Here is a 53,504-nt window from a genome sequence, read left to right as displayed (position 1 = left end):
GCGGTCGTGGCGAAGGGGTTAACGCACCGGATTGTGGCTCCGGCACTCGTGGGTTCAAGTCCCATCGATCGCCCCATGCAATGGGAGTATAGCCAAGTGGTAAGGCACGGGTCTGCAAAACCTTCACCCCCGGTTCAAATCCGGGTACTCCCTCCAAACTGTGTCCCAGTAGCTCAGCAGGATAGAGCAACGGCCTTCTAAGCCGTCGGTCGGGAGTTCGAATCTCTCCTGGGACGCATCGTTATTATCAAAGGATGACAAACCTCCTAAGGACGATAAATGTCCAAGGGAGGTTTTTTGATGTCTGCAAAAGAGCATATCGACCGAACATATATAATAGAAGAAACACGACCTCCTCTCGATTTCTAAAACGAAAGAGAGGAGGCTTTTCGCAAGCCATCAAATAAATGGATTCGAGTAATAGAGACCGTGTAGATAGCGCTTCTCTGCTTTTTCCATGGCCACCTCTTTCACGGCCTCCAGCGAGACTTTCATCTGCTCCCAATACTCAGGCGTAGCATCGCTTAAATCAACGGTCTGCGGATCACCAAGCAGGTTTCGTATTAGCTGCCAGTCATCGGGGTGCTCGTATTCCTTCATTCCACCTCCGATTAAGCGAATATCATGTAACAGTAGTTTAATATCCTCAGGAATCATCGATTTTCCCTCTCAGATCAGAATATTTTTGTGGCGGGAACGCCCATGAGACTTTGCTTCCACTGGTAATAATTTGTCTAATTTCATCAAAAATATGTAAGAAAACGTAAAATCTTGGAGTCGGTCAAAAGGGCGAATGTGACGAATCCATGTTATTCTTGTGGAACAAATCTTCCACAATTAGCAGAGGATTCGACACCGATTAACACTATTTTACAAATTTAGTAGAAAAGGAGATTTTTTGCGTAAGAGTAAAAAGTTATGACGGAAAAATGGGTAATTCGATGTCTGAAAGTCGTATTGACTTCATATAGTGGATTGTGTATACTCAATTCCGTGATTAAAGTCAACCAGGAATAGAACAAAATTTTTTGATAATTGATCGGCCTAAGTGGTATTAGCAGATTGCTTTGCAGCTAACCACGGCATGAAGCGCTGTGTACGATCACGTCTTGCTGACCGCACCCTATCAAATTTTCGTCAGGAATAAATCACTTCGGATATTCGATCCATTAATCAAATCGAGCCTTTTTTTGCCAAGGGCTTTTTTTACTTTCGGAAACCTACTGAGATATAGGATGAAAGTATAAGAAAAACGAAGGCTTTCGCTGTTGGACGTGGTGATAAGCCAAATTTTCTAATCTGCTCGCTGTCAAGAGATGTCGAATAGAAAGAGAAAAAGGTGGGAAAGGTGATAGCAGTGCCTTATTTTTTTCCCACTTTTGGGTCATTGCAAAATGAATCACATTTGATGTAAACTCCCAATTGAGAGAAAAAGAATAGAGAAATTTTGGAAAAACACTACCCAAATCAGAACTGACCCAATTCTGGTTTAGGTCGAGGAGAAGAACCCATGAGTGTAATTAGAGAGATCATTGAGGGATTATTCATCGGATTTACTTCAACGGTAGGTGTCATCAGCACGTACCAAACCCTGGTTTCTTGTGCAGGGCTGTTCCGCAAAAATGAAACTGTTACAACTGAACCACAAAAGACTTTTGCTGTACTGATTGCTGCACACAACGAAAGTGCTGTCATCGCACCCTTGATTGAGAACCTGAAAAAGCTGGACTATCCGCGTGAAATGTACGACATCTTTGTCATCTGTGACAACTGTACAGATAACACCGCAGAGATTAGCCGGCAACACGGAGCGTATGCTTGTGAGCGTTTTGATACGTCCAAGCGTGGTAAAGGCTTCGGGATTGAATGGATGTTGGAAAACCTCTGGGCAAGACCTAAGCAATACGATGCTGTAGTGATGTTTGATGCCGACAATCTCGTGGAGAAGAACTTCTTGCGTGTGATGAACGATCGTCTCTGTAAAGGGGCGAAAGTAATCCAAGGCTATCTGGATTCCAAGAACCCGTTTGATTCCTGGATTACGCTTTCGTATGCAGTTACGTACTGGTTTACCAACCGTATGTGGCAGCTGGCACGTCACAACCTGGGACTGCCGAACACCTTGGGAGGAACAGGACTGTGCATTGAAAGCAACCTGCTGAAAGAGATGGGCTGGGGAGCAACCAGTCTGACTGAGGATTTGGAGTTTGCTACTCGTTGTATTGCACGAGGTATTTACCCAACCTGGGCACATGATACCAAAGTTTGGGATGAAAAGCCGATTGACCTGAAATCTTCCATGCGCCAACGCTTGCGCTGGATGCAGGGTCACTATGACGTGGCGGGCAGATACATCGGCACCGTTTTGAAAAACGGACTCAAATCTAGAAGGCTCGGAATGCTGGACGCAGCGTTTTACTTGTTCCAACCGATGTACGTCTTGATGGTTACCATGATGTCCCTGCTGTTTTTGGGCCGCTTCTTCGATATCGCTGCATTGACTCCAGCCGCAACCATTTTGCCAAGCTGGCTCGTATATGGTTCAACAGCAGTGTTTTATCTACTGCCATTCCTGGCGCTGTATCTGGAAAGGGTGCCGCTTAAAGGCTATCTAGGACTGCTGCTACTGCCGTTCTTTTTCCTAACCTGGCTCCCGATTATGTTTTACGCGTTTTTCACCAAGAAAAATCAGGTGTGGAGTCATACCTCCCACACCCGCGCGATTCGTATCGAGGAGATCCAGCAATAACAATTGCGAGCAAAACCACAGGGTAACTGAAACCTGTGGTTTTCCTGTTATTCAAAGTGGCAAGAATGGCGTTTCTTTTGGTATAATGACGTGATTAAGGAATCGGACCATGTCTCGCCGGATCGAGGCATCCGTTCATGGCTACGCAAAAGAGAGTACAGACGTAGCTGTGCCATGAGGAGGAAAACAGCAATGAAGGTAGCACAAAATAATTGCCCTAGCGAAACCCCATTGATGTGGGGAGACAAGCGATATCATACATGGAACTATCATCTTCGAGGGACCTTTCACGAAAAGATTTTTAAGGTGCCATTGGATGGGGGCTTCAGCTGCCCGAACCGGGATGGAAAAGTAGCAACGGGAGGCTGCACCTTTTGCAGTGCGAGAGGCTCTGGCGACTTTGCAGGTGACCGTCGGATGGATCTGGAACGGCAATTTCACGACGTCAAGAATCGCATGCATGAGAAATGGCCACAAGCCAAATACCTCGGCTTTTTCCAGGCGTATACAAACACGTATGCTCCGGTAGAAGAGCTTCGTGAGATGTATGAGGTTATTTTGAAGCAAGACGGAGTAGTCGGTCTTTCCATCGCGACACGTCCTGACTGCCTGCCAGATGACGTGGTAGAGTATCTTGCAGAATTGAATGAGCGCACGTATCTGTGGGTTGAGCTGGGTCTGCAAACGGTTCATGAGCACACAGCGACACTGATTAACCGTGCACACGACTACCAGTGCTATGTAGACGCTGTAGAGAAGCTGCGCAAGCACAACATTCGGGTTTGCTCGCATATCATCTACGGATTGCCAGGCGAATCTCATGAGGAAATGATGGAGACGGCCAATGCTGTTGCGCATCTAGATGTCCAGGGGATCAAAATTCACTTGCTGCATCTACTGCGCAAGACACCGATGGTGAAGCAGTATGAAGCAGGGCTGCTGGATTTTCTTTCACAAGAAGAATACACCAAGCTGGTTGTCGATACGCTGGAGATTCTTCCTCCCGAAATGATCGTTCATCGGATTACAGGAGATGGACCACCAGATTTACTGATCGGCCCGATGTGGAGCCGTAAGAAATGGGAAGTGCTGAACGGTATCGATGCCGAGCTGAAAAACCGGAGCAGCTGGCAAGGGAAATTTTTTGTGCCAAAAGGATAAATCGTTGATTATGCAAGCAAAAGAGGAGCCGCCACATGGAGGCTCCTCTTTTTTTAGTTATAGCGATTCAATGCCCGAAGCACTTTTTTTGCCCGACCAGGATAATTCGTAATGACACCGTCTACACCTAATTCGAGCGCTTCTTGAATGTGACGGCTACTGTTGAGATCCCAGCCCAGGACTGTTAATCCATGCTGATGTGATTGCTTTATCACACTCGATCTGAGCTGATCATGGGGGATGTGAAGCTGGTCAGCCTGGTAACGAGCAGCTACCTCCCATGGCTTTGCGATTGGCCCTACATATAAAAGCCCTGTAGTTTGTACGGGATCTAATTCCTTTATGCGTAACAGACTATCAAAATTAAAAGAGGAAATAATCGTTCTCTCTGTCAACTGAAAACGGCGGATTTGCTCGATGACCAATTCCTCCAGATGAGGCTGGCTGACTAAGAAATTTTTCATTTCAATTATAAAGCGCAAGGATGTACCAGCAAATGCTTGAAACACTTCCCGCAGGGTAGGAATTCGCGCTTTTGAAGATCGAGAGTGCGAATCCTTGTCTGCTCGAAACTGGCGCAGCTCCTGCAGGGTATGACGGCGGACCAAACCAGAGCCTGTCGTCGTACGATCTAACTGATGATCGTGAATAACAACCAGCTTGTTATCTTGGCTCAATTGCACATCCAGCTCGATTCCATCAGCACGCCGCCTGACTGCTGCGTGAAAGGCTTCCATCGTGTTTTCCGGAAAGAGGCCGGAAGCGCCGCGATGGGCATAGATAAGTGGGAGCACGTGGGCTTCCTCCCTTCAAAGACATCTGCTCCTCTTACATGCATATGTAGAAAGCCCCTCGATACAACCTTTCTTGAGGGGCAGCAGAAGAAACCTATCCAAGTGCAGTAAGAACAATCACCAACAGGACGAACAGCACCAATACGAGTGCGAAATCGTTGTTTCTGCCGCAGCTCACTCAAACCCCCTCCTTCCCAGATGGAGCAACTCCCTTCATCCTATGAGCGAATAGGGAAAATGGCGCTCGTCGAATGCCCATCCTGACTCCTTTTGTGCATGACATACGCCTTTTTATACAGATTGGCAGATGACGGGCTAATGTAATTTGCTACAATGAAAGGAGTAATGAAGCAGAGGAGGAAGCCTCATGATGGTAAATGAAAAGGAGATGCTCGAAACAGGGGATCTGGTGATCGATCAGCAAAATAGACGCGTCAAGCTACATCGGTATGAACATACGAAAATTGCGGAATGGAATAAGCGATTGCACGAGCTGGCAATCGAGTCGGATGCAACCAAATTGATTGTCTATGGAAGAAAAGAAGATATTCCAACCTGGCAAGACGAGGGATATACGCTGGAAGGAACCATCGACGGGTTTTTTCACGGTCAGACCGCTCATATGCTCACACGTTACTTAACCGAAGAGAGATCGACCTCGGTTGCACCTGAGCTGGCGGAGGAAATACTCGCACTGAGCCTCGCAAAAGCGGGCAAAGCCGAAGGAAAAGTACTGCCCGATGGCTATTTTTTGCGGGAAGCAACAGAAGCGGATGCAGAAGAGCTGGCGAGTCTGTATGCGCTCGTATTTGCGACGTATCCAACGCCGATGGACGATCCAAAGTATATTCGTAAAACGATGCAGGAGGGTACGGTCTATTTCGTGGTCGAGTATGACGGGGCTATCGCATGTGCGGCTTCAGCAGAAGTTACGGAACGGATGGGGTCGGCTGAGATGACGGATTGCGCCACTCATCCCAACCATGGGGGAAAAGGCCTCCTCCAGCCGTTGTTCATTGCGTTGGAGCACAGGATGGAGGAAGCCGGTATCTACTATTTGTACACATTGACACGGGCACAATCGGCCGGGATGAACGTCACTGCTGCAAAAATGGGTTATGAATACCGAGGGCGGCTGATTAATAACTGCACGATTTTTTCCGGATATGAGGACATGAATATATGGGTGAAGCCGCTTCGCCCGATTCAAGAGTAAAAGCTACTCGATAGAGGGATACAGCTGCTGCTGAAGACGCCGCGCCATCAAGGCAAGCTGAAGCTGCCAACGTTGATGGGCGTCCTCCAGGCGGTAGCCTGTCTTTTCTTCGATTTGAGTCAGCCGGTATTTCAAGGTATGACGGTGAATATACAGAGTCTGAGAAGTTTGCAGGCCATTGCCGTTTTGGCGCAGATAGACATCAAGTGTTTCGAGCAATTGCTGATTGTATTTGGAATCGTAACGGATCAACGGATCGAGCAAAGGCTGCCAGAGAGTCAGCATTCTATCCTCGCTTTCCCGATAGGGGAAAAGAAACTGATAGCCTTGCATGTCTCGGTAGTGCAGGAGCTCGGGAGACTTCGCCAATAACGGATAGGCTTGCAAGGCAAACATCGCTTCTTCAGCAGCATGAACCACATCGCACAGCTGCCTACAGGGATTGCTGATGGCTACATGCAGGCCGTAGGATGGATGCAAGGCTTCCCAGCGTGAAGTAAGCTGTGCGAGCAGGGATATGCTTGTCTGATCGTCAGGCAAAACGAACAGGAGACAGTGCGGCCGCTCACGCAGAAGGTAAGAGCGCTTGTGGCGGTCACAGAGACGCCTCATCAGTGTAATGACATTTTGGTGAAGGTCTCCGTTGCCAGAGAGATTCGTTCCCTGTGCATGGACAGCGACCACCAGATGTCCACCCGCCACTGGGTATCCCAGCATGCGACAGCGACTCTCTAGCTCGGACGCACTCATCGGCTTGCCATTTAACAATTCCTCTACGAGATCGCCCTTCAAGCGCCATTCCGTAGCGGAGACAGCACGTTCCTTTACATACTCCAGAGCACATAAAGTGGCTGCATGCTGCAGGGCCACGTCATCTAGCTCCTCCCACGCAGGCTTGGGCTTCACCAAGGTCAGTGTTCCAAAGTGCTCACGGCTTGCGCGAATCGGAACAGAGTGGGCACTTTCTGTGGCATGATCTTCGGCTGCATCGCCCAAACAGCCTTGCTGTGTTACCTCGAAGCCAAGAGCATCGACGAGCGTTACTGCACCTCCAGTAAGTGTAGCCAGTTCTCCTGCGATTGCTGGCAAGCCCCCTTTTGATAAAGCAGCGTCAATCATTTTATTATGGATTGCCTGCGAATAAGCGAGCGTCTCAAACTGTCTGTTCACGATCGGCTGCAAAATAGCTTTAGTGATGGTCGAGAAGTTGATTTCTGTCGGTATCTCAATTAACGGCAGCTGATGACGATTCGCCATCTCAATAAACGCTTCCGGTATTTCCCGTAAATAAAAGCCTGTATGAATCGCGACACCGCTCAGCTTTTGCTTGGCCAAGGAAGGTATAAACGAAGAGAGTCTCATTGGATTGCCAGCTAGACCAAACCCAGTCGTAATCAAAAATTCGCCTTCTTGCAGGCGCCCCGTATCCTCAAGCACTTCCACAATTGTCACCCAGCGTATGGGATTATCCAGACCGCCAGCGCCAGCGATCAGCCTCGTTTGAACCATATCTGGTAGTTGCAATGCTTCACGAATGGTTATCGTCATGAGGAGTACCTCCAAAATCTCAGAGTTCTTTATACAAAATGTACAAAAGATTTTGTCTCTTCGCCATGTTTTTTTGCCAGCACGTCGGATGAGTCCGAAGCGATGGTCAGCTAGGATAGAGGTAGAGAGTCAGAGGATGTTCAAAAAGTGGAGGAATAAACCGCCTTTTGAACAGGACCTATTAATAAGGGTGGCGACGATAATGGAAAAAAGTTATGTAATCAAGCCTGAGCTCGGTAAGTCATATCCAGTAATCTCGCATGGCAAAGGGATCTATCTTTATGATAAAGAGGGAAATCGGTATATCGATGGATGCAGCGGTGCAGTAACGGCGAGCATCGGCCACGGCGTAGAAGAAATCGCCGAGGCGATGTACACGCAAGCCAAGGAAGTGTCCTTTGCTTACCGTTCTCATTTTAGCAGCGATGCTGTAGAACAGCTCGGAGCCAAGCTGGCTCAGTGGGCACCTGGCTCTTTGAATTGGACCTTTTTTGTAAGCAGTGGCTCCGAGGCAACAGAGACCGCTCAAAAAATTGCAATCCAATATTGGCAGGAAAAAGGCAAGCCAACGAAAAACCGGATCATTTCTCGCTGGATGAGCTATCACGGTATCACCATGGGAGCACTCTCCATGTCGGGACACGTTTTACGCCGGAAACGCTTCGTGCCACTTCTGGAGGACTATCCTGCCATTACTGGTCCGTACCCGTATCGACGCCCAGAGGGTATGTCCTTGGAGGAGTACGCGCTGTCGTGCGCCAACGAGCTCGAGACAGCCATCCTGCGCGTCGGAGCAGACCACGTAGCAGCCTTTATCGCGGAGCCTGTCATCGGGGCTACAGCGGGCGCAGTCGTGCCGCCAGACGGCTACTTCCAGCGCATTCGTGAGATTTGCGACAAATATCAAGTATTGTTCATTGCAGACGAGGTTATGACTGGCGTAGGACGTACAGGAAAAGCATTCGGTGTAGACCACTGGGGAGTAGTGCCTGATCTGATGACCCTCGGAAAAGGAATGAGTGCGGGCTATACCCCGATGGCCGCTACGATGGTATCTGACGAAATCATCGACACGATCACCAAAGGCAGCGGTCTGATAATGGCTGGTCACACCTACAGTGCGAATCCGCAATCCGCAGCAATCTCTCTTGCTGTCCTGAATTACGTGGAAAAAAATCAGTTGGTTGAAAAAGCAGCAGAACAAGGTGCTTACCTGCTCTCTCGTTTGCAGGAGCTGGCTGATGAGCTTCCACTAATCGGGGATGCACGTGGTCTCGGTATGCTTTGCGGTCTGGAGTTCGTAAAAAACAAACAAACCAAAGAACTGTTCGCGCTCTCCGAAGGTGTAGGAGCGAAGGTTATTGCGAAAGCATTTGAAAAAGGTCTGCTCATTTATCCGGCAATGGGTGGTATCGAAGGTGTAGCAGGTGACTCGGTCATTATCTCGCCTCCACTCACGATCACCAAAGAGCAAATCGATGAGTTGATCGGATTGTTGAAAGAAGCGATTCAAGCAGTGCAGCAAGAGCTGCAAGACAAGGCACTGATCGGATAGTCAGGAACGGGAGGAACCAATAATGACCAATCGTTTTGAAAAAGTCGTTTCGCTAGAAGAAGCGCTTTCTCACTTTCGGGATGGAATGACGCTTTTGGCAGGTGGGTTCGGGGGAATCGGTAATCCCCCGACTCTGGTCCAGGGCATTCTGGATAAAGGAATTCGTGATCTTACCTTGATTAGCAATGATACGGCTTTTCCTCATATCGGCATCGGAAAGCTCGTGACAGAGAAGCGCGTCAAAAAAGTGATCGCTTCACACATCGGCTCCAATCCGAACGCAGGGGCCCAAATGACGGCGGGAGAGCTCGAGGTAGAGTTCTGCCCGCAGGGAATACTTGCAGAGCGTGTACGGGCTGGTGGAGTCGGTCTGGGAGGGATTCTCTCCGATGTAGGTATTGGCACGATCGCAGAAAAAGGGAAGCAAAAGCTCGTTGTCGATGGCAAGGAATACTTGCTGGAAACGCCGCTTACAGCTGAGGTATCGATTGTCCATGCGAAAAAAGCGGATCGTTTTGGCAATCTGGTATTTGACACGAGTGCACGCAATTTCAATCCGTTGGTAGCGATGGCGGGAGATATCACGATCGTGGAAGCGGATGAAATCGTTGAAATCGGCGAGCTTCACCCGGAAGAGATCGTAACCCCGGGCGTTTTCGTCAACTATATTGTCCAAAGTGAAGGGGTGAACTGGCAATGGGCGTGGGAGAAGTAAAGGAGACGGAAAGCTATCGTGAACGAATTGCTCGCCGTGCCGCTATGGAAGTAGAGGACGGAATGATCATCAACCTGGGGATTGGTATCCCAACCTTGGTTGCAGACTTTATCCCTTCGGATAAACGGGTGATGTTTCACGCAGAGAATGGTATTCTAGGAACAGGTCCCAGCCCGGCAAAAGGGGAAGAGAACGCCATGCTTTGCAATGCAGGCGGGTTTCCCGTTACGCTGGCGACCGGCGCTTCGTTTTTTGACAGCGCTACCGCCTTTGCCATTATCCGTCGTGGGTTGCTCGATATGACGATTCTGGGTGTACTGGAAGTGAGTCAAGCTGGCGATATCGCCAACTGGATCGTGCCTGGCAAGCGTGTGCCTGGCATGGGTGGAGCGATGGAGCTGGCACAAAAGGCAAAAAAAGTAATGGTGGTAACGACTCATCTCGATAAAAATGGACGCTCCAAAATTGTTCGTGAGTGCTCATTGCCACTCACAGCTGCCAAAGCAGCAGATTGGATCATTACGGATATGGCGGTCATGGAGGTAAAGTCAGACGGTCTGTATTTGCGCGAGGTCATGTATCCGTATTCGGTAGCCGATGTGATTGGCGCGACGGAAGCAGAGCTAAAAACAGAAGGCGAAGTCGGAGTATTCCGCTAAATCATAACAAGTGATCGGGGGATGAAAATGGCAAACTGGCAAGCGCTCATTCACGAGCAATTGGAAAAGGATCGCAAAGAGGCCACAGCGCTATTACAGGAGTGGGTTCAAAGTCCAAGTGTGCAAGGAGAGGAGCGTTCCATACAGGAGAGCATCGCAAGCCGTCTTGCTGAAATGGGGCTGGCAGTTGATCTGTGGGTAATGGAAGGCGAAGAGCTGCTGGCTCATCCCTATTTTGTATCGCCTCGTACCGTATTTGACGTCAGTCCAAATGTGGTCGGCGTGTGGAAAGGCCAAGGCGGGGGCCGCTCGATTATTTTGAATGGTCATGTGGATGTCGTGCCTGCCGGCGATCAGGGTCAGTGGAGTGACGACCCGTTCAGTGGGAAAATCGAGGAAGGGAAGCTGTATGGACGCGGGGCTACCGATATGAAGGGTGGCAATCTGTCTTCTCTGCTCGCTATTCAAGTGCTGCAAAAGCTTGGTGTTCAATTGAAAGGCGACGTCATTTTCCAAAGCGTGGTCGAAGAGGAGAGTGGCGGTGCAGGTACGCTCGCAACCATTTTGCGTGGCTACAAAGCAGATGCCGCTCTGATCCCCGAGCCGACTAATATGAAAATCTTTCCGAAGCAGCAAGGCTCCATGTGGTTCCGTTTGACTGTAAAAGGTCGTTCGGCTCATGGCGGAACACGCTATGAAGGCGTCAGTGCGATTGAAAAAAGCTTGCTGGTCGTGCAGGCTATAGGCAAGCTGGAAAAAGAGCGGAACGATCGACTCGATGATCCTCTTTACGAAAAGCTGCCGATCCCGATCCCAATCAACATCGGTGTGATCGAAGGGGGAAAATGGCCTTCTTCAGTAGCTGACCTCGTCAAGCTGGAGGGACGTATGGGTGTGGCGCCAGGAGAGCAGATGGAGGACGCCAAGGCAGAAATGGCAGCAGCATTGAAGCAGCTGGCACAAATTGATCCTTGGTTTGCTGAGCAGCCTGTAGAGCTGGAATGGTATGGTGCACGTTGGGTTCCTGGAGCGGTCGATGAGGATCACCCTCTTATGGGAATTTTGCATAACCAGTTCTCGGCAGTTACGGGCAGTCGTGCGGTTGTAGAAGCGTCTCCTTGGGGTACCGACGGAGGGCTGTTAACAGCATTGGCAGATACACCAGCCATTGTAGTAGGACCAGGGGTTACACAAGTAGCACATTATCCGAATGAATATATCGAACTGGACGATGTGTTTCGCTGTGCAGAAATTTTTGCGCTCACCTTGGTAGAATGGTGCGGTGTTGCTGAAGAAAATAAATAAGGAATAGCTGTCGGTAGTTCAAAAGTACCGGTGTGAAAACGGCATCAATCGACAGCAATCATATTAACCGACCTTCGTCATGTTTTGTCGATGAGGGTCGGTTTCTTTTTGGAGATGGTCGACAGAAAATACCAAGGAAGGCATGGGTGAGCTGGAGAATGTCTTGGGGATTAGTAATATCTTATTTCGCCCATGGATGGAGGAGTTGGCTATGAAAAAAGCATGCTATATCGGAGGAGAATGGGTAAGCACTGCTGAGTATGCACCACTTTACTCTCCCTATAGCGGCCAAGAAATTGCCCAGATTCCCCAAGCAGATCCCCATACTGTAAAAAAAGCGATTGCTGCTGCAGAAGGAGCCGCCACAATTATGCGCAGGCTGCCTGCTTATCAAAGGGCCTCGCTGCTGGAGAAGATATCGATCCAGATGAATGAGAGGCTGGAGGAAGCGGCTAGAATCATTGCTATCGAAGCTGGCAAACCGATCAAGACAGCACGAGGAGAGGTCATTCGTACGATCCAGACCTATAAATTTGCTGCTGAAGAAGCAAAGAGGCTGCATGGAGAAACGGTTCCCCTGGATGCTGCCATTGGCGGAGAGGGACGTATTGCATACACCGTCCGCGAGCCGCTTGGCGTGATCGGCGCTATCACTCCGTTTCATTTTCCGATGAATCTGGTTGCCCATAAGGTAGGACCTGCCCTGGCTGCCGGGAATACGGTCGTGCTAAAGCCAGCATCACAAACACCACTGAGTGCTTTTTTTCTCGCGGAACTGGCAGAGCAGGCAGGTGTTCCTGCTGGTGCTCTGAATGTGGTGACGGGCAGTGGAGCCATTGTCGGCGATCAGTTAGTTACAGACCATAGCGTGCGTGCGTTGACTTTCACTGGTAGTCCTGACGTTGGGATCGCGATACGGAATCGAGCTGGATTGAAAAGAGTTACACTCGAGCTTGGGTCAAACTCGGCCGTGATTGTCGACCGTGACGTACAGCTCGGAGAAATTATCCCACGCTGTATCTTTGGTGCCTTTGCCTACTCAGGTCAGGTGTGCATTTCTGTGCAGCGCATCTACGTGGTAAAAGAGCTATATGCGGAATTTGTTCGCAGGTTCGTTGCCGAGACACTGACGCTGCGCGGGGGAGACTCCCTTTCCGAGGAAGCCGACTACTCAGCGATGATCCATCCAGAAGAAACAAAGCGTGTCTTGGGGTGGATCGAGGAGGCAAGGCAGCTAGGAGCACGAGTCGAGTGCGGGGGGCAGGTTGCAGGGCTTATGCTACTGCCAACGGTGCTGACAGGAGTGCCCGCAAATGCACAGGTTTCCTGCCAGGAGGTATTTGGTCCAGTCGTCATAATTAATCCGATTGACTCAGTTTATGAAGGGATCAAGCTTGTGAATGACTCTAGATACGGCTTGCAGGCTGGAGTCTATACCAATAACCTGGGTTTGGCTCTCTATGCGGCAGACGAGTTGCAGGTAGGCGGAGTGCTGATTAATGACATTCCAACCTTCCGGGTAGACCATATGCCGTATGGTGGTGTAAAAGAGAGTGGGATAGGCAGAGAAGGTGTCAAGTACGCCATAGAAGAAATGACGGAGCTGAAGCTGGTGATCGTCAAACGATGAGGAAAGAAAAAGAGTAGAAACCTCTTGCAAATAATAGGAGACCTATGCTATAGTAACTATTGTTGATTAAAACGCGGAGGGATACCGAAGTGGTCATAACGGGGCGGTCTTGAAAACCGTTAGAGTGCAAGCTCACGCGGGTTCGAATCCTGCTCCCTCCGCCATACTTCTACTTTTTTACTACTGATAAAAGAACTTATCAACCTCTCGCGCGTAACGAGGGGTTGTTTTTATTTATTCAAAGACCATGATCAGAACAACCACAACCAGCAGAATTAAATAAATTTTTGAAAACAGACGGTCAGGGAGATGCTGGGCGATATGGGTACCAAGCGGAACACCGATAAATCCCCCCAGAACAATGCCTAGAAAGGCGGGCATGTAGACGAATCCTAAGCACCACTCGGGAAGGCCGGGTTGCTGTAGTCCAGTTGCGATTGATGTAGCAGCCCCAACTATTGCAATCGGAAGACTTAATGGGTTTGCCAACGAAACGGCATGAAGCATGGCAAGTCCACGTTTTCGTAAAAAGGGAACAGTGATTACACTGCCACCAACACCTAACATGGTGGCGAGAAAACCTATTCCAAGGCCAAGCGATGACGTTTTGAATGGAGTGGGCAACGTGAACTTCAAACCATCAACGTCTAGAAATGATTTTTTTCGAATGGACATGACGATTGTATAAACTACCAGCAGTATGAACAGATAGCGCAAAATATTTCCTTGGATAAAAGGTGCTGATAGTCCGCCCAGGAGAGCACCGACAGCTATGGCTGGCGCAAGTCGGAAGAAAATGGACCAAATAACATGTTGTTTTCGATGATGTGATATCGTTGAATTGATCGAATTTGCAATCATGATGGCAAGCGATGTTCCAATTGCCACATGCATGATAAAAGCTTGTGGAACACCAAAGCCTGGCAAGAGCAAATACATAACAGGGATTAATACAAACCCCCCACCAAATCCAAACAAGCTTGAAAGAACACCGGTTAAGATGCCAATTGCTAAAAATCCAATGAATAATAACATGAGCTGCCTCCTGACAAATTCAATCGTTTGATTTTGTTGCAACACGTCCTCTAAAGTAAAGTATAATAACATTATTGACATAAATAAAATTGTTGTTATTGATGCTATCCATAAATGGGGGTAATGTCATTGTGGAAGATGCACCGTTAGAGTTATATCGTGTTTTTTATACGTGCGCAAAAGAGGGGAGTCTGACAAAAGCAGCAGAGAAATTACATGTGACACAACCCGCAATCAGTCATTCTATTAAGCAATTGGAAAAAAGCATGGGGGGAGCACTCTTTTCGCGAGTTCCCAAGGGTGTTATCTTGACACGGGAGGGAGCCGTGCTGCTGGAGTACATCGAACAAGCTTTTCACTACATTGCTTTAGGAGAAAAAAAGGTGGCAGAAATGCGGCGACTGCTCGCAGGAGAAGTGCGAATCGGGGCGGGTGATACCCTTTGTAAATACATCCTGCTCCCCTCACTAGAATCATTTCATGATGACCATCCTGCTATCAAAATAAAAGTGACGAATCGAACTACGCCCGAAAGTATAGCATTGTTGAAAGATGGCACAATAGATTTTGCCCTGGCTAATTTACCTTTGACCGATCCCCAGCTTGAAGTGAAAAAAGTATTTGAAGTCCACGATTGCTTTTTCGCTGGACCACGTTTCGAACATGTGAGGGATCGAAGGCTCTCACTAGACGAATTACTTTCTCTTCCGCTTATTCTACTTGAAGAAGGTAGCAACTCCAGACAATACCTGAATCAGTTTATGCAGCAAAAAGGATACATCCTTGAACCAGAAATTGAGCTTGGAAGTTTAGACTTGTTAGTCGAATTTGCCAGAATTGGACTTGGGGTTTCTTGTCTTACACGCGAATTTGTTGATCTGGAAGGTTCCACATTGTTTGAAATTGATTTAGCAGAACGGATACCACCGCGTGAGATCGGCATCGTCAAATTGAAGAATGTTCCTTTATCCGAAGCAGCGAGCGCGTTCGTACATTCTTTTTTCTTTTAAGGGAATGAATGAGCAGGGAAAGCAACCCTCAGCGCGAAAAACATGTAAGCCGGTCCTTCGGGGCTGGCTTTTTATTTTCCACTAGCAATTTGTTCGCTTGTGTTGTGCTATAATGATTACAAAATATTAACAAAATATAGTGATTTTAGGGATTTGGAAAAGGAGTACTTATGGATTTACTTTGTCACCTAAAAAAATTTTAGGAGAGTGACTAGTTTGACTCACCTCATCAAGCGTTTCTCGATATTCGTTTTACTGTTGGCATGTTTCTTCAGCTATGCACCTGCTATCTATGCGGACTCGGAAGTAGCTGATGAAGCAAACACTTCGTTAACGCAGGAGAAAGAAGAAGGAGAGCTTACACGGTTACCAGAGGTGATCGATGATGAGGCTCCTATGACTCTTACTTTTAGCAAAGAACAGTATGCACCGGGCGAGACTGTTGAATTTACAGCAGAAGTGGAAAGGCGAGGAACATACATGGTGGCAGTACGCAATTAATGGTTGATTATGAGAAAACGCCATTGCGATACTCGATGAGAAGTACAAATCAATCATTTATCGTAAAAGGGAAAATTACTGCACCCGAGACGGATGGGACGATATCCATTGTTTTTTCTTTAAGGATGCAAGATAAAACAGGATTCATTTGGACTGGCTATAAATCAACAAGACTGAAAATTTCTTCTGTAAAGTCACTCTCATTAAGTCCGTCCAAAGCGACGGTAAAGGTAGGGGAGGAGGTTCTTTTAGTAGGAAAGCACTCGAGGGGACTAGATGCTGAGACAGGGTGGAATGTGGACGGATCGGTATACTTTAAGTTGATCAAAAACGTTGTACGTTTAGATAGTGATGATGAGTACAGCAGGGAAGTGACTTCATTTATTCCAGGAAAACCTGGGGTGTATACTGTATATTATGGCATCGATTATAAATTGCAGGATGGCACTCCGCAGCATGAATACCTTTCTGCAACGATTACTGTAGAGTAAAGAGGAGCATCGCACAAAAGCCTGCTTTTGCAGAGCCAAACAGCGTTCGAATCCGTTTTTTTCCTCAAAATCCAGTAGAACCAATGTCGATGCAACAGTCAATTTGATATATGCTGTACCTAGGGACTCGGAATTTTCTTGGGGGCCTGCGGTAGCTTCAATAATGCAGAGGGAGCTGCCGTTTTTTTTAACTCAAAATATCAGAAAATACACATTATATAGATAATTGCTGGTATAATGACGATAAATGTTTTCTGAGGGAGGCATGCATATGATCGAATCAAATCGTGTCAGGAGAAATACACTTGGTGACATATTGCGAAGGAGCCACGGACGCTTTCCTGACAAGGTCGCCTTGCAGTTTGAGGAAGAAGCTCTTACATACAAGCAATTCGATCATATGGTGAATCAGACAGCGAATGTATTGCTGACAAAAGGTCTGCAAAAAGGCGAGCGAATGGCGGTGCTGTCACGAAATTCTATGGATTTTGCCATTCTGAACTTCGCTTCTGCCAAAGCTGGAATCATTCTCGTTCCCATAAACTTCATGCTGAATACAGAGGATGTCGCATATATTTTAGCACACTCAGAGGTAAATGCATGCTTCGTATCGCCAGAGTTCAAAGCAGTCGCCCAAGCGGCAATCGAGCAGGCGGCAGTCTCGCCACGGCTGTTGTCGCTTATCTCCAGACCGGCTGCCTCTGACGGAGAGTGGCATGTATTTAGAGAGATGATCACTGAAGCAGATGCACAGGAGCCGGAGGTTGATCTGACAGACGATGACGTTGCTCAGATTCTATACACGAGTGGAACAGAATCGAAGCCAAAAGGCGTCATGCTCACACATAAAAGCATTATCTCCGAATACGTGAGCACGATCATCGAAGGAAACATGACGTCAGAGGATGTAGCCATACATGCACTTCCACTGTTCCATAGCGCACAGCTGCACTGCTTCCTTGGGCCGTACATATATCTGGGGGGCAGCGGGATTATTTTGGAGCAGGCAACTCCTGATTTGATGCTGCAGACAGTGGAGACCTACAAGGCTACGCAGCTGTTTTGTCCGCCGACTGTCTGGATTGCACTGCTTCGTTCACCTGCATTTTCCTCACGTAATTTGACCTCGCTCAAAAAATGCTACTATGGTGCTGCAATCATGCCAGTTGAAATTTTGAAGGAGCTCAACCAGCGCTTGCCGAATGCACAATTCTACAACTTCTATGGTCAGACAGAGGTGGCTCCTCTCGCTACAGTCTTGAAGCCAAACGAGCAGCTCCGTAAAGCTGGCTCCGCTGGAAAGCCAGCTCTCAACGTCGAAACAAAAATCGTCGATGATGAAGGCCAGGAAGTTCCACGCGGGTCTATCGGGGAGATCGTCCATCGCACGAGTCACGCCATGCTGGGTTATTTTCGTGATGAAGAAAAAACGCGGGCGGCATTTAACGGTGGGTGGTTTCACAGCGGCGATTTGGGGATTATGGACGAAGAGGGCTTTATTACGGTAGTCGACCGAAAAAAAGACATGATCAAATCCGGGGGAGAAAATGTAGCGAGCAGAGAAGTCGAGGAATTGATCTATCAGCATCCAAAAGTATCTGAGGTAGCGGTTATCGGTATCCCGCATCCTTATTGGATTGAAGCAGTAACGGCTGTTGTGGTGCCAAAAGCAAATGAAGCTGTGACCGTTGAAGAGCTGCTTGACTTTTGCAGAGAGCGCCTGTCCTCGTTCAAGGCACCTAAATATGTGGTAATTGCAGAAAACCTGCCGCGAAACCCTAGTGGAAAAATATTGAAAAGAGAACTTCGTTTGCGATATGAGGTGCTTGCCACACAATCATGATGCGTGAAAGAAGTCGTAAAAGCTCCTAAAAAAGCAGCCCGCTCGTACGGTCAAAACGACCTACGAGCGGGCTTTGGTTTTTAGGTTTACTTAACAGTAGAAATCGTCGGGTGCTCAGAGGTAATGATTTCAAATCGATACCCTTTTCCTTTCAGGAAGGAGATGACCTCAGGCAGAGCTTGGGCTGTAGCTGCCTTGGTGCTTGAGTCATGCATGAGGATGACGATTTCCTTTTGAGACTTCACTTGCTGTTTGATATTGGCAAGTGCTCCTGCGGCTGTATAGTGGCTGCTCCGAGCATCGCCATTGGTTACATTCCAGTCAATGAAGATGTATCCGCGTTTGTTAGATTCGGCTTTGATCGAACTCATCACGGTTTGTTGCTTGTTATACAGTTTTTGATCCTGATATTTCAGACTGACTGTATTGGTGCTGCCACCAGGATAACGGAAGACAGTAGGTTTTATACCCGTGGCTTTTTCGATCAATTGATTTCCTTTTTCCAAATCAGCGAAAAAAGCATCCCTGCTCTTGTACAGTACTCGGTAATCATGGGAGTACGTATGACCGCCGACTGCATGACCCTCACTGATTGCCCGTTTGAGGATTGCTTCATTTCCAGATACATGACTTCCAACGATAAAGAACGTAGCCTTTACTTCATTTTTCTTTAGTATATCCAAAACCAGTGGGGTGATTGGGGACGGACCATCATCAAAGGTCAGGTAAGCCACTTTGTCGTTAGGATTTGTCACTGGCGCTGGCTTTTGTACGGGCGCAGGCGGATTGACCGGTGGTTGAACCGCTGTGCCGTTTGTTCCTGTTGTGCTAGGTAGCGGTGGTTTCGTTACCGGCGGTTTTCCTGTACCCGTAGTTCCAGTTGAAGGCGCTGTAGGTTTCTCTGTTACAGGAGCTGTTGGAACAACTAGTTTGCTATGGATGACGGACGTAGGATGGAATGGCTCCTCCCCATAAATCAGATAAGCCTTGCGTAATTCTTTAAATTGCTTGAGTTGTTCTGCATAAGAAGCTTCCACCTCTTGGGGGGTACGACCTTGCTCTAAATACTGACCAATTTTGTTTGTGCCCATGACTTTGTCAAACAAGACCATTTCTTTATCTGTACTTTTCGGAACGGGAAAATGATTCAGCGCTCTGGCATACGTCAAAGCATAGATGCCCGTTTTTGCTGGATTAAACAATCGTGGCTCATTGATTTGCAGGCGAACACCACCCAAGGATTCCTTGTTCTCTGGCAAGAATACGACACCGGGCAGCAAGCTGCCGTTTAGCAAATCAGCGTACTTGACAGAATCGATACCTTCTCCGCCAATCCATGTAAAATTATCAGCCTGCTTGATTCCCGTGCTTTCTCCCAAGCCGGTAGCCATGTAGCCAAAGACGGAGGTAAGATCCGGGATGTGGGGAGAGCTTTGGACCCACGTCAAGCCAGTATCGTGGAAAATCATACTGCGCGTATATCCGTACATCGGTATGACAGTAAGGTCGACTCCAATGTTCCGATTAAAAAACAACGCCAACTCGCCAATCGTCATTCCGTGTGCCAGCGGAATCGTGTCTACTCCGATAAAGGAGCGGTAGGGTGCTTCGAGTACCGGCCCATCCACGATCGTACCCCCGACAGGATTCGGGCGATCGAGAACGATGATTTTTTTATTCTGCTGCTCTGCTGCTGTCATTGTATACTGCAAGGTAGAGATGTAGGTGTATGTACGTGAACCGACATCCTGCAAATCTATAAGAAGAATATCCACGTCTGCGAGCATTTCTTTCGTAGGCATCCGTGTCGAACCGAACAAACCGTAGACCGGGATACCATATACAGGATGAACATAGCTCGTTACCTGTTTTTCTGCTGGGGTTTTACCATCCAATCCATACTCGGGAGCGAACAGTGCAGCAAGCTTGACAGTCCGATCTCTACGCAACATGTCGATTGTGCTCATACCTTGACTGTTGACGCCAGTCTGGTTCGTTACGAGCCCCACTTTTTTGCCTTCAATCTGTTGATGGAATTGATCAAAGAGAATATCACTTCCTAATTGAATGGCAGCGGTGTTGGCGGAACTCCCACCTTGAGGAATCATACTTAAAATAAGTGCCAGGATAAGAAAAGGAATTAATTTCTTCATGTTTCTCCGCCTCTTTCAAATGTCGTTGCATGTCTATTGTAACGGTTTTTTGAAGGAATATGGTTTCATTTTTGTAACTATTTGAAATTAGTTCGAAAGGTAGGGGTTTTAAGTATTACTTGCGCTTGTTATGGCGGCATTTTATTAAAATTTAGGGCGTAGATTCCTTGAGTAAGAACACCTCTTGCACATCAAAATAAATGCAAGGAGGTGATCTTGTGAAACGAATCGGATTAGGGATATCTGTATCCGTATTAGTAGCCGCCATGCTTACCGGCTGTTCACCCAACAAGGAGCAGGGTACGGAGGATATGAGCGGGAATCAAGCCAAGTTCGAAGCTTACGGAATTAATTTCCAAAACGATAATGCAGGACGAGATAAAGGGCCAGCAGCCATGATCAGCCAAAAAATGGTTCACAAACGAGAGCCCCATCTCGTTGGAATTTTGGAACGTCATGCTGAGAAAATCCAAGGCGTTGTAGACATCAAAGTACTTGCTTATAAAGATTCACTGCTAGTGGGAGTATTGCCGATTGATACACCCAAAGTAGATGAGGTTAATCCGAGGCCGTCGATTCCGTATACCCCTGGGAAAATTATCCGTGTAGACAATGGACACACCGATAACCTGCAAAAACGTGTGGTGGACAGAATGCGCACCAGGCTGCAAACGGAATCACGCTTTAATACGATGTACGTCTCTACAAACCGTGCGATCTATGATAAAATTGCGGACCTTCACTCGCGGATTGTGCGAGGCGAGCAGGTGAGCAATGAAGAATTCCAAGTGCTGATCAACGATATCGGTTATACAGTAAAAGGCGTTAACCTTGTTGATTAATACGCATCCACCTGGATACCCGGGTGGGTTTTTTGTGTGCAGGAAAATAAACAGAAATGGGGAAATAGTCAAAAGAGAGTAGAGGAGAACGGCAAGGAGTGCAAGTCATGAAATCATCTCATGTTTCCATTTCTCAAATTACACCGCCGAGGCAAAAGCCTTATGTATTACGAAGACCGGCCCTTGCGAAGAAGCTGCGCTTATTACATCACGCTCCGCTGTGCCTGGTTCACGCAGCAACAGGCTACGGAAAGACAACTGCCCTAGCGACCTTCTTGTACGATGCGGGTCTGGAAGCCAGCTGGTATTTTATCCGGGCAAAAGATAAAGGACTTCCACAATTTTTGCAGGGTCTGGTAGAAAGCGTACGGAGGCTTCATCCGCTTTTCGGTCAAGTCATATTGGATCGGGTCGCTGCATCAGGTGAGGCTAATGAAGAAGAGAATCCGTTGGACTGGATGAGCATGGTGGAGTTATTCATTAGAGAGTGTTTGCTTATTCAAAAGGAACAGCTGCTATTGGTGGATGATTATCACCATATCGCCAAAGGCAGCGAAGTTGATTGTTTTGTTCAAAAATTAGCGGGGCAACTGCCACCACAAATTAAACTGATTCTGCTATCGCGCGTTCGCCCAGACTGGCCAGAGCTGGAAGTATGGTCAGTTCGGGGGGAATGTGTAGAGCTGACAGCAGAAGACCTCACATTTACGCGGGAAGAGTGTGAAGCCCTCTTTTTGGATCAATATGATGTCACCTTGACACCAAATGAGTGGGAGCGAATCGAGCAGGTTTCTGCAGGGTGGATCACTGCATTGCGTTCTTTTGGGGAACGAATCATGCGGGGGATGTCTGTATCTGACAGCTTGCGTGATTTATCATCTGTGCTGCATTTACTGGAAGCAGATGTATGGCTCGGACTGGATGAACTGATGAAGCAGTTTTTAGTCGAGGCTGCCGTTCTCGAAACTTTTGTCAGAGAGGATTGTCAGCAGGTTCTCGGGGACCGCGGCACTGAACTGCTTGCCGTTGCACAGCGTAGCAACTTGTTTCTGACAATAAACAGCATGGGTGTGTATTCGTTTCATCCCCTGTTTCAACGGCTTCTGTCCAGTAAGCTTGCCGGGCAGAAAGATACGTATATCCGAGTCAACATGGAAGCAGCCATTTGGCATCGCCGCAGGGGAGAAGAGGACAAGGCTTTTGAGCGTTTGCGACTGATCGAGCAATGGGAGGTACTCGCAGAGTGGCTATATCAGGCAGCAGAACGGCTGTTGACGGCGGGGAGACTGGACTTTTTGTATCATTGGGTAACCATTTTGCCGGACACAGTCAAAGAGAAAGAGTATTGGCTTTGGTTCTACCAGGGGGAAGTGGAACGATATCGCTGTATTTATTTCAAAGCGTTTGGATCATACGAGCATTTTCTTGCACTTTGTGAACAAAAGCGGGATCAAATCGGACAATGCCGTGGGCTTGAGGGGATGGCAAGAGTTCATTTGGACAGCGTGCAGGGCGTTCGTGCAGAGGAATTGTTGAAGCGGGCGATTCAGTTGCTGCCGCCGATTGAACAGTCAAGCGAAATGGCTCCTCGTCTCTACCGTTTGCTAGCCGAAATCTACACAAATCGTGGAGATGCCAAGCAAGCAGCTGAATGGTACCGACGGAGCCAAGAGCTCGAGCAGGAAACGGAAGTTGAGCTGGAATCGCGTCTGCTATTTCGAACAGGCCGTTTGCAGTCATCGATTCAGCTATTAGAAACGAAATGGCGTACAGAGGAGACGAAGCAGCCGCCTCTGACCAGATCGTACCGGGAAACCTCTCTGCTGCTTTCTTTTGTCTATGCCTTGAATGGTGAGTGGGAGCGTGGCATGCAGGCTGCAGAAACAGCAATACAGCTAGGGAGGGCAGCAGACTCGCCGTTTGTTGAGGCAAATGGGTATGTCCGAAAAGCACATGCAGCACTTATCAGCCAAGCATTACCCACTGAAGAAATTCGCAGGCTGTATGAAAAAGGTTTGCGGATCATGGAGGAACTACAGTCTACGCGCGGGAAGTCCGAGACATTAATGGGGCTGACACTGCTTTATGCACGCGAAAAATCATTGGAGCAAGCCCTTCAGTATGGACGGAGAGGGATAAAAGAGACGGAGGCTATGCGCGATGATTGGCTTGGCAGTCTCGTCAGACTCGCGATCGGGATTGCCTATGCCACCTATGGGAAAGAGGCGGAAGCACAAAGCACGATTGAGGATTGTGCAGAGCGGCTCAGTCATTGTGGGGACAGCTATAGCGTAGCGATTTGCCAGCTGTGGCTCAGCTATTTGGCGTATCGAAACAAGCAATGGGACGCGTTCGTACCTGCTGTGACGCAGGCAATGTCACTGATGCAGTCTGGCGAGTATCATTTTTTGCTGCAACGCCCGACGATGCTTACTCCCCAGGATGTTCAACAGCTGATGCCTGTACTTCTTGAGGCCGAGCGCAGGCAAGTATTTCCCGATTACGTTTCTCAGCTCTTAAATGATTTGGGTCTGCAAAATGTGACGTTTCATCCAGGGTACACGTTGCGCATACAAACGATGGGCAAATTTCGCGTCTGGCTGGGAGAGCGGGAGCTAAGTGAAAAAGCTTGGCAGAGAGGCACAGCCAAATTGTTGTTTCAATTGCTCTTGACCAAGCGGCAGCATTTGCTGGCACGTGAGGAAATCATGAACAGCCTGTGGCCCGAAGCGGACGAAGAGTCTGCCCTACGCGATTTTAAAGTGGCATTAAATGCCCTCAACAAGGCGCTTGAGCCTGACCGTGCTGCTCGAGCGGATACTTTTTTTATTCAGCGGCATGGCAGCTCGTATGGATTCAATCTGGCTTCCGGGTACCATATTGATGTGGAAGAGTTTGAAAAGCTGGTCACTCTTGGATTGTCTGAAGCAACGAACGAGCAGGCGGAGGTTCTGCTGGAAAAAGGGCTCAGCTACTATCAAGGCGATTACATGCCAGAGTGCCGCTACGAGGATTGGTGTGTCGAGGAGAGAGAACGACTGCAAGCCTTGTTTCTGCGCGGGGCAGAACGCTTGGCAAAAAGCAGGCTAGAGGGCAATCACGTGGAGAGCGCTATTCGCTGGTGCGAGGCCATTTTGAGTGTCGACGATTGCTGGGAAGAGGCGTATCGACTGTTGATGATTGCTTATTTTCAATTGAACAATCGGACACAAGCGATACGCTGGTATGATAAATGCGTCGCTAAATTAAAGGAGCAGCTTGGAGTACAGCCGATGCCTGCAACTCTAGATACGTATCGCCAAATCGTGGGAAGTTAAAAAGATCGCTCTTGCAGCGGTCTTTTATTTTTTCCCTTCGAATACCTGTTCAGCGGTTCAGGCAAAGGAAGTAAAGAATACTTGATCGTGGCTTTTGGTGGAGGAGAGGAAAGAGGAGAAAACGCTCCAGCTTCTTGGGATACTAGCTGGGAGTGTCCGAGCCCAGCTCCGAGGAAAAAACGAAACCGCGTCCAAAGAGGATGTTTCAAGGGGTCTCTCAGAGGTGGACGCTTAAAGGCTTGTTTCGTTTTTTCCTCTGCGCCTCGGTTGGTATCCCAAAGAGCTCTCGCTATTTTCTCCTCTTTCCTCATCAGCGGCTTTGTTTTTTGGGACGAAGCTAGCTTGCAAAGATTCCCTTTAAAAAACTTTAGATTGCCACTCCAAAGGGTGCTTCTATTTTTTGAAGCGAACTGCTCAATTTCCTAAGCCTTAAAAAAGCTCCACTGTCTTGGATGACCCAAGCCATTCATCCGTGTTTCACAAGCGATGTTATTTAAGTTTCAACTGTCTCTATAGCTGGCAGAGGAAACAGGAGAAAACAGCGAAGGTCTTTGGGACTCTGCCAAGCTGGAGGGGAAAAAGGGAAACACGCCCTTAAGCGTCCACCTCTGAACAATCATCCTTGTGAGGGCCACTTTGGACGCGGTTTCCCTTTTTCCCCGTAAGCGGACAGTGTCCCTCCCCGTTAGAGGCCCAAGAACCTGGAGCGTTTTCTCCTGTTTCCTACCCACCACTGAAGCCACGAAAAACAGAAGCAGTGGAACTTAGTCCTGAAGTCTGCTCATTATGTTTTGACCACTTGACAAAACTAGGAAGGAACCATAAACTAATTTTTGTACTGACCAGTCAGTTCAGAAACCAAAAAGGGGATGGAAGTGATGGCCTCATCGAAAAAAGATCAAATCGCACAGGGAGCACTGAGGGCTTTTGCCCAGTTTGGATTTAGCGAAACCTCGATGGATGCGATTGCCGAAATGGCTCAGGTAGCGAAGGGAACACTCTATTACCACTTTTCCACAAAAGAAGAGCTGTTTCTCTACGTCATCGAAAAAGGCGTGAATATGCTGATTTACCATGTAGACACCGCGATGCAAACGGATGAGCTGTCCCTTGAGGATCGCATGATAAATGTGCTGGATGAGCATCTTCGCTTCTTTTCCGAAAACCAGGAACTATGCTTTCTTCTGCTGAGCTTTTTCACGGGAGATGAGCAGCGTGACCAGATGGTAGGCAAGCTTTTGACCGGTTACTTTACCACGATGGAAGCCTATATGACTGATTTGCAAAAGCAAGGCTATATCAAAGCGGATGCGGAGATTCGTACGGTGGCATCTGCCTTGTTCGGAATGATTGGCTTTACTGTGCTTCGCAAGCAGTTCCGGAAAGAGCCTGTAAGCAGCGATGCAGGCAGAAATACTTTGAAGTATTTACTGGCAGGAATACTGCAAACAAGATAATTGAGACATAGAGGAGAATGAACGATGAACAGACGTGCTTGGATCGGGGTGGCTGGCTTTGCAGTCGGCATTACAGTACTTGGAACGTTTTTGTTTGGACCGGGAATCGGGAGTGTAACCGGAAAAGATAGTACACAAATCGCAGGAGTCATCGAGGGAACAGAGGTGGACCTGTCGTTTAAAATGGGTGGTTCGATCGAGCAGATTGCAATAGCAGACGGAGATGAAGTGAAGGCTGGTCAGCTCGTTGCGACGTTGAACAGTGAAGAGCTGCTTGCGAAAAAGGAACAGGCCGAAGCTGCGTACCACCTCGCACAAGTAAAGCTGGAGCAGGCGAAAAAAGGGGTTTCGTTAACAGACAGCTCAAGCAGTGCTCAAGTGGATCAGGCACAAGCGGTAGTCAATTCAGCCAAGGCACAGCTCGATGCGAATAAAAACGGTGCGCGCGCAGAGGAAATTGCACAGCTCAAAGCAAAGCTTTCCGCGGCACAAACCTCCAATCAAATTGCGGCTACCAACCTGGAGCGGATGCAGAAGCTGTTGGTTGAAGGCGCGGTACCCCAAGTAAAGGTAGAAGAAGCGAAAATGCAGGCTGACAAAGCTGCAGCAGAGCTGAAGGCTGCTGACGAACAGCTGAAAATGGCTCAATCGGGTTCTCGTCGTGAGCAAATCGATGCTTCCCAGGCTCAGCTGGACCAGGCAAAAGCAGCGTATGACCAAGCGGTAGCAGGCCGTGGTCAGGTCGGACTGAAGCAATTGGACGTGAAATCCGCAGAAGCAGGTGTACAGCAAGCAAAAGGAGCTTTGGCAGAGATCGAAGCATACCTGAACAACACGAAGCTGACCGCGCCTGTAGATGGAATCGTCAAATCCGTTTCAGTACAAAAAGGTGAGCTGGTGGCACAAGGCTTCACCGTCATGACCATTCAAACCAAAGCAGACAACTATGTGAAGCTGTACGTGAACGAGTATACGCTCGCAAACATTAAGTCTGGTGATATGGTGAAGCTGTACGTGCCTGCCCTGAAACGGGAGGTAGATGCAAAAATTGCTACGATTGCTCCTGCTGCAGATTTTGCCGTGAAAAAAGCAACACAAGAGCTCGGCGATCGTGATATTCGTTCCTTCCAGGTAAAACTGCTCGTCGTAGGCTCAGAATTGCGTCCTGGATTGACCGTGGAGTGGAAGATCGAAGGGGCTGGTCGTGGTGAGTAAATTTCCCGAACTTTTTTGGCAGGAATGGAGAAATCTTTTTACCAATAAAACAATTCGTAACGTCGTCTTCATTGTTCCACTGATTTATTTGACGATGTTCGGCTTTCTGTACAGTGAGAAAAAAGTAATGGAAATTCCGACTGTTCTCGTGGATGCAGACCAAAGTGAATTAAGCCGAGAGCTGTATCGCGCCTTTGAGGTCGACAAGACATTTCGGATCAATTCGGTTGTAGGTACCGAGGAAGAAGCAATGCAGCTCGTGGACAAAGGGGAGGCGAATGTCGCGCTTATCATCCCGCCGAGTCTGGAACAAAATGTAAAAGCCGGGCGTGAAGCTGAGGTACTCACTGTAATTGACGGCAGCAATATGATGATTTCCAATACGGCTGTGCGAGCAGCAAGTACGGTAGTCAAGACGGTTTCCGCAGGTGCTACATTGAAGAAGCTGGAGGCAAAAGGCAGCTGGGGTGATGAAGGGAAGAACCTTTTTACCGGGATTGACTACCGCTATCGGGTCTTGTACAATCCGACGTTTAGCTACCTGTCCTTTATGGTGTTCGGACTGGCTGGGACGGTGCTGCAGCAGGTTTTGTTCTTGGGAGTTGCCCTTTCAGTAACACAGCAAAAAGAAGCAGGTACCTGGAAGGAAACGATGGCCACGAACAGCTTTTTCGCCATTACGCTGAGCAAATTGCTCCCTTACTTCCTGGCAGGGACGCTCAATATGTTCCTCGGCTTCACCCTGCTGTTAAAAGGCTTCGGCATCCCTTATTACGGAAGCACAGTTGATTTGATGATTGTTGCTAGTGCATTTAATCTTGCAGTTTTATCCATTGGGTACATGATCTCGTTTTTCTCTAGCGATCAGCTTCAGGCTACGCAAATTGCAATGATGATTGCGGTACCGTCGTTTATGCTCTCGGGCTTTACATGGCCGTTCATGTCGATGCCAACACTGATTGCTGCGATCGGGAAATCTTTGCCCCTGACTTATTTTTTGGATGGTGTCAGGGAAATTTTGACCAAGGGACACGGCTTGTCCTATGTGAGTAATGACCTCGCTGCTTTAGGCTTTATGACGCTGGTTGGCTTGTTCGCAGCCTATGTCATTTACCTTGCCCAAACACGGAAAAAATCGGTAAAAACGAGTGACTCCCCGAGTGCTTAGGTAATTTTTGCGTAAAAGAAACGCTTGTGTTATAAAGAATCTTTCCTTTATACTTATTTAAAAAAAGGCAGATTCTTCAACGCTAGGGGGACATTATGTCAGCGACTCATCTGAAACAATTGTGTGAAGAGACGTATACCAAGTTGAAAAGGGTTAGCATGGAAGTGGAACGTTATTTGAACCAGGTAACATTATCAAGTCTGGTCTCAGCATCCGGTGATCCGGAAGAGTTTGAATCCTACTACCGCAACTACCTTTCTGACCTGCGCCATTTGCTGGTCTACTGTGAGAATGCGTACGACAGGCTGGGGGTATCCCTTCGCCGAGCACGATTTAACGAGGAGTTTGCCGAGGAAGTACTGTATCAGGTATATCATACCTGTATCAATAACTTCTATTATCCCAAAGGCGAGGTCTATGATGAGGACGGGCGTTATTCTTATACCGGTCAAGATGCAATCATTTTCCGTAAGCAGGTAACTCCTGAATTACAACAATTGACCCTTTCCTTATCTAGAGTGTTTGAACAAATGCGTGACGATCTGCAATACTACGAAACAGACTACATTACAAAAAAACGGATGCAAAATGAACGAGCACAGGCGTAAATGCCTGTGCTTTTTTTCTGCGCGGACGATCCAGTTTTTATACGCCAACAGGCTGACGGAGAGTAGACACTAGGCGATCGACCTGGGTAAGCATATTCTCACGCGCCGCATCGTCGACATACGGTACCGCTGCAAAGTTTTGATAGGTGACGTCATAGCCAATCATCTGAAGCGTGCCGTCCACAATCTGCTTGCTGACAACAGAGTCGAGACCGGTTGCTGACATCGTCTCTGCAGATTCCCTCGTGGTTGTAATCACGAGGGCCTGCTTATTGGTCAAAAGACCGACTGGACCATCTGCCTCATAGCGAAAGGCAAAGCCATTGGTAAAAACACGATCAATATAGCCTTTGAGGATGGCGGGAGCGGACCACCACCACACGGGGTAAATCATGACCAACAAATCCGCATCGGTAATAATCGTCTGCTCGGATGCAATATCAGCAGAAACCGTCCCCTGCTCGATACGCTGCATGTCATCTGCGTTGAACACGGGTTGGAAGTTCATTTGATACAGATTACGTACCTCATAAGTGATTTGCTGCTTGTCCAGCGCTTGAGTTACACGAGAGAGGATACCATGACAAAAGCTTTCCGTTCCTTCCTGGGCAAAAACAATACATGCTTTCATATTCGATCCTCCTAATTGAAAATGTGTTGAGAAAGGCTTAACCTCACCTAGGTTTATTGGAATCCAGCTCGCAAACGCAACAAGAATTTATGGAACAGGCCACCCACGGTTTGGTGCTCTGGAGGCTGTACGGTTTGCGCGGGCTCAACAGGACGCAGCTGCCGCAATGTCTGGTTGACGTCGATCATTCCGTAGCCGTATAGCTGATCGTGACCAGGGGGGCCGAGGTCGACAGCGGATTTGCGGATGATGTCCATCACATCACGATTTTTCATGTCGGGTTGAACAGAGCGAACCAATGCAGCTAATGCAGCTACATGCGGGCAAGCCATCGAGGTGCCTGACAAGGAGGCGTAATCACTGTAGATATAGGTGCTGGGAATATCTACTCCAGGAGCGGAGACATCAAGGTGCTTACCAAAATTGGAAAAGTCGGCACGCTCTTTTCGATGGTCGACAGCCGCAACAGAGAGGACTTCGTCATAAGCAGCCGGATAACTCGGTTGGTCGCTGGCGTCATTTCCCGAAGCGGCAACCAGAACCACATTTTTTTGGAAGGCATACTGACAAGCTTCCTTGAGCGCAGCAGAAGAGGTGTAATTGCCGACACTGAGGTTGATCACATCCGCTCCATGATCCGTTGCCCAATAGATGCCTTGGGCGATATCTACAGCAGAGCCTGAGCCGTCAGCACCAATCGCTTTGACTGGCATCAGCTTGCTTTTCCACGTCATCCCGGCTATTCCGTCCTTGTTATTGGTCTTGGCAGCGATAACACCTGAGACGTGAGAACCGTGTCCGTTGTCGTCCTGAGGCTTATTATTGTCTTCCAGTACGTTATAGCCTTCAACGAGCTTTCCGGCAAATTCCGGATGGTTCATGTCTACGCCTGTATCTACAACAGCGACGATGACATCACTGCTGCCTTCGCTGATGTCCCAGCTCTTTTCCATACCGATGAGCGGCATGTTCCACTGATACTCGGTGTAATACGTATCGTTAGGCTTTCTGTTTGGCAATAACAGGTAATTGGGTTCAGCGTAAGCAGAGTCAGGATGCTCAGCCAGCTTTTTCATTAATTGCTTGGTGGTCAGGCTGCGTGACTTGATGATCAAAAATTTATCAAAATCGCGTTTGATCGTAGCGTCGAGGGAAGTTACCAGAGCATCAATCTTTTTTTGCTCGGGTCTGGGGGAGAAGCGTACGACTACTTCATGCTCCACATAATGACTGCGATCGCGCGGGTTATGGTGGAGAGTCTGAATATGGCTTTTTCCTTCTAAGCTACGACGTATGTCTTTGACTTGCTCGATATAATTGATTCGTGGAATACTAGCCCCAATCGAAGTGACTTTGGGATGAGGCTCGCGCATTTCCTGCTCGGCATTCTGATGCATTCGATAAGGAACAACAACAAGTCCGACCAAGGCGATGGCAACAGCTAACGTGGGCAAGACTCGCAAAAAAATTCACTCCCTCCAGTGCTTATGGATATAGCCTGCACACGGAGAGAGTGATTATGAAGGAAAAAGCTTACATTCGATTGTTAAGTGGACGAACGTTTGCTGAACGAAGCGAACGGCGAGGGAGCTTCCAGCCATGATACACCGAGATCATCCGGCAAAGCACGATCGCCATAAAAAGTCCGTACAGCTCATTGACTGTGGTGGTCCATTTGAGTCCGACAGCAAGCCCCGCACCCATTGCCCACATTGCGTATATTTCTTCTTTGAAAACGAGTGGCTTGCGACCAGCGAGCACATCTCTGATGATTCCGCCGCCAATTCCTGTCAATACAGCAGCGACAATCGTAGCGCTAAGCGGGTAATTCATTTTTGTCGCATACATCGCACCTTGGATGGCAAAGGCAGATAGTCCGACTGCGTCGAAGAACATTCCCCATCGATCCCAGTAACGAAGATATTTTTGCGGAAGGATAAAGACGATGAGCATAGTGACGAGAGCGATGGTAAATAGTGTTCCTTGGTTCCAAAAAGTCGTAAGAGGTATGCCTAACAGGATATTGCGCATGATCCCGCCACCGAATGCAGTAGCCATTCCGAGAACGATTACCCCCAAGATGTCATATTCCTCTTCCATGGCAATGATGGCGCCACTTACGACAAACGCCACCGTGCCAACGATGTTAAACCATTCCCAAGACATGTTTTTTTTCAACGTCCTTCCATCTAAATCAATCCGAGCTGTAATAATGCGTGATGGATTCCACCATCATTGACGTGACGAGTGACCATGTTGGCATGTGGCTTCAGGTCTTCGTGAGCATTGCCCATGGCTACACCCATACCAACGTAAGAGAGCATTTCTTTATCATTTAAACCATCGCCAAATGCTACGGCTTGATCCGGTGAGAGGCCAAAGTGACGCAAGATCGCTTCAATTCCTCGTGCCTTGGAGCCATTTGGAGGCAGGATATCCAAAACTTGTGGGTGCCAGCGAATGTAGGAGACCTCATTAAAGCGACCGATATAAGGGTGCTCATCCTGCTTACTGCAGTAGAGAAAAGCTTGGTAGATCGGCGTTTCCTTCCAATAGCCTGGTCGATAGTCAGGATGAGGCAATTGCAAAGAGTCGAACGATTCCATCACGTGCGGATGGTTGCTGACATTGGCATAGCACGTTTCTGCACTGAGAAAAACCATCGGATGGTTGTTGCTATCCGCCATTCCTTCAAGCGTGGCAAGCGTTTCTGACGCAACAGGGGTGTGATGAATCAAAGCGCCCTCACTCATTGCATAAGACCCGTTAAAACCGACGAATGTATCGATCCCGAGCTGATCGGCAATCGGCTTTAAGTGATAGGGAGAACGACCAGTCGCGATTGCTACCTTGACACCATTTTCCTTCAACAGGGATACAGCCTTGATCGTTGTTTCAGGAATCACGTGCTCTGTATTCAGCAGTGTTCCATCGATATCAAAAAAGACGATTTTGTAGTTCATTTCTATTCCTCTCCACTCTTTCTCTATATGACCGCACAGGCGTTTTCACACAAAAAAATAGGAAAAGGAATGCCCGGAAAAGACATTCCTCTTCACTTGCTATTAGAATACAGCCTGCTGTGTCTCGCTGTCAAATAGATGACATTTGGAAAGATCCATACCGAGCTTCACGCTCATTTTCGGCTTCAAGCCTTCACGGGAATCGACGCGGGCCACCATTTGGGCATCGCCGATATTGGTAAAGTAAACATACAACTCAGAGCCCATATTTTCCACGACATCGATCTCGGCATGGAGGAAGCTTTCAAATGGGTTAGCTTCCAAAAATGTAGAGTCACTGTAAATATCTTCTGGACGAATCCCGAAAATAGCAGATTTGTTTACATACCCATGATCACGCACGAGCTTTGCTTTGTCTTCAGGGAAACGGATGTGAATGTTCGGAGCTTCAAACACGCAGACGCCGTCTTTTTCCAGAACAGTACCTTTTACAAAATTCATTGCAGGTGAACCGATAAAGCTCGCCACAAACAGGTTAACCGGCTTGTTATAAATCTCGGTAGGAGTCGCGACCTGTTGGATGAACCCATCCTTCATGACTACAATCCGATCTCCCATGGTCATCGCTTCTGTCTGGTCATGCGTGACATAAATGATCGTCGTATTCAATCGCTGGTGCAGCTTCAAGATTTCAGTGCGCATTTGTACCCGCAGCTTGGCATCCAGATTGGATAACGGTTCGTCCATCAGGAAGACCTGAGGCTCTCGCACGATGGCTCTTCCCAGTGCCACACGCTGACGTTGACCGCCTGACAAAGCTTTCGGCTTACGATCTAATAGATGAGAAATATCCAAAATACGGGCAGCTTCCTGGATTCGTTTTTCAATCTCGGACTTTGAAAATTTGCGCAATTTCAGACCGAATGCCATATTTTCATAGACGTTCATGTGCGGGTAGAGCGCATAGCTTTGAAAGACCATAGCGATGTCCCTGTCTTTGGGGGCAACGTCATTGACTCGCCGGTCCCCTATGTACATGTCGCCATCAGAGATTTCTTCCAGACCGGCAATCATGCGCAGTGTGGTAGATTTGCCGCAGCCCGAAGGACCGACAAGAACGAGGAACTCTCGGTCATGGATATCCAAGTGAAAATCATCAACAGCCGTTACATTAGTTCCATATCGCTTGTAAATGTGGGAAAGCGTCACCTTTGCCATTGAGCAGGCACCTCCGACATAAAAATAGAAAGAAAGCGAGTTCTTAGGTTGGTTACAAGAATCGTATCAGGCGGCCGGATAATGATCTATAGTTATAATGTACAAAATGTTTTGTTAATTCTGACGAAAGAGTAGAAATAGCTGTAGCAGCACGGCATCGGGAAACAGACGCGGGTCCAAACCTGTTTGTTCGGTCAGCTTGTCCAATCTGTACAGGAGAGTGTTTCGATGGATAAAAAGCTGGCGCGCAGTATCACTTACATTTAATTGGCGGGAAAATAATGTCTCGAGCGTCTCCAGCTGCTCTTTGTTTAGCTGTGAAATGGTGACGAGTTGGCGGACATGATCTGCAAGCATTTTGGTATCATGAGGTGTTAGAGACGCTGCCCATCGCTCGAGTTTATATGACCAGCTGCCGGCAACCATCGTACGTGGTCGATAGGTGGATATCGCCTGAGATAAAGCAAGTAAATGCGTGAGCTCCTTGTCCAAAGCAGAAGACGAGGAGAGGGGCGATCCTACAAGCATGCGGATATTTTCCATCCATTCGGTTGTGATCAAGTCATGTAGTCCTGAAGCCCACTCAAGCAATTCCTCTTTTTCACTTTGATTTCCCAGCATAGACAATGGGACGATCAGGAAAAGATAGGAGTGATTCAAAGGGATAAAGAGCAGCGATGGACTCGTCTGTTCGTCGCTATTGAAGAAGTCATGCAATAGATGCTGTATATCCGTCCACTCAAAGGTGCTGTCCACCCGACACCTTTCCAGAAGAAAACAGACACGTTCCCCTCGCCAGGGCCATTGCTGCTCCAAGCGTGCTGGGGAAGGGGCAGGGGTCCCTGCTGCGACACCACGTAGCCATGAGCTCAGCTGCTCGGGGAACGAAGTCTGTTGTTCCGGTTGGGTAAAAAACAGATTCAGCATCGCACGCGCAGCGCCATCCCATTGGATCGACTCAATGAAAACGAGTGATATCTCGGCATGATTTTGGGAGGACGCAATCAGCTCCCAGCCGCGCTGCTCATATTCTCGCTCTAGTGAATCCGCTATGCTTGCAGAGGTGAGCAAGCATATTATGGGGAGATTGGTTGCTTGGCGAATTTTCTCCACGTCTCTCGTCCAATTTTCCATAAAAGCCCTCCTCTCCAAAAAAATAGAGTAAGGCTATTATACCTTACTCCATGACAAGTGTGGCGGCTGACTCCGACAAAGAGGACGAGCCTGCAGCAGGTTCGTAGCGAGTAGCAGGCGAGGACGTGCCAACCAACGTATGCAGGGTCAATTCCGGTCGAGAGCGCAGGCGAATGTTAACACCTGTTTGCCCGAGTCCTTCACTAATATAAAACGGTCTGCCGTCCATTTCGTGCAAGCCTTTGACCATATTCAATTTTGGTAGCTTACCCATTTTCGCCAAATGAAAAGGGCGTGGCCAATGAATTTGCCCACCGTGAAAATGCCCCGACAGCAAATAATCATAGGCGTAATTCTTCATCTGTAGCACAATATTGGGGTCATGAGTCAAAACGAGTCTAGCTCCTGTTTCGGGAACATGCTCAAACGACTTTTCCAGTTCACTACGGCGAGTAGCAAAATCGTCTACGCCAATAATGTGGAGTGGCTGACCATGATGATAGACGGTTACATGCTCATTGATCAGGACACGGCAGCCTAATTGTTCAAGTGCCTTTTTTAATTCTCGCAGCTTGGATGCTTTTAATACATAGTCGTGATTTCCGAAAACGACGTATGTGCCTAGGGCAGGCTGCAAGCTCATGATGGTTTTTACGTAATCAACAGCTTTAGGAATATTTTTTTGTCGATCGAGCAAATCACCCGTAACCGCAATCAAATCGATTGGCTGGGCAGAAAATTTGGCGACAACCTGATCTGCGTCGATAGACAGATTTTCCATGTGCAAGTCAGACAGGTGTAATATGGACAGCGGTTCCCAGCCACTCGTGTCTTTTATTCGAGCCGATCTTTGCAGGGGAATCGTAACAGCTTGCGTATGGACATCGAAAGTATTGCGGTAGGCACGAATCGAAAGCAAAGTGACAGCAACTGCAAGTAAGATCCAAGTCATGGTAGTTTGCCATCTCCTTTGTCTTGGGAATAACGCTCATTATACTAGATTTTTTCACGAATCGAATAAGTAGGTTTTTGGCAGAAGGAATTTGACAGGAAGTGCAGAAATATTATGAATGTTGAGGTGCTATAGAAAAATAATTTAGAGTCATTAGGAGAGTGAGTGTATGAACGTAGAAAAAATTCCGGCAACGGAAGGCCGGTTTAATCTGCAAAATTATGATGAAACTTACGCTAATTTTGATTGGGCTGAAGTAGAGAAACAATTTACCTGGTACGAAACAGGCAAGGTAAACATGGCTTATGAGGCGATTGATCGCCACTTGCTGACGGACAAAAAAGACAAACCTGCTCTTTTTTATAGTGATTTGACCAGAGATGAGACATACACATATGCGCAATTGAGCGAACTATCCAATAAGTTTGGCAATGTTTTGCGCAAGCTTGGAATTGCAAAAGGGGATCGCGTATTTGTATTCATGCCGCGCACTCCTGAGCTTTATGTAAGCGTTTTAGGTACACTTAAAGTTGGAGCTATTGTTGGTCCGCTTTTCGAGGCCTTCATGGAAGCAGCTGTACGTGACCGTTTGTCTGACAGTGAGGCTGTTGCGATCGTAACGATTCCTTCACTCTTGCCGCGTATTCCTGTCAGTGAATTGCCAGCTCTCAAGCATGTCATCCTCGTCGGTGGGGCGGATGAGCAAAAAGAGGGTGTCGTCAGCTATGAAGCGGCGATGGCCGAAGCTTCGTCCGAGCTTGAAATCGAGTGGGTAGACCGTGAAGACGGCATGATTCTGCACTACACTTCAGGATCGACTGGTAAGCCAAAAGGCGTGCTACACGTGCACAACGTGATGATTCAACACCTGCAAACAGGTAAATGGGTATTGGATTTGCAAGACGACGATATTTACTGGTGCACGGCGGACCCAGGCTGGGTAACAGGTACGGCCTACGGTATTTTCTCTCCATGGCTGAACGGTGTGACCAACGTCGTTCGTGGTGGCCGATTTACACCAGAGGACTGGTACAAAACAATCGAAAAATACAAAGTCTCTGTTTGGTACAGTGCACCAACAGCTTTCCGTATGCTGATGGGAGCGGGCGATGAGGTAGTCAAACAATTTGATTTGTCCAGCCTCCGTCATGTACTGAGTGTGGGTGAACCACTCAATCCGGAGGTTGTATACTGGGGATTGCGCGTGTTCAATCATCGTATTCACGACAACTGGTGGATGACCGAAACTGGTGGTCAGCTGATCTCCAACTTCCGCAGCATGGCAATCAAGCCAGGCTCCATGGGTAAACCAATCCCTGGCGTGCACGCGGCAATCATCGACAATCAAGGAAATGAACTGCCGCCTAATCGAATGGGCAATTTGGCAATCCGCGTAGGCTGGCCAGCAATGATGAGAAAAATCTGGAACAACCCAGCGAAGTACGAAGAGTATTTCCACATTCCAGGCTGGTATGTTTCAGGTGACTCAGCGTACAAGGATGAAGAAGGCTACTTCTGGTTCCAAGGACGAATTGATGATGTGATCAATACGTCCGGTGAGCGTGTTGGTCCATTTGAGGTAGAAAGCAAGCTGGTAGAGCATCCAGCTGTAGCAGAAGCAGGTGTAATCGGGAAGCCTGACCCTGTACGCGGTGAAATTATTAAAGCATTCATATCCTTGCGTGCTGGCTATGAGCCAAGTGATGCACTGATGGATGATATCCGCAAATTTGTTAAAGAAGGACTCGCTGCACACGCTGCACCGCGCGAGATTGAATTCCGCGACAAGCTGCCAAAAACGCGCTCTGGAAAAATCATGCGCCGTGTCCTGAAGGCATGGGAGCTGGGATTGCCAACGGGCGACCTGTCTACGATGGAAGACTAATAATCAAACAAAAACCATCTTTCCACTTGGGAAGATGGTTTTTTTATACCGGCTAAAAAGCAGCTACGGATCGGGATGCTTTTTTTAATGACTGTGATGCTGATGTTCTCCCTCATGCGTATGGGAATGAGAATGAGAATGAGAAGCGGACCCTCCTTGACAGTGCAAATCCCCGTGCGTGACAGAGGAATTCTCAATTTGTATCGTAGCATGGCTGATCCCGAATTCATGCTGGAGTAGTTCAAGTGCTTCATTCAAAATCGGATAGCTCGGCAAGCCATCTTCTACAATTAAATGGCAGGTAAGCGAGTCGAATCCAGATGTGACTGTCCAAATATGAAGGTCGTGCACCTTGGTTACACCCGCAAGCTGGCTCAATTTGCTTTCGACCGCCGTTGAGTCAATACGAGAGGGCGTGCTTTCCAGCAAAATATTAACGGAGTCTTTCGTTATACGCCAAGCGCTTAAAAGGATTAATACAGCAACGATCACACTGATTAGTGGATCGGCAATATACCAGCCGAAGGACCACATCAAAATCCCGCCGATGATGGCGCCGACTGACCCCAGAAGATCACCGAGTACGTGCAAAAAAGCACTACGAACATTCACATTGTCTTTGTAGTCACCACGCATCAGGACGAAGGCAGCAGCGATATTCGCCAATAGCCCGATTGTGGCAATAATGATCATTTTACCACTTGAGACTTGTGGAGGATCAAAGAGTCGCTGATACGCTTCCCAAAAAATGATCAAAGAGATGACGACCAGAGTAACGCCGTTTATCAGTGCTGCCAATATCTCAAAGCGTTGAAGGCCAAATGTCCGCTTGGCAGTTGGCGGACGGGCTGCGATGTGAATCGCAATCAGACTCAGAAGTAGCGCTGAGGCATCGCTTAGCATGTGACCCGCGTCGGAGAGCAAAGCCAAGCTATTGGTGAGGAAGCCCCCGATTACTTCCACGATCAAAAACAAAGTAATGATAACGAAGGAAACGAGTAACGCCCGCTTGCTGGCACCTTTGCCATGATGATGATGGCCGTGACCGTCTCCGTGGTCGTGATGATGACCCATAAGAATACCTCCTCTATAAATGTGCTGCTAAATAAGCTGCATCGTAACCTACGCCACCCATGAGTGCAGATTGGCGATTATGCTGCCAGGGAAGCCCCAGAAAGAAAAGGCCTGGCACGACAGAAACGCCGCGCTGGTGAATGGGAGCTTCGTTTTCGCCTAACACTTCCGGAATGTCCAGCCATTCATATCCTGGGCGAAATCCGGTTGCCCAAATGATATTAGTAATACGCTCCTGATGACCTCCCGCAAAGGTAGCAGTATTTCCGGTGATCGAGACTGTTTTCGGGACCATTCGAATTTGTCCAGTCTGTTCCAACTTTTGCAGCTCGGCTCGATACCCAAAGATCGGGTCGGGCCTTTTGCTGAGCCATTTTCCTAGCCAAGAGGTGTTAGGAGCGGTCAATACTCCTGTGGCTCGCATGTAATCAAAAATAGTTTTACCCAAAAAAGAAAGCGGCAGAAAGGAACGGGATTGACTCATAGAAAAAGTGACGGCTCGACTGGCTGCTAGCTCTACCGCGAGCTGTGCCCCTGAATTTCCCCCTCCCACTATCAAGACAGGACCGTCTTTTAGCTGCCCTTCATTTTTATAGCTGGCCGTGTGCACCTGCAAAACTTCATCTGTGAGAGCAGATACAATCGGTGGCACATAGGGAGTATGGAAGGGTCCTGTGGCTACCACCAGCTTCTCCGTGTGATACAACTCGTTGTTTGTACGTACAGCAAAGCCTATGCTAGTCTTCGTCACCTGGATAACGTCAGTGCCAAGCTGGAGCGGCAGCTGAAAATGCCGGGCGTACTCTTCTAAATAGTTTGCCGCATCAATTTTTGTTGGAAGCCCATCACGTTCACCAGGGAAGGGGAATCCAGGCAAATCGCAGTAACGGCGGGGAGTAAACAATACGAGTGAATCGTATCGCTCGCGCCAGCTATCTCCAATCCTTTTGCTTTTATCCAAAAGAAGAATGCGGCGCTGTTTTTGTTGTAAATAATATCCAGCTGCTAAACCTGCTTGACCTGCTCCGATAACAATCACATCGTAGTCGTTCATAGAAAACGCCTTCTTTCATGCGGGGTACATCTAAATATTACCACAATCAATTTAATATTCAAGTAATCGTTTGAATGTAATTGAAAAAGAAAGACCGTCAAGGAATCAACGGTCTTTCACCAGCTTATTTGATTACAGTTTCACACCACATGCATCAACTTGCAGAACGAGAGTAGATCCGATGTGGGGTCAAATCCCCAGGATGACGTACGTAGAGGGGACCCCAGGAAGGATTGGCATCATGCATGCTTTTCAGGAGACTGGTCATCCCTGAGAAGGCCGTTGCGACAGACACTTCTCCTGCGATGGCTCCTGTTACGGCAGCTGCAACCACATGGGCAGCATACATGCCGGATATGACACAATCCTGTACCTCGGCTGCGTTCACCAGATGAGTACGCACTTCTTGGACAATTCGTTCATCGTGATTGTGCCAATTTTGAATATCACCAAGGGCATGTCCCTCCAGGCTCAATAGCCGAGTCTGTGTGATAGCGCGTGCTACGACCGTAGCTGATTGCTTGATTAACTCCGCATCATAGCTTGTTCGACCAAGTGTAATAGAAGTGAGGTCCTTGTCCGTTTCTTCCTGCAGGGCGTTTGCCCAATCTGCTGCATTATCAAAATGAAGAAAGCGCACGGTCTCGGCAGCAAGATAGCCACGCAAAATATCAGCAGGGTGTGAGTCGTTCTGAGGTCCTGTATTACGCAAAAGGGGTTTTCCTGTATAAGCTTGATTCAAGCCACGGAAATACCCGATTAATCCGATTCCAGCAGCAGGCCCGTTGTTTAATATACCCAGTACGTCAGATGCGGTCTCATCGATTCGCAACGACCAATAATCGGCCAGGGAGCGATTGTCCAGCTCACTCCATAGTGCGTCGTATACTGTTTTTTGCAGCTCTCCAAGCAACCCGGTGTCCGCATGCAATATATCGTGTCCTGCCGTCTCATGTCCGAGTGCTGACCAAGCCAGCAGTCCATGGCGCGCATTGGCTGGAGGTAAATTGACAATTCCCGTTTTCAGTCCAAAATGTGAAGCAGCTTCTACAGTCCACGTATAAGGACCATAGTGAGGCCGTCCCCATTTGACGAGGGGAGCGATCATGCTTTGGTCAGGAGGTTTGATCCCTTTCCTGTCCTCCTCGCTCAAAAAGCCGTCATACAAATCACTTACCACTTCCTGAAAGGCATCTGTCGCTTCCTGTTCGTACCCTTCTTTGTTCTGCAAGATGGCCTGGGCTATATCACAAAACAGCCCTGCCTCGCGTTCCTTGTTCGGATCGCGCCGCATCATGTTCGAAAATCCGGCCTCGGTTAGCTTGTCCAATGCCTGCATAAACGGATGGTACACATGCTCACGGTAAAGTGGGGGGAGAGAGGTTGCTGCGTCATGTAAGCGTTCGAATAGGGAGTGATACTCAGTAGGATCGAGAGGACCCATATTCTTGTCCAGGGCAGCAGTCGTTACGTCCTCCATACTTTGTTGCAGATGACGAAAATCAGGATGGTTCATGCGTGACGCCTCCTATCGTACAGAGATTTGGCTCTGAACTGCGAGTTACGTCATATCAGAGTGTGCGGCTTGTTTGGGGACTCGCCTCCTTTCCTGCAGGAATGGAAGAGATGTGTGTGGAGAAAGAAGTGTGTCTCCCTATTATAAAAGGGTTGAATTGGAAAAAAAAGATAGCACTGATAGGTGATTAGTCACAAAAATAGCGAAATGGGGCAGGATTTTTATGCCAATGTATATAATTAGGAATGATAACGATTTAAGTTTGAAAAGGAGGAAGTAAGTTTGCTCGCGAAAATCCGTCACTTTTTCATAGAGATTCTGGGGGCGCTCATTCTTGGACTTGCCGTAGTCGTGTTGACCGTAAACGGAACAACCGACATTTTCGCTGGCTGGAAAATGGAATGGTCCCCGCAATGGCTGGATGTAAAAACATTTTTTCTGAGCATTGTCCTGGAAGCCATTCCTTTTGTGCTGCTCGGTGTATTTTTTTCAGCCTTTATCCAGACCTTTATTTCAGAGGAGCAGGTCAGGCGCTGGATACCTAAAAGCATGATCATTGGCTTGCCGTTTGCAGGCTTGCTTGGCTTTTTGTTTCCCGTCTGCGAATGTGCCATTATTCCGGTCGTTCGCCGGTTGATCCAAAAAGGGATGCCGCTGCCTGTCGGAATCACATTTTTACTCGCAGGTCCAATCGTGAATCCGGTTGTGCTTTCTTCCACCTATATCGCTTTTACGCGCCAGCCTGATATGGCGTTGTATCGAGGTGTTGCCGGTTTTGCTGTAGCGATTATTGTCGGGCTGCTCGTTTTTTTCTTTGTAAAGAAGAATCCGCTTCGCCTCGGCATGGAATCGCAGATAAGACATGAAGCCCTACACACAGAGGCGGTGCGTGGAAAGCTGTCAGCTACCTTCTCTCATGCGGTGGACGAATTTTTTGACATGGGGAAATATTTGCTGTTTGGTGCCTTTATCAGTGCGCTGCTGCAAGTGTATGTCAGCAGGGAGACGCTCGTAAATATCGGTCAGACGCCACTTACCTCAAATCTGGTGATGATGGGAATGGCGTATCTGTTTTCCTTGTGCTCGGAGGCAGATGCGTTTATTGCAGCGTCCTTCTCCAATACCTTCCACAGCAGCTCACTGCTTGCTTTTCTCGTTTTTGGTCCCATGCTAGATTTCAAGACAACGTTGATGCTGCTCAGTACGTTTCGCTTCGGTTTTGTAGTCAAGCTTGTGGTGGCAGTAACGGTTCTCGTCTTGGCGATTACCATGCTGATGCCAGTGTAGGGGAGGAAAGGATATGGATCAGACCAGCTTGAAGCGTCATTATTTGATCAGAAGTGTGATTTTGTCTGGATTTACCTTGCTCTTGGCATATTTGATCGTGTCCGAGAAGCTGAGCCATTATTTAGCGCCTCGCCTTCACATGTTCAGCTACGTCACATTAGGAATTTTGGTGATTTTGACAGTAGTCAGTATTCGCCAGGCGATCGTCGGTGCGAATGAATATGATTGTGACTGCGAGGACGTACATAAGGTACCGCGCTCCCCGTGGATTTCGCTCATCGTATACGGCCTGTTTCTTTTGCCGCTTGCCATGGGTTTTCTCATGCCTGACAAAATATTGGGTAGTGATGTTGCAGAAAAAAGGGGAATTACCTTGCTCAGTAACGATGTGAGAAAGCTGGCAGAAGTCGCGGTAGCTACAGATTCAGCAGAAAGCAATACAGACAATGCAGGCAGCAGTCATTCCACTGACCCGTCGCAGTCAGAAGGCGATACCGAGCCAGCACTTGAAGCTGGGTCAGAACAGGTAGAGGAGGGTAATCAGGAGCAGGATGCAAGCCAGCAGGAGCCAGCTGACGTAGAGGATGAGCAAATCCGTAAACGCTTTGATACAAATGGCTTCGGGGATTTTTATACGGATTTGGCGGTGTCTTTGTATAAGCAACCAGTGATCGACTTGCACGAAAAAGTATTTCTCGATGGTTTGACCACGATGGAGCTGTATGCCAAGGAATTTGCAGGTAAAGAAATGGAGATTCTCGGCTTCGTGTACAGGCAAACAGATTTTTCTGCCGAGCAGTTTGTGGTGGCGAGATTTTCGGTGTCCTGTTGCACGGCTGATGCCAGTGTATTCGGCATTTTGGTAGAGAAGTCAGACGGTAGCAAGTGGGCAAAGGACAGCTGGGTGAAGGTGCGCGGCAAGCTCGAACTCAGAAAAATAGATGGATTTGACATGCTCGTGCTAAAAGCAAATCGGGTTGAACCTGTAAAAGCACCAAAAGACCCGTATGTGTATTACAGCTACGATGCAGCATCAAGCAGCTAGTGAGTGATTTTAGTCAATCGCGATCAAGAATCCGCTGTCCTTTTTTGAAAAGAGAAAATAAATACAAAAAGCTGGCGTCCCCTCTATATGAGACGTCAGCTTTTTCGTTATTTGTTTTCTTCTTCTTCATAAAACCAGAGAGGGTCATCACAATCGACATCGCCGTTATAATTGATCAAAATTTCTTCTCCAGCAGCGATGTCCGTATACGCATAAAAATCAAATGTGTGATTATCAAAGTTAATGTCATAAGTGGCATTCGGCGTGTACGAATGATTGAACAGCATGCCGTACCCGAGAAGAATCGCAGTGTGGTTAGCACCATATTCGAACGCGTAATCAGCAAGCAATGTTTTCTCGATATGATCATGCTCCTCATTCAGATAAGGAAGGACGGGAGCTTCATGAATGAGTTCGCCTTTTGCAATGTCGCGTGTAGCAAATACGCCTCTATTTAAATCTCCGTTACTGAGCTTGGATGTCTTTACTTCTATCATGAATCATCACCTGCGTTCTTTTGACTGTGGAGTTTTCCTTTTTAAGAATGACAGTTGATTCCGTTGAACGCAACCATTTTTATTATCGAACTGCAGTGAGGATAGCTGGAAGCTGTTGTTGTATTGGAACTAGATTACTTTTTCATGACCAAATGATGACGAACAGCATAGGCTGCGAGCTGGACGCGATTTGCTAGCTGCAATTTTTCCAGGATGTTTTTCAAATGATTTTTTACGGTATTTTCAGCGATGATGAGGGCCTCGCTAATTTCTCTATTCGTCTTTCCGGCACCAACGTATATGACGATTTCACGCTCGCGTGGGGTCAGAACATCAGGGACAGTCTCGTCCAAATGCTCCTCCTGCCGAAAACGATAAAGCAGCCGAGTCGCCATCTCACGTGATAGCTCACTGTCCTCGCCGAGCAAGGCATGAAGATAGTTGACCCAATCATCTGGCTCCAGATTTTTTAGCAGGTAGCCTTGGGCACCGAATTGAATAGCTGTAATCAGATCGGCCACATCGTCAGAGATGCTCAAAATGACGACCTTGATGTGTGGATATGCCTTTTTTACTTCGCGTGTAGCTTCTAGCCCGCTCCACTTGGGCATGTTGATATCCATTAATACAAGGTCTGGCTGCAGCTTTCCACATAGCTCGAAGGCCTCTTCGCCATTTTCTGCCTCACCGATCACCTCAAAGGATGGGTCGGCGTCGAGGAGACTTCGAATCGCCATGCGTGCCATCGGATGATCATCGGCAATTAAAACACGGTAACCGTTCATCGTGCATTACCTCCAGAGTGGGAAGTCAGGCTAATGATAGTGCCACCTTCCGTTCTTTTTCGAATATCGACAGCGGCCCCTAGCTGACGTGCTCGTTCGCGCATCATCGATAATCCATATTTTTTGGTATCAACCGAGGTGTGCGTGATACCAATACCATCGTCTTCAATAGCGAGGACCCAATTACGCGGTTCTTCGGTGGTCAGACTAATCCAGGAATGCCTAGCCTGTGCGTGCTTACGAATATTGGCGAAAGCTTCCTGGATGATGCCGAACAGCTGCACTTCTTCGGCAGCTGTAAAAAAATTTTCCTTAATCCGGATTTCCGAGGCTACGTCCACACCAGAGAGGGCGCTCCATTGACCAAGCCACTTTTCCAGACGTTGATCAAGGCTGCCTTCCTCGGGGAGTGCTCGCAAATTAAAAATGGCTTGCCGCACATGATTATCGATAGCAGTTACCGCGACACGTGCCTCATCCAGATGTCCCTGCTTCAGCTTGACATTGAGGAAAAACAAGGACTGTGCGATTCCGTCGTGTAATTCCCTGGCAAGACGTTCTCTTTCTTCATAGACAGCTCTGCGTGCCTGCTCTTCGACAATACGCGCATTCATCCGTTTGATCGTGCGAAACATCCAGGTAGCGAATAAATAGGACAACAGGAGTGTGAGCAGGGTGATGTACACATTGCCTGTCTCCATCGACATATAAGGCAAAAGAAAATCATGACGGACGAATTCGAAGCCACCGATGATAATAGTAGGAATCAATACGGTCAACCAGTAAAAGATGCGATAAGACATAAGAAAATCCCTTCTTTACTTGTGGCAATCACTACTAAGTATACCGAATGGGACAACCGGATGATATACTCGTATGTGAAAAGGTGGAAAACGGGAGGGACATCCATGCATACCATTGCGAAAGCATTGACGATAGCAGGTTCAGATAGTGGTGGAGGAGCCGGTATTCAGGCAGACCTGAAGACCTTTCATCAGCTAGGTGTATACGGAATGAGCGCGATAACAGCGATTACTGCGCAAAATACGCTGGGAGTATCAGGCGTATATCCATTGCCGACGGAAGCCGTGGCGCATCAAATGCGTGAAGTGCTGCGCGACCTGGGGGCAGATGCTGCAAAAACAGGAATGCTTTTCGATGCGGCGATTATCAAAGCCGTTTCCGAAGAGATCCATGCTTTTGGTTTGAAGAAGCTGGTCGTCGATCCGGTCATGATCGCTAAAGGCGGAGCGAAGCTGTTGCAAGATGATGCGATCGCTGCTTTGAAAACGCATTTGCTGCCGCTGGCGGAAGTTGTCACACCAAATTTGCCGGAAGCTGAATGCTTGACGGGGATGCTGATTCGGACGCCGGAGGAGATGCGGGAGGGCGCACGTGCGATTTATGCACTTGGTGCGCGTAATGTTCTTATGAAGGGTGGTCATCTGGAGGGAGATACGGTCGTTGACATTTTGTTTGACGGAACGAATTTCTATGAGCTGACCCACGAGCGTATCCATACACGTCATACACATGGGACAGGCTGCACGTTTTCGGCTGCATTGACTGCCGAATTGGCAAAGAATACTCCGCTTTTGCAAGCTGTAGAGAAGGCGAATCGTTTCATCTTTGAAGCGATCAAGACAGCCCCTCAAATTGGAGGCGGACACGGGCCAACGAATCATTGGGCGGTTGTCGACTAACGTAGGAATTGTTCTTGTTACTAGTAAAAAACTCGATGCTCTTGACGGTACAAGAGCTCGAGTTTTTTGTTTGTCTAGATATGCATTTACTTAACCTGAACAGAAAAATCGCCATGTAATCGAATTGGGTAACTATTTAGTGTGAACGTATATAAGCTGGGCTCTCCCTTGTCTGTCAAGCGCTTAAACAGGTAGCCATAAGAATGAGTGGTTTCTTTTTGACCAGAAGATGAGGTGCCTTGGACGTAATCGTATTCATTCCCGACATCATCGGTTAATTCACTTAAAAGAGAATAAAAACGGTTTGTGTCTAGCTCTGGCACATCCAGTGTGAAGTCTATGCCCAAAACATCGCCGTTTTGGCGCAAAGCCTTTATTTGGAGACTGGAGTCGGGTGCTTTTACGAGCTTGTTGGTCTTGGCGTCGATGACGACCTCCAGCTTGTCTTTATCAATCGCTTTGATGCCACTCGCTTTCAGATACAGCTTTTCGGGCTGGACAAAATACGTGCTTTCCAAATTGTAGACAACGCCATTTTCACCGTTTGGGCGATAGGGTACACCGTTGCCCCAAAAAGCGTACGTTTGGCCTTTTTCATCCACGAGCCGGAGCTGATCAAAATCAAAGACGTGCTTGGTATTGGCTGAATCAAAACGAATACTGACTTCTGTCTGCGTTGGGAAGACGGCAATCTGCTCAATCGTGAAACGCATCCCGTCCACGGTTACCTGCTTCATGACAGGGTAGACCTTTTCTTCCAGCGACACATATTTGGTTTTATCAATAGCAAACGTAACGAACAGGGGATTTTCTTGCGGGACATTGTCTAATGCGACAGTAACCTTTGCTGTTAGAGAGTCTGGAATCGGGCTGTTTTCACTGATATGAACATCGAATCGATCATGGCTGGTCGATGCTTCCTTGAGATTGCCTCGCGACCAGGAGATGCCGTACTCCCAATCGTTTCCACGCGGATCGACGAGCTCGATTTTGTGCAGGGAAACCTGATGCTCTTGCTTTTCAGCGTGCAGTGTATAAAAAACGAGCATCCGCTTTTGATCCATCAAAACCTGATCGACAGTAAAGCTCACCCCATCAAGCGAGGTGCTTGCTCCCACGCTTTGCACCATGTTGTGTTCTGCTGCCAAGCGCATGCCTTTGTCATCGTTGATCAATTCTACGAGCTTTTCCAATCCGGGTATATGACTGACATAGGCAGCCACCGCAGGTGATAGCTTGATCGAAAAAAATAAGGCTAACAAAAGGGAGCAGGCAGTTACTGTGGAGCTTATACGAATCCAAAACCTGCGTTGGCGTTTTTGTTTTTGCTGCTTTGCTTGCATGATTCCATTGCGAATGTACTGATCAATCTGCGGAGGTACTGTTTGTAGCTCCGTAGTGTTTGTATCATCCAGCACGCTCGTCACCATCCTTTCCCAAGGTCTTTGCGCAGGGCGCCCAGAGCTTTATGCAGCCAGGTTTTTATCGTTCCTTCGGGGTGACCGAGCACGTCTGCAATTTCCCGTACGGTCCGATCCTCAAAGTACTTCAGAATGATGATACGCCGATACGTCGGAGTCAAACGGGAGAGGGCTTCTTCTATGAAGATCCGCTCGATGCTCTGCTCGTGAGGGAGCGTGTCTACACCTCGCGTTTGCTCGTTAGAAAGCTTTGTCGGGTCAACGAGCAGCCGTTTTTTACGCTTTTGTTCATCGATGCAGACGTGGATGAGGATACGAGTTAGCCACGTACTAAAATAGGCAGTCTGTTCTAACCGCGACAGCTTGAGATAGGAACGGCAGGTCGCTTCCTGAATCGCCTCCAATGCATCGGTTTCGTTGTGTAGAAAGGCGAAAGCGACCTTATACATTTTTTCCTTTTGCAGACGGATGGCTTGAAAAAAAGCTTCATCATCTCCGCGCTTTGCTTGTAGGACAAGCTGTTCCAGATTCACATTTTCTCCCTCCTATAGGATTAGACGCGCAAGTCAATGAAACGGTTTTAACAAAATGTCGCGCATTGCTTTTTTTGGTGAACCTACCGCCCATTACTTGCTTACAGTGAAGAAAGAAGGGAAAGGGTGGGGCAGATGAATGTGGATCAAATGGACAACGATTCATGAATCGTACGGTCTTCCCAGAATGGCGCAGGAGTGCCGCCGGTATCTTGAAACCAAAGGGATTACGGTCAGAATCATGTCAAAAAAAACGAAGCGAGCAGGTCATCTCTACATGCTGCAAGTGCCATTCGAACAGGAGGAGCAAGCAAGAAAATGGTTGAATGAATTCAAAAGCTCATTGGGGTAGTAGCTCCCTCCTGCCATCTATCCCCTTGCCACTCGAAGACCAGATCAGATCATACTAGGTCTTAGGGGTGATTTTGTCTATGGCAACGACGCTTCTGGAGACACCGGAAAAAACTGGACAAAAAGATGCGAAGCTTTTCGTTCCCGATTATGTCTTTGTAGAACCAAACGCACTGAATTATCCGCTTGGACAAGAGCTGTATAATCGTTTTCAACAAGAGGGAATCCCGATGCAAATGACAACAAGTCACAATCAGGTACGTGGGATACCTGGAGAAACGGATGTAGAAAAATATCGCAACGCCAAACGTACACTCGTGATTGGCGTACGGAAAACACTAAAATTCGAGACTTCGAAGCCTTCAGCAGAATACGCCATTCCACTGGCAACCGGCTGTGCAGCGCATTGCCATTATTGTTATCTAAATACAAATATCGGCTCCAAGCCTTATATCCGCGTCTACGTCAATACAGATGAAATCCTGACGCAGGCGGAAAAATACATTCAGGAGCGTCCAGGGGAAATTACCCGGTTTGAGGCCGCATGTACCTCTGACCCTGTCAGTATTGAGCACATTACCGGAAATCTGAAACGAGCGATTGAATTTATGGGACAGCAGGAATATGGTCGTCTGCGCTTCGTCACGAAATTCCATCATGTAGATTCCTTGCTGGATGCGAAGCATAACAAGCATACACGGTTCCGCTTCAGTATGAACGCCGATTATGTAATCAAAAATTTTGAACCGGGAACCTCTAGTTTTAGTCAACGGCTCGAAGCGGCAGGCAAGGTAGCTAGAGCGGGATATCCTTTAGGCTTTATTCTTGCGCCATTGTATTGGTTCGAAGGCTGGGAAGCAGGGTATACGGACTTGCTGGAAAGGCTTCGTGCCCAGCTGGTTCCAGAGGCATTAGATGATTTGACATTTGAACTGATCCAGCACAGATTCACGAAAATCGCTAAAAGCCTGATCCTGCAGCGTTATCCAAAAACGAAGCTGGAAATGAACGAGGACGAACGCAAATACAAATGGGGCAAGTATGGAAAGGGAAAATACGTCTACCCGGATGTGCAAGCAAAAGCGTTGCAGGGGCATCTGGAGCGGGAAATTGCCAGATTGTTTCCGCGGGCGCGGGTGGAGTATTTTACGTGACAAAAAGATGATGACAGAGAGCTGCTCTCGCTTGCGGAGCAGTTTTTTCCTTTTTTAGCCATAAATCGAATGCTTTCGACAAAAGATCGCACGCGTGCTAAAATATGGAGTGCTCTCATTTTCGTGAAAGGATTCGAAGCATACATGAAGTCCATATTAATAACTGTTGAAGGACCCATCGGCATCGGCAAAACATCTTTGTCACGGGAACTAAGTCGTGCATTTGACTTGCAGCTGCTGGAAGAAATCGTCTATGAAAATCCATTCTTAGGGAAGTTTTACGAAAACATTTCGGAATGGAGCTTTCAGCTCGAGATGTTTTTTTTGTGCAATCGTTACAAGCAATTGCAAGACATCCATACCAACTACTTAAACCAAGGCATCTCTGTTGTTTCTGATTACAATATTTTTAAAAATACTATTTTTTCCAAAAGGACATTGACGGGAGAAAACTTGCCCAAGTACTTGAAGATCTATGATATCTTGACAGCGGATCTGCCACAGGCGCATCTGGTGATTTATTTGACTGCTTCACTCGATACAGTCATGAATCGGATTGGCATGCGGGATCGGGAAATGGAGCGGACCATGGATGTTTCTTATATGGAGAATCTGATTGCCGATTACGACGAATTCATGGAAGAGTTTGAAAAGCATCATCCACAAGTACCTGTGATCAAATTTGATTGCGATGATCTTGATTTCGTTCATCGGCCAGAGGACTTGCGTTATGTGCTGGATCGTATCGAGCCGCAGATTCGCGCGTTGATGGGGTAAACGATCTGTTTTTGTTCGTTTGCAAGTATTGTGAATAAGGAGTTGCGTACATGTCTAGGTTTCAAAGCAGCCAAATCCGTGATAAATACGGAATACCGAGCAACGCGGTCATTACCATTGGAGGAACGGTTGGGGTGGGGAAGTCCACCTTTACACATGCTCTAGCGGAGCAGCTGGGTTTTCGTGTCTCCGTAGAAAAAGTGGATAATAATCCTTATTTGGGCCGGTATTATAACGATTTGTCGCGTTGGGGCTTTCATTTGCAAATTTTCTTTTTGGCTGAACGCTTCAAGGAACAGAAAAGAATGTTTGAGTATGGTGGAGGGTTTGTTCAGGATCGCTCCATTTATGAGGATACTGGCATTTTTGCTCGTATGCTGTATGAGCAAGGAAATATGACAGAAGAAGATTATCGCACTTATACAGAATTATTCGAAGCGATGGTGATGACACCATACTTCCCGCATCCTGATATTTTGATTTACTTGGAAGGAAGCTTTGACGATATTATTGACCGCGTAAAAGAGCGTGGACGTCCGATGGAGCAACAAACCCCCATTGATTACTGGAAAGACTTGTATGGGCGTTATGAAGATTGGATTCGTTCATTCCATGCTTGTCCTATTTTGCGAGTGAATATTAATGAGTACGATGTCGTGGATGACCCCGCATCCGTAGAGAATATTATTGCTCGCGTAGGTGAAAAAATTCGCATTGGACGAGCTACAAGGCTGTAAAACGAAAAAATGACACACCCCCTGGCTACGTATCTGTACGAAGCAGGGGGTGTTTTGTCTTTTATGCTTCTATCGCGCCCGATAGCCATCTAATAAAAGCGAGAGTGCTGCTTGGATGTCGGTAAGGGCCTGCTCCTGATCTGACATTTGCGCTACCCAGAGCACACCTTCGTTCATCGCACCGGACAGCAAGTGGGTCAAAGCGTTGATGGAAACCGGCTTGAGATACCCTCGTTGCTCCATATCCTGAAGCTGCTCCCGTAAAAGGCGCATGGAATGCTCTTCATCCATTTTGCGCCACGCGTCCCAGCCGACTACAGAGGGGCCGTCGATCAAAAGGATTCGTCTGTTCTGCTCTTCTACGGCTGAGGTCACAAAAGCGAGACAGCCGAAAAGCAGCTGCTCCCAAGGATCTTCGCTTTTTGCGGCTTCCACTTCCACGCGTTCGCCAATTTCTTTTTGAACAGAGGCAAGCACAGCCATAAACAAGCCTTCTTTATTGCCAAAATGATGGTAAAGTGCGCCGCGAGTAAGTCCAGCTGTCTTCACCATTTCCTCCATAGAGGCCTCAGCATAGCCGTATGTGGAAAAATAGTGTCTCGCAACCTCTGTCAGCTTGGTTATGGTCAGCTTTGCTTGTTCTGCTTTCGATGTTTTCATAGTGGGACATGCTCCTGTCTTTGCATCAAAGCTTGCTTAGGTCAGCGGATTGCTTTCGTTTGCGATATATTGGGTGCTAAAGTCCTCAGATGGCGGAATCACTGTAATGATATCAATCAATACACCGTTTGGATCAGAGGTAATAAAATGACGTTGTCCAAATGCCTCGTCCCTGATATCGAGATGGAGGGGGAGACCCACTTTTTTGATTAGCCTTTCGTATTCGGCGTCTACATCATCCACTTCAAAGTTCAAAATAAGGCCATGCGTATTTTGACGGAAGCCAGCAGGAATCGTAGTGTGTGTGGAATCCAGAATGGCCAGCTCAAAAGGAGGGATACTGTGATTGTTTTTCAGGCTCACATACCAATCTGCTTCAAACACGGGATCAAAGCCAAAATGCTCGATGTAAAAAGCCGAACTTGCAGTAACCTGTTCCGTTAGAATGACTGGATAAAAACTGTTCACTTTCATTCATGATCCACTCCTTATAATGGGAAGATACGTTTAATTTAACATACGTACTGTATGTATGTAAACAAAATACGAATGAAAGCAAGAGACTTTTTCACGGAATGCTTGGTCCTTTCTGCACTTTGGCTATCGGAAAACGCCTGCGGATAAACCCCACTGTGGTATAATAAGAACATCTTGGAAAGGTAAAGGAGCTCAGACATGGCAGAAGAATGGTTTGAACGCAGCTTTCGCGAAGATTACGTGCTTGTGTACCGGCATCGGGATGACTCGGCAGCCGATGGAGAGATCGCCAATTTGCTGGAACGATTGCCGATCAAAAGCACAGGACGGGTACTCGATCTTTGCTGTGGGAGCGGGCGTCATTCGCGTGCGCTGGCTCGCCGGGGGTACGACGTGGTTGGGGTGGATTTGTCCCCTGTCCTTTTGCAACTGGCTGAGGAACAGAACACATTTCCACAGCTAAGCTTTGCCCGCTGTGACATGCGCAATATACCTTATAAAGGCGAATTTGATATCGTCGTCAATTTATTCACCAGCTTTGGTTATTTCTCGTCCGATGAGGAAAATGCTACGGTCATCCGTAATATGTCTCAGGCGTTGAAAACGCAAGGCGAAGTGATTATCGATTATTTAAATCCAGCTTATGTAACTGCGAATTTGGTTGCCGAATCGACCAAG

General features: G+C 47.8%; 50 protein-coding genes and 4 tRNA genes (1 of these 54 only partly in view). 31 read left to right on the top strand and 23 right to left on the bottom strand.

Annotated elements, in window-relative coordinates:
- The 3 genes from SB752_RS27000 (at position 1) to SB752_RS26990 (ending at position 236) form a co-directional block, all read left to right on the top strand.
- Positions 1-76, top strand: a tRNA-His gene (locus SB752_RS27000).
- Positions 77-82: 6 nt separating this feature from the next.
- Positions 83-156 (top strand) — tRNA-Cys (locus SB752_RS26995).
- A 6-nt stretch (positions 157-162) separates the two neighbouring features.
- A tRNA-Arg gene (locus SB752_RS26990) sits at positions 163-236 on the top strand.
- Between the two features lie 163 nt (positions 237-399).
- Here SB752_RS26990 and SB752_RS26985 read toward each other — a convergent pair.
- Positions 400-657 (bottom strand): hypothetical protein, encoded by a 258-nt coding sequence (locus SB752_RS26985; RefSeq protein ID WP_410718551.1) that lies wholly within the window; start codon positions 655-657, stop codon positions 400-402.
- Positions 658-1,510: 853 nt separating this feature from the next.
- Between SB752_RS26985 and SB752_RS26980 the strand changes: the two genes are divergently transcribed.
- Complete coding sequence (locus SB752_RS26980) at positions 1,511-2,749, top strand: glycosyltransferase family 2 protein (RefSeq protein ID WP_103108723.1); 1,239 nt, start codon at positions 1,511-1,513, stop codon at positions 2,747-2,749.
- A gap of 192 nt (positions 2,750-2,941) precedes the next feature.
- Positions 2,942-3,910 carry a tRNA modification radical SAM protein MnmL/YtqA gene (gene mnmL / locus SB752_RS26975; protein WP_410718550.1) on the top strand — a complete coding sequence of 323 codons (969 nt, stop codon included), beginning with the start codon at positions 2,942-2,944 and terminating at the stop codon, positions 3,908-3,910.
- 53 nt (positions 3,911-3,963) lie between these two features.
- On the opposite strand, the gene SB752_RS26970 is transcribed toward mnmL, so the two are convergent.
- Both SB752_RS26970 and SB752_RS26965 read right to left on the bottom strand, forming a co-directional pair.
- Positions 3,964-4,704: a glycerophosphodiester phosphodiesterase gene (locus SB752_RS26970; protein WP_410718549.1), complete on the bottom strand. Its 741-nt coding sequence runs from the start codon at positions 4,702-4,704 to the stop codon at positions 3,964-3,966.
- Between the two features lie 94 nt (positions 4,705-4,798).
- Positions 4,799-4,882: a YjcZ family sporulation protein gene (locus SB752_RS26965; protein ID WP_103108720.1), complete on the bottom strand. Its 84-nt coding sequence runs from the start codon at positions 4,880-4,882 to the stop codon at positions 4,799-4,801.
- A gap of 192 nt (positions 4,883-5,074) precedes the next feature.
- Between SB752_RS26965 and ablB the strand changes: the two genes are divergently transcribed.
- Positions 5,075-5,920: a putative beta-lysine N-acetyltransferase gene (ablB, locus tag SB752_RS26960; RefSeq protein ID WP_410718555.1), complete on the top strand. Its 846-nt coding sequence runs from the start codon at positions 5,075-5,077 to the stop codon at positions 5,918-5,920.
- Between the two features lie 3 nt (positions 5,921-5,923).
- Here ablB and SB752_RS26955 read toward each other — a convergent pair whose 3' ends face one another.
- A complete protein-coding gene (locus tag SB752_RS26955) occupies positions 5,924-7,468 on the bottom strand; it encodes a PucR family transcriptional regulator (RefSeq protein WP_410718548.1) in 1,545 nt (514 codons plus the stop codon).
- A 202-nt stretch (positions 7,469-7,670) separates the two neighbouring features.
- On the opposite strand from SB752_RS26955, the gene SB752_RS26950 reads away from it, so the two are divergent.
- The 6 genes from SB752_RS26950 (at position 7,671) to SB752_RS26925 (ending at position 13,496) form a co-directional block, all read left to right on the top strand.
- Positions 7,671-9,023 (top strand): aspartate aminotransferase family protein, encoded by a 1,353-nt coding sequence (locus SB752_RS26950; protein WP_410718547.1) that lies wholly within the window; start codon positions 7,671-7,673, stop codon positions 9,021-9,023.
- Between the two features lie 22 nt (positions 9,024-9,045).
- Complete coding sequence (locus SB752_RS26945) at positions 9,046-9,738, top strand: 3-oxoacid CoA-transferase subunit A (RefSeq protein ID WP_103108717.1); 693 nt, start codon at positions 9,046-9,048, stop codon at positions 9,736-9,738.
- Complete coding sequence (locus SB752_RS26940; protein WP_410718546.1) at positions 9,720-10,397, top strand: 3-oxoacid CoA-transferase subunit B; 678 nt, start codon at positions 9,720-9,722, stop codon at positions 10,395-10,397. Before SB752_RS26945 ends, SB752_RS26940 begins: the two co-directional genes overlap by 19 nt.
- Positions 10,398-10,424: 27 nt before the next feature.
- Complete coding sequence (locus tag SB752_RS26935; protein ID WP_410718545.1) at positions 10,425-11,702, top strand: peptidase; 1,278 nt, start codon at positions 10,425-10,427, stop codon at positions 11,700-11,702.
- Between the two features lie 211 nt (positions 11,703-11,913).
- Complete coding sequence (locus tag SB752_RS26930) at positions 11,914-13,332, top strand: aldehyde dehydrogenase family protein (protein WP_410718544.1); 1,419 nt, start codon at positions 11,914-11,916, stop codon at positions 13,330-13,332.
- Positions 13,333-13,407: 75 nt separating this feature from the next.
- Positions 13,408-13,496: transfer RNA gene (locus SB752_RS26925), tRNA-Ser, on the top strand.
- Between the two features lie 70 nt (positions 13,497-13,566).
- Here the strand turns inward: SB752_RS26925 and SB752_RS26920 are convergent.
- Positions 13,567-14,367, bottom strand: a complete 801-nt coding sequence (locus SB752_RS26920; protein WP_410718543.1) for a sulfite exporter TauE/SafE family protein — start codon at positions 14,365-14,367, stop codon at positions 13,567-13,569.
- 131 nt (positions 14,368-14,498) lie between these two features.
- On the opposite strand from SB752_RS26920, the gene SB752_RS26915 reads away from it, so the two are divergent.
- From SB752_RS26915 to SB752_RS26900, 4 genes are all read left to right on the top strand, one after another.
- Positions 14,499-15,377: a LysR family transcriptional regulator gene (locus SB752_RS26915; protein ID WP_410718542.1), complete on the top strand. Its 879-nt coding sequence runs from the start codon at positions 14,499-14,501 to the stop codon at positions 15,375-15,377.
- Between the two features lie 216 nt (positions 15,378-15,593).
- Positions 15,594-15,878, top strand: coding sequence for a hypothetical protein (locus SB752_RS26910; RefSeq protein WP_410718541.1), 285 nt, complete (start codon positions 15,594-15,596; stop codon positions 15,876-15,878).
- The gene (locus SB752_RS26905; RefSeq protein WP_410718540.1) at positions 15,878-16,369 is read left to right on the top strand and encodes a hypothetical protein; all 492 of its coding nucleotides are present in this window, start codon (positions 15,878-15,880) and stop codon (positions 16,367-16,369) included. Before SB752_RS26910 ends, SB752_RS26905 begins: the two co-directional genes overlap by 1 nt.
- A gap of 271 nt (positions 16,370-16,640) precedes the next feature.
- Complete coding sequence (locus tag SB752_RS26900) at positions 16,641-18,212, top strand: acyl-CoA synthetase (RefSeq protein ID WP_410718539.1); 1,572 nt, start codon at positions 16,641-16,643, stop codon at positions 18,210-18,212.
- A gap of 86 nt (positions 18,213-18,298) precedes the next feature.
- On the opposite strand, the gene SB752_RS26895 is transcribed toward SB752_RS26900, so the two are convergent.
- A complete protein-coding gene (locus SB752_RS26895) occupies positions 18,299-20,365 on the bottom strand; it encodes an exo-beta-N-acetylmuramidase NamZ domain-containing protein (protein ID WP_410718538.1) in 2,067 nt (688 codons plus the stop codon).
- 218 nt (positions 20,366-20,583) lie between these two features.
- On the opposite strand from SB752_RS26895, the gene SB752_RS26890 reads away from it, so the two are divergent.
- From SB752_RS26890 to SB752_RS26865, 6 genes are all read left to right on the top strand, one after another.
- On the top strand, positions 20,584-21,207 hold the full coding sequence (locus tag SB752_RS26890; protein WP_410718537.1) for a sporulation protein: 624 nt from the start codon (positions 20,584-20,586) through the stop codon (positions 21,205-21,207).
- A 107-nt stretch (positions 21,208-21,314) separates the two neighbouring features.
- Positions 21,315-24,524 (top strand): AfsR/SARP family transcriptional regulator, encoded by a 3,210-nt coding sequence (locus tag SB752_RS26885; protein WP_410718536.1) that lies wholly within the window; start codon positions 21,315-21,317, stop codon positions 24,522-24,524.
- Positions 24,525-25,402: 878 nt separating this feature from the next.
- A complete protein-coding gene (locus SB752_RS26880) occupies positions 25,403-25,981 on the top strand; it encodes a TetR/AcrR family transcriptional regulator (RefSeq protein WP_410718535.1) in 579 nt (192 codons plus the stop codon).
- 24 nt (positions 25,982-26,005) lie between these two features.
- Positions 26,006-27,196 (top strand): HlyD family secretion protein, encoded by a 1,191-nt coding sequence (locus tag SB752_RS26875; protein WP_410718534.1) that lies wholly within the window; start codon positions 26,006-26,008, stop codon positions 27,194-27,196.
- On the top strand, positions 27,189-28,364 hold the full coding sequence (locus SB752_RS26870) for an ABC transporter permease (RefSeq protein ID WP_410718533.1): 1,176 nt from the start codon (positions 27,189-27,191) through the stop codon (positions 28,362-28,364). Before SB752_RS26875 ends, SB752_RS26870 begins: the two co-directional genes overlap by 8 nt.
- Before the next feature lie 95 nt (positions 28,365-28,459).
- Positions 28,460-28,972 carry a DUF3907 family protein gene (locus SB752_RS26865; RefSeq protein ID WP_103108704.1) on the top strand — a complete coding sequence of 171 codons (513 nt, stop codon included), beginning with the start codon at positions 28,460-28,462 and terminating at the stop codon, positions 28,970-28,972.
- A 37-nt stretch (positions 28,973-29,009) separates the two neighbouring features.
- Here SB752_RS26865 and SB752_RS26860 read toward each other — a convergent pair whose 3' ends face one another.
- The 7 genes from SB752_RS26860 to SB752_RS26830 form a co-directional block, all read right to left on the bottom strand.
- Positions 29,010-29,603 (bottom strand): NAD(P)H-dependent oxidoreductase, encoded by a 594-nt coding sequence (locus SB752_RS26860; RefSeq protein ID WP_410718532.1) that lies wholly within the window; start codon positions 29,601-29,603, stop codon positions 29,010-29,012.
- A gap of 53 nt (positions 29,604-29,656) precedes the next feature.
- The gene (locus SB752_RS26855; protein ID WP_410718531.1) at positions 29,657-31,066 is read right to left on the bottom strand and encodes a S8 family peptidase; all 1,410 of its coding nucleotides are present in this window, start codon (positions 31,064-31,066) and stop codon (positions 29,657-29,659) included.
- 70 nt (positions 31,067-31,136) lie between these two features.
- Complete coding sequence (locus SB752_RS26850) at positions 31,137-31,769, bottom strand: trimeric intracellular cation channel family protein (RefSeq protein WP_410718530.1); 633 nt, start codon at positions 31,767-31,769, stop codon at positions 31,137-31,139.
- A 23-nt stretch (positions 31,770-31,792) separates the two neighbouring features.
- Positions 31,793-32,566, bottom strand: a complete 774-nt coding sequence (locus SB752_RS26845; RefSeq protein ID WP_410718529.1) for a Cof-type HAD-IIB family hydrolase — start codon at positions 32,564-32,566, stop codon at positions 31,793-31,795.
- 102 nt (positions 32,567-32,668) lie between these two features.
- Positions 32,669-33,784: an ABC transporter ATP-binding protein gene (locus tag SB752_RS26840; protein ID WP_410718528.1), complete on the bottom strand. Its 1,116-nt coding sequence runs from the start codon at positions 33,782-33,784 to the stop codon at positions 32,669-32,671.
- Positions 33,785-33,898: 114 nt separating this feature from the next.
- Positions 33,899-34,918, bottom strand: a complete 1,020-nt coding sequence (locus tag SB752_RS26835; RefSeq protein ID WP_410718527.1) for a PucR family transcriptional regulator — start codon at positions 34,916-34,918, stop codon at positions 33,899-33,901.
- 43 nt (positions 34,919-34,961) lie between these two features.
- The gene (locus SB752_RS26830; protein WP_410718526.1) at positions 34,962-35,870 is read right to left on the bottom strand and encodes a metallophosphoesterase; all 909 of its coding nucleotides are present in this window, start codon (positions 35,868-35,870) and stop codon (positions 34,962-34,964) included.
- A 169-nt stretch (positions 35,871-36,039) separates the two neighbouring features.
- Between SB752_RS26830 and acsA the strand changes: the two genes are divergently transcribed.
- The gene (gene acsA / locus SB752_RS26825) at positions 36,040-37,755 is read left to right on the top strand and encodes an acetate--CoA ligase (protein WP_103108696.1); all 1,716 of its coding nucleotides are present in this window, start codon (positions 36,040-36,042) and stop codon (positions 37,753-37,755) included.
- Positions 37,756-37,839: 84 nt separating this feature from the next.
- Here acsA and SB752_RS26820 read toward each other — a convergent pair whose 3' ends face one another.
- From SB752_RS26820 to SB752_RS26810, 3 genes are all read right to left on the bottom strand, one after another.
- Positions 37,840-38,829, bottom strand: coding sequence for a cation diffusion facilitator family transporter (locus tag SB752_RS26820; protein ID WP_410718525.1), 990 nt, complete (start codon positions 38,827-38,829; stop codon positions 37,840-37,842).
- Positions 38,830-38,842: 13 nt separating this feature from the next.
- Positions 38,843-39,883 (bottom strand): flavin-containing monooxygenase, encoded by a 1,041-nt coding sequence (locus SB752_RS26815; protein WP_410718524.1) that lies wholly within the window; start codon positions 39,881-39,883, stop codon positions 38,843-38,845.
- Between the two features lie 154 nt (positions 39,884-40,037).
- Positions 40,038-41,399 carry a hypothetical protein gene (locus tag SB752_RS26810; protein WP_410718523.1) on the bottom strand — a complete coding sequence of 454 codons (1,362 nt, stop codon included), beginning with the start codon at positions 41,397-41,399 and terminating at the stop codon, positions 40,038-40,040.
- Positions 41,400-41,795: 396 nt separating this feature from the next.
- Between SB752_RS26810 and SB752_RS26805 the strand changes: the two genes are divergently transcribed.
- Positions 41,796-42,686, top strand: coding sequence for a permease (locus SB752_RS26805; protein WP_410718554.1), 891 nt, complete (start codon positions 41,796-41,798; stop codon positions 42,684-42,686).
- Between the two features lie 13 nt (positions 42,687-42,699).
- Entirely contained in the window at positions 42,700-43,731 is a 1,032-nt protein-coding gene (locus SB752_RS26800) for a TIGR03943 family putative permease subunit (RefSeq protein ID WP_410718522.1), read from the top strand.
- 107 nt (positions 43,732-43,838) lie between these two features.
- Here SB752_RS26800 and SB752_RS26795 read toward each other — a convergent pair whose 3' ends face one another.
- The 3 genes from SB752_RS26795 to SB752_RS26785 form a co-directional block, all read right to left on the bottom strand.
- Positions 43,839-44,228 carry an SET domain-containing protein gene (locus SB752_RS26795; protein WP_410718521.1) on the bottom strand — a complete coding sequence of 130 codons (390 nt, stop codon included), beginning with the start codon at positions 44,226-44,228 and terminating at the stop codon, positions 43,839-43,841.
- A 134-nt stretch (positions 44,229-44,362) separates the two neighbouring features.
- Positions 44,363-45,013 carry a response regulator gene (locus SB752_RS26790; protein ID WP_213023299.1) on the bottom strand — a complete coding sequence of 217 codons (651 nt, stop codon included), beginning with the start codon at positions 45,011-45,013 and terminating at the stop codon, positions 44,363-44,365.
- Positions 45,010-45,816, bottom strand: coding sequence for a sensor histidine kinase (locus tag SB752_RS26785; protein ID WP_213023298.1), 807 nt, complete (start codon positions 45,814-45,816; stop codon positions 45,010-45,012). The genes SB752_RS26790 and SB752_RS26785 overlap by 4 nt, the downstream gene beginning before the upstream one ends.
- A gap of 105 nt (positions 45,817-45,921) precedes the next feature.
- On the opposite strand from SB752_RS26785, the gene thiD reads away from it, so the two are divergent.
- Positions 45,922-46,716 (top strand): bifunctional hydroxymethylpyrimidine kinase/phosphomethylpyrimidine kinase, encoded by a 795-nt coding sequence (gene thiD / locus SB752_RS26780; protein WP_410718520.1) that lies wholly within the window; start codon positions 45,922-45,924, stop codon positions 46,714-46,716.
- Positions 46,717-46,802: 86 nt separating this feature from the next.
- Here thiD and SB752_RS26775 read toward each other — a convergent pair whose 3' ends face one another.
- Positions 46,803-48,134: a DUF4179 domain-containing protein gene (locus SB752_RS26775; protein WP_410718519.1), complete on the bottom strand. Its 1,332-nt coding sequence runs from the start codon at positions 48,132-48,134 to the stop codon at positions 46,803-46,805.
- A gap of 5 nt (positions 48,135-48,139) precedes the next feature.
- Positions 48,140-48,670, bottom strand: coding sequence for a sigma-70 family RNA polymerase sigma factor (locus tag SB752_RS26770; protein ID WP_410718518.1), 531 nt, complete (start codon positions 48,668-48,670; stop codon positions 48,140-48,142).
- A gap of 139 nt (positions 48,671-48,809) precedes the next feature.
- Here SB752_RS26770 and SB752_RS26765 point away from each other — a divergent pair, with 139 nt between their 5' ends.
- From SB752_RS26765 to SB752_RS26750, 4 genes are all read left to right on the top strand, one after another.
- Positions 48,810-49,022, top strand: a complete 213-nt coding sequence (locus tag SB752_RS26765; RefSeq protein ID WP_410718517.1) for an SPOR domain-containing protein — start codon at positions 48,810-48,812, stop codon at positions 49,020-49,022.
- Positions 49,023-49,101: 79 nt separating this feature from the next.
- Positions 49,102-50,175, top strand: a complete 1,074-nt coding sequence (splB, locus tag SB752_RS26760) for a spore photoproduct lyase (protein ID WP_410718516.1) — start codon at positions 49,102-49,104, stop codon at positions 50,173-50,175.
- A 144-nt stretch (positions 50,176-50,319) separates the two neighbouring features.
- Positions 50,320-50,952, top strand: a complete 633-nt coding sequence (locus SB752_RS26755) for a deoxynucleoside kinase (RefSeq protein WP_410718515.1) — start codon at positions 50,320-50,322, stop codon at positions 50,950-50,952.
- Positions 50,953-51,002: 50 nt separating this feature from the next.
- Positions 51,003-51,689 (top strand): deoxynucleoside kinase, encoded by a 687-nt coding sequence (locus SB752_RS26750; RefSeq protein ID WP_103108682.1) that lies wholly within the window; start codon positions 51,003-51,005, stop codon positions 51,687-51,689.
- Between the two features lie 69 nt (positions 51,690-51,758).
- On the opposite strand, the gene SB752_RS26745 is transcribed toward SB752_RS26750, so the two are convergent.
- Positions 51,759-52,349, bottom strand: a complete 591-nt coding sequence (locus SB752_RS26745) for a TetR/AcrR family transcriptional regulator (protein ID WP_410718514.1) — start codon at positions 52,347-52,349, stop codon at positions 51,759-51,761.
- 36 nt (positions 52,350-52,385) lie between these two features.
- Positions 52,386-52,823, bottom strand: coding sequence for a VOC family protein (locus SB752_RS26740; protein WP_410718513.1), 438 nt, complete (start codon positions 52,821-52,823; stop codon positions 52,386-52,388).
- Between the two features lie 201 nt (positions 52,824-53,024).
- On the opposite strand from SB752_RS26740, the gene SB752_RS26735 reads away from it, so the two are divergent.
- Positions 53,025-53,504, top strand: partial view of a class I SAM-dependent methyltransferase gene (locus SB752_RS26735; RefSeq protein WP_410718512.1) — the 5' portion only. Its footprint extends 258 nt past the window's final position; only the first 480 of its 738 coding nucleotides appear in the window; the start codon lies at positions 53,025-53,027; its stop codon lies beyond the right edge, outside the window.

Origin of the sequence: Brevibacillus sp. SIMBA_040 (genome assembly GCF_046535075.1) — a bacterium.
Lineage (GTDB): Bacteria > Bacillota > Bacilli > Brevibacillales > Brevibacillaceae > Brevibacillus.
The sequence above is the reverse complement of the archived record's forward strand: the minus strand, read 5'-3'. Positions and strand labels throughout refer to the sequence as shown.

Excerpts from the sequence above, each read along its gene's own strand:
- SB752_RS26945 (WP_103108717.1), top strand. The coding sequence starts at position 9,046 with ATGACCAATCGTTTTGAAAAAGTCGTTTCGCTAGAAGAAGCGCTTTCT.
- SB752_RS26930 (WP_410718544.1), top strand. The coding sequence starts at position 11,914 with ATGAAAAAAGCATGCTATATCGGAGGAGAATGGGTAAGCACTGCTGAG.
- SB752_RS26785 (WP_213023298.1), bottom strand. The coding sequence starts at position 45,816 with ATGTCTTATCGCATCTTTTACTGGTTGACCGTATTGATTCCTACTATT.
- SB752_RS26900 (WP_410718539.1), top strand. The coding sequence starts at position 16,641 with ATGATCGAATCAAATCGTGTCAGGAGAAATACACTTGGTGACATATTG.
- SB752_RS26955 (WP_410718548.1), bottom strand. The coding sequence starts at position 7,468 with ATGACGATAACCATTCGTGAAGCATTGCAACTACCAGATATGGTTCAA.
- SB752_RS26835 (WP_410718527.1), bottom strand. The coding sequence starts at position 34,918 with ATGGAAAATTGGACGAGAGACGTGGAGAAAATTCGCCAAGCAACCAAT.
- SB752_RS26830 (WP_410718526.1), bottom strand. The coding sequence starts at position 35,870 with ATGACTTGGATCTTACTTGCAGTTGCTGTCACTTTGCTTTCGATTCGT.
- splB (WP_410718516.1), top strand. The coding sequence starts at position 49,102 with ATGGCAACGACGCTTCTGGAGACACCGGAAAAAACTGGACAAAAAGAT.
- SB752_RS26875 (WP_410718534.1), top strand. The coding sequence starts at position 26,006 with ATGAACAGACGTGCTTGGATCGGGGTGGCTGGCTTTGCAGTCGGCATT.
- SB752_RS26810 (WP_410718523.1), bottom strand. The coding sequence starts at position 41,399 with ATGAACCATCCTGATTTTCGTCATCTGCAACAAAGTATGGAGGACGTA.
- SB752_RS26790 (WP_213023299.1), bottom strand. The coding sequence starts at position 45,013 with ATGAACGGTTACCGTGTTTTAATTGCCGATGATCATCCGATGGCACGC.
- SB752_RS26800 (WP_410718522.1), top strand. The coding sequence starts at position 42,700 with ATGGATCAGACCAGCTTGAAGCGTCATTATTTGATCAGAAGTGTGATT.
- SB752_RS26880 (WP_410718535.1), top strand. The coding sequence starts at position 25,403 with ATGGCCTCATCGAAAAAAGATCAAATCGCACAGGGAGCACTGAGGGCT.
- acsA (WP_103108696.1), top strand. The coding sequence starts at position 36,040 with ATGAACGTAGAAAAAATTCCGGCAACGGAAGGCCGGTTTAATCTGCAA.
- SB752_RS26740 (WP_410718513.1), bottom strand. The coding sequence starts at position 52,823 with ATGAAAGTGAACAGTTTTTATCCAGTCATTCTAACGGAACAGGTTACT.
- SB752_RS26885 (WP_410718536.1), top strand. The coding sequence starts at position 21,315 with ATGAAATCATCTCATGTTTCCATTTCTCAAATTACACCGCCGAGGCAA.
- SB752_RS26940 (WP_410718546.1), top strand. The coding sequence starts at position 9,720 with ATGGGCGTGGGAGAAGTAAAGGAGACGGAAAGCTATCGTGAACGAATT.
- SB752_RS26985 (WP_410718551.1), bottom strand. The coding sequence starts at position 657 with ATGATTCCTGAGGATATTAAACTACTGTTACATGATATTCGCTTAATC.
- SB752_RS26745 (WP_410718514.1), bottom strand. The coding sequence starts at position 52,349 with ATGAAAACATCGAAAGCAGAACAAGCAAAGCTGACCATAACCAAGCTG.
- SB752_RS26845 (WP_410718529.1), bottom strand. The coding sequence starts at position 32,566 with ATGAACTACAAAATCGTCTTTTTTGATATCGATGGAACACTGCTGAAT.
- thiD (WP_410718520.1), top strand. The coding sequence starts at position 45,922 with ATGCATACCATTGCGAAAGCATTGACGATAGCAGGTTCAGATAGTGGT.
- SB752_RS26895 (WP_410718538.1), bottom strand. The coding sequence starts at position 20,365 with ATGAAGAAATTAATTCCTTTTCTTATCCTGGCACTTATTTTAAGTATG.
- SB752_RS26950 (WP_410718547.1), top strand. The coding sequence starts at position 7,671 with ATGGAAAAAAGTTATGTAATCAAGCCTGAGCTCGGTAAGTCATATCCA.
- SB752_RS26805 (WP_410718554.1), top strand. The coding sequence starts at position 41,796 with ATGGAATGGTCCCCGCAATGGCTGGATGTAAAAACATTTTTTCTGAGC.
- SB752_RS26980 (WP_103108723.1), top strand. The coding sequence starts at position 1,511 with ATGAGTGTAATTAGAGAGATCATTGAGGGATTATTCATCGGATTTACT.
- SB752_RS26920 (WP_410718543.1), bottom strand. The coding sequence starts at position 14,367 with ATGTTATTATTCATTGGATTTTTAGCAATTGGCATCTTAACCGGTGTT.
- mnmL (WP_410718550.1), top strand. The coding sequence starts at position 2,942 with ATGAAGGTAGCACAAAATAATTGCCCTAGCGAAACCCCATTGATGTGG.
- SB752_RS26755 (WP_410718515.1), top strand. The coding sequence starts at position 50,320 with ATGAAGTCCATATTAATAACTGTTGAAGGACCCATCGGCATCGGCAAA.
- ablB (WP_410718555.1), top strand. The coding sequence starts at position 5,075 with ATGGTAAATGAAAAGGAGATGCTCGAAACAGGGGATCTGGTGATCGAT.
- SB752_RS26815 (WP_410718524.1), bottom strand. The coding sequence starts at position 39,883 with ATGAACGACTACGATGTGATTGTTATCGGAGCAGGTCAAGCAGGTTTA.
- SB752_RS26840 (WP_410718528.1), bottom strand. The coding sequence starts at position 33,784 with ATGGCAAAGGTGACGCTTTCCCACATTTACAAGCGATATGGAACTAAT.
- SB752_RS26750 (WP_103108682.1), top strand. The coding sequence starts at position 51,003 with ATGTCTAGGTTTCAAAGCAGCCAAATCCGTGATAAATACGGAATACCG.
- SB752_RS26765 (WP_410718517.1), top strand. The coding sequence starts at position 48,810 with ATGTGGATCAAATGGACAACGATTCATGAATCGTACGGTCTTCCCAGA.
- SB752_RS26935 (WP_410718545.1), top strand. The coding sequence starts at position 10,425 with ATGGCAAACTGGCAAGCGCTCATTCACGAGCAATTGGAAAAGGATCGC.
- SB752_RS26865 (WP_103108704.1), top strand. The coding sequence starts at position 28,460 with ATGTCAGCGACTCATCTGAAACAATTGTGTGAAGAGACGTATACCAAG.
- SB752_RS26905 (WP_410718540.1), top strand. The coding sequence starts at position 15,878 with ATGGTTGATTATGAGAAAACGCCATTGCGATACTCGATGAGAAGTACA.
- SB752_RS26820 (WP_410718525.1), bottom strand. The coding sequence starts at position 38,829 with ATGGGTCATCATCACGACCACGGAGACGGTCACGGCCATCATCATCAT.
- SB752_RS26795 (WP_410718521.1), bottom strand. The coding sequence starts at position 44,228 with ATGATAGAAGTAAAGACATCCAAGCTCAGTAACGGAGATTTAAATAGA.
- SB752_RS26860 (WP_410718532.1), bottom strand. The coding sequence starts at position 29,603 with ATGAAAGCATGTATTGTTTTTGCCCAGGAAGGAACGGAAAGCTTTTGT.
- SB752_RS26850 (WP_410718530.1), bottom strand. The coding sequence starts at position 31,769 with ATGTCTTGGGAATGGTTTAACATCGTTGGCACGGTGGCGTTTGTCGTA.